53 protein-coding genes, 3 tRNA genes and 2 rRNA genes (2 of these 58 running past the window's edge) are annotated in these 53,407 nt (G+C 65.2%); 38 read left to right on the top strand and 20 right to left on the bottom strand.

Annotated elements, in window-relative coordinates; genetic code table 11:
* The 8 genes from GRI47_RS09665 to GRI47_RS09630 all read left to right on the top strand — a co-directional run.
* Positions 1-74, top strand: a tRNA-Ile gene (locus GRI47_RS09665) (it extends 3 nt beyond the left edge of the window).
* A gap of 11 nt (positions 75-85) precedes the next feature.
* Positions 86-161 (top strand) — tRNA-Ala (locus GRI47_RS09660).
* Between the two features lie 283 nt (positions 162-444).
* A 23S ribosomal RNA gene (locus tag GRI47_RS09655) occupies positions 445-3,234 on the top strand.
* A gap of 122 nt (positions 3,235-3,356) precedes the next feature.
* A 5S ribosomal RNA gene (gene rrf / locus GRI47_RS09650) occupies positions 3,357-3,471 on the top strand.
* A gap of 114 nt (positions 3,472-3,585) precedes the next feature.
* Positions 3,586-3,662 (top strand) — tRNA-Met (locus GRI47_RS09645).
* Between the two features lie 174 nt (positions 3,663-3,836).
* Positions 3,837-5,687, top strand: a complete 1,851-nt coding sequence (locus GRI47_RS09640; protein WP_160661029.1) for an ABC-F family ATP-binding cassette domain-containing protein — start codon at positions 3,837-3,839, stop codon at positions 5,685-5,687.
* A 5-nt stretch (positions 5,688-5,692) separates the two neighbouring features.
* Positions 5,693-5,887 (top strand): hypothetical protein, encoded by a 195-nt coding sequence (locus tag GRI47_RS09635; protein WP_160661028.1) that lies wholly within the window; start codon positions 5,693-5,695, stop codon positions 5,885-5,887.
* Positions 5,884-6,426, top strand: a complete 543-nt coding sequence (locus GRI47_RS09630; RefSeq protein WP_160661027.1) for a pseudouridine synthase — start codon at positions 5,884-5,886, stop codon at positions 6,424-6,426. The genes GRI47_RS09635 and GRI47_RS09630 overlap by 4 nt, the downstream gene beginning before the upstream one ends.
* Positions 6,427-6,433: 7 nt before the next feature.
* On the opposite strand, the gene GRI47_RS09625 is transcribed toward GRI47_RS09630, so the two are convergent.
* The 3 genes from GRI47_RS09625 to GRI47_RS09615 form a co-directional block, all read right to left on the bottom strand.
* Positions 6,434-7,606 (bottom strand): cupin domain-containing protein, encoded by a 1,173-nt coding sequence (locus GRI47_RS09625; protein WP_160661026.1) that lies wholly within the window; start codon positions 7,604-7,606, stop codon positions 6,434-6,436.
* A 6-nt stretch (positions 7,607-7,612) separates the two neighbouring features.
* Positions 7,613-8,932: a spinster family MFS transporter gene (locus GRI47_RS09620; protein ID WP_160661025.1), complete on the bottom strand. Its 1,320-nt coding sequence runs from the start codon at positions 8,930-8,932 to the stop codon at positions 7,613-7,615.
* 167 nt (positions 8,933-9,099) lie between these two features.
* A complete protein-coding gene (locus tag GRI47_RS09615; RefSeq protein WP_160661024.1) occupies positions 9,100-10,332 on the bottom strand; it encodes a serine hydrolase domain-containing protein in 1,233 nt (410 codons plus the stop codon).
* Positions 10,333-10,544: 212 nt separating this feature from the next.
* Between GRI47_RS09615 and GRI47_RS09610 the strand changes: the two genes are divergently transcribed.
* Positions 10,545-12,278 (top strand): class I adenylate-forming enzyme family protein, encoded by a 1,734-nt coding sequence (locus tag GRI47_RS09610; RefSeq protein WP_160661023.1) that lies wholly within the window; start codon positions 10,545-10,547, stop codon positions 12,276-12,278.
* 35 nt (positions 12,279-12,313) lie between these two features.
* Here GRI47_RS09610 and GRI47_RS09605 read toward each other — a convergent pair whose 3' ends face one another.
* The 5 genes from GRI47_RS09605 to GRI47_RS09585 all read right to left on the bottom strand — a co-directional run bounded on the left by GRI47_RS09605 (position 12,314) and on the right by GRI47_RS09585 (position 19,056).
* On the bottom strand, positions 12,314-13,384 hold the full coding sequence (locus GRI47_RS09605) for an acyl-CoA dehydrogenase family protein (protein WP_160661022.1): 1,071 nt from the start codon (positions 13,382-13,384) through the stop codon (positions 12,314-12,316).
* A 12-nt stretch (positions 13,385-13,396) separates the two neighbouring features.
* On the bottom strand, positions 13,397-14,608 hold the full coding sequence (locus GRI47_RS09600; protein ID WP_160661021.1) for an acyl-CoA dehydrogenase family protein: 1,212 nt from the start codon (positions 14,606-14,608) through the stop codon (positions 13,397-13,399).
* An 81-nt stretch (positions 14,609-14,689) separates the two neighbouring features.
* Positions 14,690-16,531: a DUF885 domain-containing protein gene (locus GRI47_RS09595; protein WP_202387226.1), complete on the bottom strand. Its 1,842-nt coding sequence runs from the start codon at positions 16,529-16,531 to the stop codon at positions 14,690-14,692.
* 24 nt (positions 16,532-16,555) lie between these two features.
* Complete coding sequence (locus tag GRI47_RS09590; RefSeq protein WP_160661020.1) at positions 16,556-17,788, bottom strand: acetyl-CoA C-acetyltransferase; 1,233 nt, start codon at positions 17,786-17,788, stop codon at positions 16,556-16,558.
* A gap of 26 nt (positions 17,789-17,814) precedes the next feature.
* Positions 17,815-19,056 (bottom strand): CoA transferase, encoded by a 1,242-nt coding sequence (locus tag GRI47_RS09585; protein ID WP_160661019.1) that lies wholly within the window; start codon positions 19,054-19,056, stop codon positions 17,815-17,817.
* A gap of 169 nt (positions 19,057-19,225) precedes the next feature.
* On the opposite strand from GRI47_RS09585, the gene GRI47_RS09580 reads away from it, so the two are divergent.
* Positions 19,226-20,860, top strand: a complete 1,635-nt coding sequence (locus GRI47_RS09580; RefSeq protein WP_160661018.1) for an acyl-CoA dehydrogenase family protein — start codon at positions 19,226-19,228, stop codon at positions 20,858-20,860.
* 19 nt (positions 20,861-20,879) lie between these two features.
* Here GRI47_RS09580 and GRI47_RS09575 read toward each other — a convergent pair whose 3' ends face one another.
* The 4 genes from GRI47_RS09575 to GRI47_RS09560 all read right to left on the bottom strand — a co-directional run bounded on the left by GRI47_RS09575 (position 20,880) and on the right by GRI47_RS09560 (position 24,923).
* Positions 20,880-22,028, bottom strand: coding sequence for a CaiB/BaiF CoA transferase family protein (locus GRI47_RS09575; RefSeq protein WP_160661017.1), 1,149 nt, complete (start codon positions 22,026-22,028; stop codon positions 20,880-20,882).
* Between the two features lie 104 nt (positions 22,029-22,132).
* Positions 22,133-22,711: a PilZ domain-containing protein gene (locus tag GRI47_RS09570; protein ID WP_337190672.1), complete on the bottom strand. Its 579-nt coding sequence runs from the start codon at positions 22,709-22,711 to the stop codon at positions 22,133-22,135.
* A gap of 175 nt (positions 22,712-22,886) precedes the next feature.
* Complete coding sequence (locus GRI47_RS09565) at positions 22,887-23,711, bottom strand: flagellin N-terminal helical domain-containing protein (protein ID WP_160661015.1); 825 nt, start codon at positions 23,709-23,711, stop codon at positions 22,887-22,889.
* 387 nt (positions 23,712-24,098) lie between these two features.
* The gene (locus tag GRI47_RS09560) at positions 24,099-24,923 is read right to left on the bottom strand and encodes a flagellin N-terminal helical domain-containing protein (RefSeq protein ID WP_160661014.1); all 825 of its coding nucleotides are present in this window, start codon (positions 24,921-24,923) and stop codon (positions 24,099-24,101) included.
* A gap of 221 nt (positions 24,924-25,144) precedes the next feature.
* Between GRI47_RS09560 and GRI47_RS09555 the strand changes: the two genes are divergently transcribed.
* The 19 genes from GRI47_RS09555 to GRI47_RS09465 all read left to right on the top strand — a co-directional run bounded on the left by GRI47_RS09555 (position 25,145) and on the right by GRI47_RS09465 (position 41,563).
* Positions 25,145-26,431 carry a sigma-54 interaction domain-containing protein gene (locus tag GRI47_RS09555; protein ID WP_160661013.1) on the top strand — a complete coding sequence of 429 codons (1,287 nt, stop codon included), beginning with the start codon at positions 25,145-25,147 and terminating at the stop codon, positions 26,429-26,431.
* Complete coding sequence (fliE, locus tag GRI47_RS09550) at positions 26,428-26,808, top strand: flagellar hook-basal body complex protein FliE (RefSeq protein ID WP_160661012.1); 381 nt, start codon at positions 26,428-26,430, stop codon at positions 26,806-26,808. Before GRI47_RS09555 ends, fliE begins: the two co-directional genes overlap by 4 nt.
* A 3-nt stretch (positions 26,809-26,811) precedes the next feature.
* A complete protein-coding gene (gene fliF / locus GRI47_RS09545; protein WP_160661011.1) occupies positions 26,812-28,440 on the top strand; it encodes a flagellar basal-body MS-ring/collar protein FliF in 1,629 nt (542 codons plus the stop codon).
* A complete protein-coding gene (locus GRI47_RS09540) occupies positions 28,437-29,489 on the top strand; it encodes a flagellar motor switch protein FliG (RefSeq protein ID WP_160661010.1) in 1,053 nt (350 codons plus the stop codon). Before fliF ends, GRI47_RS09540 begins: the two co-directional genes overlap by 4 nt.
* On the top strand, positions 29,482-30,075 hold the full coding sequence (locus GRI47_RS09535; RefSeq protein ID WP_160661009.1) for a FliH/SctL family protein: 594 nt from the start codon (positions 29,482-29,484) through the stop codon (positions 30,073-30,075). The genes GRI47_RS09540 and GRI47_RS09535 overlap by 8 nt, the downstream gene beginning before the upstream one ends.
* A complete protein-coding gene (locus GRI47_RS09530) occupies positions 30,063-31,397 on the top strand; it encodes a FliI/YscN family ATPase (protein ID WP_160661008.1) in 1,335 nt (444 codons plus the stop codon). The genes GRI47_RS09535 and GRI47_RS09530 overlap by 13 nt, the downstream gene beginning before the upstream one ends.
* The gene (locus tag GRI47_RS09525) at positions 31,387-31,773 is read left to right on the top strand and encodes a hypothetical protein (protein ID WP_160661007.1); all 387 of its coding nucleotides are present in this window, start codon (positions 31,387-31,389) and stop codon (positions 31,771-31,773) included. Before GRI47_RS09530 ends, GRI47_RS09525 begins: the two co-directional genes overlap by 11 nt.
* A gap of 76 nt (positions 31,774-31,849) precedes the next feature.
* Positions 31,850-33,805 carry a hypothetical protein gene (locus tag GRI47_RS09520; protein ID WP_160661006.1) on the top strand — a complete coding sequence of 652 codons (1,956 nt, stop codon included), beginning with the start codon at positions 31,850-31,852 and terminating at the stop codon, positions 33,803-33,805.
* A gap of 36 nt (positions 33,806-33,841) precedes the next feature.
* Positions 33,842-34,426 carry a flagellar basal body-associated FliL family protein gene (locus GRI47_RS09515; protein WP_160661005.1) on the top strand — a complete coding sequence of 195 codons (585 nt, stop codon included), beginning with the start codon at positions 33,842-33,844 and terminating at the stop codon, positions 34,424-34,426.
* Positions 34,423-35,331 (top strand): FliM/FliN family flagellar motor C-terminal domain-containing protein, encoded by a 909-nt coding sequence (locus tag GRI47_RS09510; protein WP_160661004.1) that lies wholly within the window; start codon positions 34,423-34,425, stop codon positions 35,329-35,331. The genes GRI47_RS09515 and GRI47_RS09510 overlap by 4 nt, the downstream gene beginning before the upstream one ends.
* A gap of 1 nt (position 35,332) precedes the next feature.
* Positions 35,333-35,656, top strand: coding sequence for a flagellar motor switch protein FliN (gene fliN / locus GRI47_RS09505; RefSeq protein ID WP_160661003.1), 324 nt, complete (start codon positions 35,333-35,335; stop codon positions 35,654-35,656).
* Positions 35,656-35,961: a flagellar biosynthetic protein FliO gene (locus GRI47_RS09500; protein WP_160661002.1), complete on the top strand. Its 306-nt coding sequence runs from the start codon at positions 35,656-35,658 to the stop codon at positions 35,959-35,961. The genes fliN and GRI47_RS09500 overlap by 1 nt, the downstream gene beginning before the upstream one ends.
* The gene (fliP, locus tag GRI47_RS09495) at positions 35,958-36,746 is read left to right on the top strand and encodes a flagellar type III secretion system pore protein FliP (protein ID WP_160661001.1); all 789 of its coding nucleotides are present in this window, start codon (positions 35,958-35,960) and stop codon (positions 36,744-36,746) included. The genes GRI47_RS09500 and fliP overlap by 4 nt, the downstream gene beginning before the upstream one ends.
* A gap of 7 nt (positions 36,747-36,753) precedes the next feature.
* Positions 36,754-37,026: a flagellar biosynthetic protein FliQ gene (locus GRI47_RS09490; RefSeq protein WP_067682916.1), complete on the top strand. Its 273-nt coding sequence runs from the start codon at positions 36,754-36,756 to the stop codon at positions 37,024-37,026.
* Between the two features lie 10 nt (positions 37,027-37,036).
* Positions 37,037-37,822: a flagellar biosynthetic protein FliR gene (gene fliR / locus GRI47_RS09485; RefSeq protein ID WP_160661000.1), complete on the top strand. Its 786-nt coding sequence runs from the start codon at positions 37,037-37,039 to the stop codon at positions 37,820-37,822.
* The gene (locus GRI47_RS09480; protein ID WP_160660999.1) at positions 37,819-38,985 is read left to right on the top strand and encodes an EscU/YscU/HrcU family type III secretion system export apparatus switch protein; all 1,167 of its coding nucleotides are present in this window, start codon (positions 37,819-37,821) and stop codon (positions 38,983-38,985) included. The genes fliR and GRI47_RS09480 overlap by 4 nt, the downstream gene beginning before the upstream one ends.
* A 62-nt stretch (positions 38,986-39,047) precedes the next feature.
* Positions 39,048-40,409: a flagellar filament capping protein FliD gene (fliD, locus tag GRI47_RS09475; protein WP_237452662.1), complete on the top strand. Its 1,362-nt coding sequence runs from the start codon at positions 39,048-39,050 to the stop codon at positions 40,407-40,409.
* Position 40,410: 1 nt separating this feature from the next.
* Positions 40,411-40,779: a flagellar protein FliS gene (locus tag GRI47_RS09470; RefSeq protein WP_160660997.1), complete on the top strand. Its 369-nt coding sequence runs from the start codon at positions 40,411-40,413 to the stop codon at positions 40,777-40,779.
* A gap of 169 nt (positions 40,780-40,948) precedes the next feature.
* Positions 40,949-41,563 carry a response regulator transcription factor gene (locus GRI47_RS09465; protein WP_160660996.1) on the top strand — a complete coding sequence of 205 codons (615 nt, stop codon included), beginning with the start codon at positions 40,949-40,951 and terminating at the stop codon, positions 41,561-41,563.
* Between the two features lie 30 nt (positions 41,564-41,593).
* On the opposite strand, the gene GRI47_RS09460 is transcribed toward GRI47_RS09465, so the two are convergent.
* From GRI47_RS09460 to GRI47_RS09425, 8 genes are all read right to left on the bottom strand, one after another.
* Positions 41,594-42,331, bottom strand: coding sequence for a sigma-70 family RNA polymerase sigma factor (locus GRI47_RS09460; protein ID WP_160660995.1), 738 nt, complete (start codon positions 42,329-42,331; stop codon positions 41,594-41,596).
* A complete protein-coding gene (locus GRI47_RS09455) occupies positions 42,328-44,454 on the bottom strand; it encodes a flagellar biosynthesis protein FlhA (protein WP_160660994.1) in 2,127 nt (708 codons plus the stop codon). The genes GRI47_RS09460 and GRI47_RS09455 overlap by 4 nt, the downstream gene beginning before the upstream one ends.
* Complete coding sequence (locus GRI47_RS09450) at positions 44,451-45,311, bottom strand: transglycosylase SLT domain-containing protein (protein ID WP_160660993.1); 861 nt, start codon at positions 45,309-45,311, stop codon at positions 44,451-44,453. Before GRI47_RS09450 ends, GRI47_RS09455 begins: the two co-directional genes overlap by 4 nt.
* 72 nt (positions 45,312-45,383) lie before the next feature.
* The gene (locus tag GRI47_RS09445) at positions 45,384-45,719 is read right to left on the bottom strand and encodes a hypothetical protein (protein ID WP_160660992.1); all 336 of its coding nucleotides are present in this window, start codon (positions 45,717-45,719) and stop codon (positions 45,384-45,386) included.
* Positions 45,716-46,000 (bottom strand): flagellar biosynthesis anti-sigma factor FlgM, encoded by a 285-nt coding sequence (locus GRI47_RS09440; protein WP_160660991.1) that lies wholly within the window; start codon positions 45,998-46,000, stop codon positions 45,716-45,718. Before GRI47_RS09440 ends, GRI47_RS09445 begins: the two co-directional genes overlap by 4 nt.
* A 79-nt stretch (positions 46,001-46,079) precedes the next feature.
* Entirely contained in the window at positions 46,080-46,616 is a 537-nt protein-coding gene (locus GRI47_RS09435; RefSeq protein WP_160660990.1) for a flagella basal body P-ring formation protein FlgA, read from the bottom strand.
* Positions 46,617-46,686: 70 nt separating this feature from the next.
* Positions 46,687-47,115 (bottom strand): hypothetical protein, encoded by a 429-nt coding sequence (locus GRI47_RS09430; protein ID WP_160660989.1) that lies wholly within the window; start codon positions 47,113-47,115, stop codon positions 46,687-46,689.
* Positions 47,112-47,819 carry a MotA/TolQ/ExbB proton channel family protein gene (locus tag GRI47_RS09425; protein WP_160660988.1) on the bottom strand — a complete coding sequence of 236 codons (708 nt, stop codon included), beginning with the start codon at positions 47,817-47,819 and terminating at the stop codon, positions 47,112-47,114. Before GRI47_RS09425 ends, GRI47_RS09430 begins: the two co-directional genes overlap by 4 nt.
* Before the next feature lie 223 nt (positions 47,820-48,042).
* Here GRI47_RS09425 and flgB point away from each other — a divergent pair, with 223 nt between their 5' ends.
* The 9 genes in view from flgB to GRI47_RS09380 are tightly spaced (at most 49 nt apart) and all read left to right on the top strand, a layout consistent with a single transcriptional unit that may run on beyond the window.
* On the top strand, positions 48,043-48,390 hold the full coding sequence (gene flgB / locus GRI47_RS09420) for a flagellar basal body rod protein FlgB (protein ID WP_067682945.1): 348 nt from the start codon (positions 48,043-48,045) through the stop codon (positions 48,388-48,390).
* A gap of 3 nt (positions 48,391-48,393) precedes the next feature.
* The gene (flgC, locus tag GRI47_RS09415; RefSeq protein WP_160660987.1) at positions 48,394-48,798 is read left to right on the top strand and encodes a flagellar basal body rod protein FlgC; all 405 of its coding nucleotides are present in this window, start codon (positions 48,394-48,396) and stop codon (positions 48,796-48,798) included.
* Entirely contained in the window at positions 48,798-49,091 is a 294-nt protein-coding gene (locus tag GRI47_RS09410; RefSeq protein WP_160660986.1) for a flagellar hook assembly protein FlgD, read from the top strand. The genes flgC and GRI47_RS09410 overlap by 1 nt, the downstream gene beginning before the upstream one ends.
* Before the next feature lie 48 nt (positions 49,092-49,139).
* The gene (locus GRI47_RS09405; RefSeq protein WP_160660985.1) at positions 49,140-49,952 is read left to right on the top strand and encodes a flagellar hook-basal body complex protein; all 813 of its coding nucleotides are present in this window, start codon (positions 49,140-49,142) and stop codon (positions 49,950-49,952) included.
* Between the two features lie 49 nt (positions 49,953-50,001).
* Positions 50,002-50,742, top strand: coding sequence for a flagellar basal body rod protein FlgF (locus GRI47_RS09400; RefSeq protein WP_160660984.1), 741 nt, complete (start codon positions 50,002-50,004; stop codon positions 50,740-50,742).
* An 18-nt stretch (positions 50,743-50,760) separates the two neighbouring features.
* On the top strand, positions 50,761-51,549 hold the full coding sequence (gene flgG / locus GRI47_RS09395) for a flagellar basal-body rod protein FlgG (RefSeq protein WP_067682169.1): 789 nt from the start codon (positions 50,761-50,763) through the stop codon (positions 51,547-51,549).
* An 11-nt stretch (positions 51,550-51,560) separates the two neighbouring features.
* Entirely contained in the window at positions 51,561-52,229 is a 669-nt protein-coding gene (locus GRI47_RS09390; RefSeq protein WP_160660983.1) for a flagellar basal body L-ring protein FlgH, read from the top strand.
* A gap of 23 nt (positions 52,230-52,252) precedes the next feature.
* Complete coding sequence (locus GRI47_RS09385) at positions 52,253-53,350, top strand: flagellar basal body P-ring protein FlgI (protein WP_160661404.1); 1,098 nt, start codon at positions 52,253-52,255, stop codon at positions 53,348-53,350.
* Positions 53,347-53,407, top strand: the beginning of a protein-coding gene (locus tag GRI47_RS09380) for a rod-binding protein (protein WP_160660982.1). The gene runs 245 nt beyond the window's last position; only the first 61 of its 306 coding nucleotides appear in the window; its start codon is at positions 53,347-53,349; the stop codon falls past the right edge of the window. The genes GRI47_RS09385 and GRI47_RS09380 overlap by 4 nt, the downstream gene beginning before the upstream one ends.

The following is a 53,407-nucleotide window of genomic DNA, read 5'->3' as shown; positions in this document are numbered from 1 at the left end:
TCCGTAGCTCAGTTGGTTAGAGCGCACCCCTGATAAGGGTGAGGTCGGTGGTTCAAATCCACTCGGACCTACCATTTCATGGTTAGGGGCCTTAGCTCAGCTGGGAGAGCACCTGCTTTGCAAGCAGGGGGTCATCGGTTCGATCCCGATAGGCTCCACCAGCCATGATACTGCGAAAGCAGCATGACGAATTCTCCAGGATGAAACGAAAAGCTATCCGGTCTTTACCGGTAGCGGGCGGATCTGCCGCTCGCGTCTTTGACATTGTGAATGGGTTTTTAAATCGATGCCGTGGCGCATGGATTGTATCGGACAGCTTCGGCTGGTCGTACGATCGATGCATCACAATCAAGATCAATCAAACGATTATCTGGCTGAGATAATTCCTCCGCACCTATTACAGCGCAGTCTTTATGCAGGGCTGTCGTTGATGGTGTGGATTCTCAAGCGTGAGGTAAGAGCATTTGGTGGATGCCTTGGCATGTGCAGGCGATGAAGGACGTGGCACGCTGCGATAAGCGTCGGGGAGTTGTGAGCAAACTTTGATCCGGCGATTTCCGAATGGGGAAACCCACCTTCACCATTTCTTCCATCATCCTTTCGGGGATGGCGGGCGAGGTGGATAAGGTATCACCGAACTGAATATATAGGTTTGGTGAAGCGAACCCGGGGAACTGAAACATCTCAGTACCCGGAGGAAAAGACATCAACAGAGATTCCCGTAGTAGTGGCGAGCGAACCGGGACCAGGCCAGTGCTTCTTCGTCAGTTAACCGAACACTTTGGAAAGAGTGGCCATAGCGGGTGACAGCCCCGTAGGTGAAAACGATCGAAGAAGACTCGAGTAGGGCGGGACACGTGAAATCCTGTCTGAACATGGGGGGACCACCCTCCAAGCCTAAATACTCGCACATGACCGATAGCGAACACAGTACCGTGAGGGAAAGGTGAAAAGCACCCCGATTAGGGGAGTGAAACAGTACCTGAAACCGAATGCTTACAAGCAGTTGGAGCTCCATAGGGAGTGACAGCGTACCTCTTGCATAATGGGTCAGTGACTTAATCTACCATGCAAGCTTAAGCCGTTAGGTGTAGGCGCAGCGAAAGCGAGTCTGAATAGGGCGACTGAGTATGATGGATTAGACCCGAACCCCGGCGATCTAGGCATGGCCAGGTTGAAGGTGCGGTAACACGCACTGGAGGACCGAACCGGTGAATGTTGAAAAATTCTCGGATGAGCTGTGTTTAGGGGTGAAAGGCCAATCAAGCCGGGAAATAGCTGGTTCTCCGCGAAATCTATTGAGGTAGAGCGTCAGATGTATGCCGATGGGGGTAGAGCACTGGATGGGCTAGGGCTGCGCGAGCGGTACCAAACCTAACCAAACTCCGAATACCATCGAGTCTTGTCTGGCAGACAGACGGCGGGTGCTAAGGTCCGTCGTCAAAAGGGAAACAGCCCTAACCTACAGCTAAGGTCCCCAAGTCATATCTAAGTGGGAAAGCATGTGGGAATCCCAAAACAACCAGGAGGTTGGCTTAGAAGCAGCCATCCTTTAAAGAAAGCGTAACAGCTCACTGGTCTAAATAAGGGTTCCTGCGGCGAAGATGTAACGGGGCTAAAGATATGCACCGAAGCTTAGGGTTCAGAATTTATTCTGAGCGGTAGCGGAGCGTTCCGTAAGCGAGTGAAGGCGAAGGGTAACCGACGCTGGACGTATCGGAAGTGCGAATGCTGACATGAGTAGCGACAAAGAGGGTGAGATGCCCTCTCGCCGAAAGACCAAGGGTTCCTGCGCAACGCTAATCGGCGCAGGGTGAGCCGGCCCCTAAGACGAGCCCGAAGGGGGTAGTCGATGGGAACCACGTTAATATTCGTGGGCCTGGAGATGTGTGACGGATCGTGGAAGTTGTGTGTCCTTATTGGATTGAACATGCAGCCAAGCGGTTCCAGGAAATAGCCTCTCCGTATAGACCGTACCCGAAACCGACACAGGTGGTCAGGTAGAGTATACCAAGGCGCTTGAGAGAAGTATCCTGAAGGAACTCGGCAAATTGCCTCCGTACCTTCGGAAGAAGGAGGCCCCATCTATGCGCAAGCACTGGTGGGGGGCACAGGCCAGGGGGTAGCGACTGTTTATCAAAAACACAGGACTCTGCTAAGTCGGCTTCAAGACGACGTATAGGGTCTGACGCCTGCCCGGTGCTCGAAGGTTAAGAGGAGGAGTGCAAGCTCCGAATTGAAGCCCGAGTAAACGGCGGCCGTAACTATAACGGTCCTAAGGTAGCGAAATTCCTTGTCGGGTAAGTTCCGACCTGCACGAATGGCGTAACGACTTCCCCACTGTCTCCAGGATATGCTCAGCGAAATTGAATTCTCCGTGAAGATGCGGAGTACCCGCGGTTAGACGGAAAGACCCCGTGCACCTTTACTGCAGCTTCAGAGTGGCATTAGGAAAGAGTTGTGTAGCATAGGTGGGAGGCTTTGAAACTTGGGCGCCAGTCCGAGTGGAGCCATAGGTGAAATACCACCCTGCTGTTTTCTGATGTCTAACCAACTACCGTTATCCGGTAGTGGGACCCTCTGTGGCGGGTAGTTTGACTGGGGCGGTCGCCTCCTAAAGAGTAACGGAGGCGCGCGATGGTAGGCTCAGGCCGGTTGGAAACCGGCTGCGAGAGTGCAATGGCATAAGCCTGCCTGACTGCGAGACCGACAGGTCGAGCAGAGACGAAAGTCGGTCATAGTGATCCGGTGGTCCCTCGTGGAAGGGCCATCGCTCAACGGATAAAAGGTACGCCGGGGATAACAGGCTGATGATTCCCAAGAGCTCATATCGACGGAATCGTTTGGCACCTCGATGTCGGCTCATCACATCCTGGGGCTGGAGCAGGTCCCAAGGGTTTGGCTGTTCGCCAATTAAAGTGGTACGTGAGCTGGGTTCAGAACGTCGCGAGACAGTTTGGTCCCTATCTGCCGTGGGCGTCGATTGTTGAAAGGAGTTGCCCCTAGTACGAGAGGACCGGGGTGAACGTACCTCTGGTGTACCTGTCATCCTGCCAAGGGTGCCGCAGGGTAGCTATGTACGGACGGGATAACCGCTGAAAGCATCTAAGCGGGAAGCCTCCCTTAAGATAAGCAATCATCGAACCGTCATAGACCATGACGTTGATAGGCCGGGTGTGGAAGCGCAGTAATGTGTGGAGCTAACCGGTCCTAATAGTTCTTTTCGCGCTTGTAGGATCCCACCATCAACGACAGTCCTGTTGGATTGTCTGCGGTGAGGAGGAACTCCCAGCACGATAATCGCCCAGAACGACCAACAAACATCGATTTAAAACCCGCAACCACCTGCTTTATTGCTTCGTGGTCCTAGCGCCTGTGACCCACCCGATCCCATCTCGAACTCGGCCGTGAAACCAGGCAGCGCCGATGGTACTAGTGCCTAAGCACTGGGAGAGTAGGTCGCCGCGAGGCATTACAGCAGGTGGTTACGGGAATAACCCATTCACAGTTTCAAAAGCCGCTGCCGGCATCGTCCGAGCGGCGGCTTTTTCGTCTCTGCCCTTGGCGGCGGGACGGATACGGTGCCGCGGGGTGGAGCAGTCCGGTAGCTCGTCAGGCTCATAACCTGAAGGTCGTTGGTTCAAATCCAACCCCCGCAACCATCATAATCGGGATATCTTTGCCCCTGTTGCCTACCTGGCAGCGGGGTTTTTTGCGTTCCCACGCAACGTAGACGCCCCAATACCAGCGCCCGACTCACTGCGCGCTAAGCCGCGCTATCCCGCGCGCGCAAAGGTTTGGGCCTTCCATCACCCCATGCTAGATGCCGCGCGACAATGATCACCATCGACAATCTTACCATTCGTCTGGGCGGCCGCCCTATCCTCGAGGACGCCTCCGTAGCGATCCCGCTCGGCGCGCGGGTCGGGCTGATCGGCCGCAACGGCGCGGGCAAATCTACGCTGATGAAGGCGCTGATCGGCGAACTCGAGCCTGATAACGGCGCGATCGAGATGCCGCGCCGGGCACGCGTCGGTTATGTGGCGCAGGAAGCGCCGAGCGGTCCGACCACCCCGTTCGAAGCGGTCCTCGCGGGCGATGCCGAGCGTGCGCAATTGCTCGAGGAAGCCGAGACCTGCACCGATATGGAGCGCCTCGGCGACGTCCATGAGCGGCTTCTCGCGATCGACGCCTATGCCGCCCCCTCGCGCGCGGCGATCATCCTGACCGGCCTCGGTTTCGACGAGACGATGCAGGCGCAGCCGCTCGACACGTTTTCGGGCGGATGGAAGATGCGCGTGGCGCTCGGCGCGCTGCTCTTGTCCAATCCCGAGATCCTGCTGCTCGACGAACCCTCGAACCACCTCGATCTCGAAGCGACGCTGTGGCTGGAGAGTTTTCTCAAATCCTATCAGGGCACGCTGGTGGTCATCAGCCACGAACGCGATCTTCTCAACAATGTCGTCACCGCGATCCTGCATCTTCAGGACGGCAAGCTGACGCTCTATCCCGGCGCGTACGACGCGTTCGAGAAACAGCGCGCCGAGCGCGCCGCGCAGCTGGCGGCAGCCAAGGCAGCACAGGATGCGCAGCGGGCGCGGCTCGAGGACTATGTCGCGCGCAACAGCGCCCGCGCCTCCACCGCCAAACAGGCCCAGTCCCGCGCTAAGATGCTGGCCAAGATGCAGCCGATCGCCGCACTGATGGAAGATCCGAGCCTGAGCTTCGATTTCCCCAGTCCCGACGAAATGAAGCCGCCTCTGATCACGCTGGACCTGGCTGCGGTCGGTTATGGCGAGGAGCCAATCCTGCGACGGCTCAACCTTCGCATCGATCCCGATGACCGGATCGCGCTCCTGGGGCGCAACGGGAACGGGAAGACCACGCTCGCGCGCCTTCTCGCTGCCCAGCTCGCGCCGATGGAGGGCGAGATGCATGCCGCACGCAAGATGCGGGTGGGGTATTTCACGCAGTATCAGGTCGAGGAATTGTCGCGCGACGGTACGCCGCTCGATCATATGACGCGGGCGATGGAGGGCGCCTCGCCCGGTGCGGTGCGCGCGCAATTGGGGCGGTTCGGATTTTCCGGCCATCGGGCCAACGCGCGGATCGGGACTTTGTCGGGCGGCGAGCGGGCGCGCCTGGCGCTGGCGCTGATCACCCGCGATGCGCCGCATCTCCTCATCCTCGACGAGCCAACCAACCACCTCGATGTCGATGCGCGCGAGGCTCTGGTCCAGGCTCTCAACGCCTATGACGGGGCCGTCATCCTCATCAGCCACGATCGCCACATGGTCGAGCTGACTGCCGATCGCCTGGTGCTGGTGGATGACGGAACGGCGCAGGATTATTCCGGCAGCATCGAGGATTACATCGACTTCGTGCTCGGGCGGAACCAGCCGAAGGAGAATGGCGGCGGCAAGGCGAAAAAGTCCAAGCGCACGTCCGCGAAGGATCGCGAAGCGGTGCGGCTTGCCCGCAGCAGCGTGACAGCATCCGAAAAGGCGGTCGCTCGCCTGCAGGACCGGTTGACGGCGATCGATGCGGCGCTGGCCGATCCCGACGGACAGACCGACACATCGCCCGCCGATCTCATGCGCGAGCGGGCGGGGATCGCCGCCGATCTGGAGGATGCGGAACTCCAATGGCTCGACGCGCAGGAACAGCTCGAAAAGGTGGAAGGCTGATCGCCATGCGCACCCGGCTCAGCGTCTGTGCGCGCAAGCGGCGGTTCGGAAGCGAGGCGGATGCCATGGCGGCGGCGCATGGGGCGCGGGCGGATCTGCGCCATTATCGCTGCGACCGCTGCGGGGCGTTCCATCTCACCAGCCGCCGCAAGGGCAAGCGCATCCCGCGCCCGCCAGCCGTCGAAAGCGTCGCCCGATGAGTGGGATCATCCTGTTCAACAAGCCCTATGGCGTCCTCTCCCAATTCACGGACGAGCGGCAGGGCGAGCCACGACCGACACTGGCCGATTATATCGAGGCACCGGGCTTCTACCCTGCCGGTCGGCTCGATTTCGACAGCGAGGGGCTGATGGTCCTGTGCGAGGATGGCAGGATGCAGGCGCGCATCGCCGATCCGCGCTATAAGCTGACGAAGACCTATCTCGCGCAGGTCGAGGGCGAGCCCGACAGCGCGGCGCTCGATACTCTGCGGCGCGGCGTGCGGCTGAAGGAGGGGGTGACGCGGCCTGCCGAGGTGGAGCGGATCGCCGATCCTGACCTTTGGCCCCGCAATCCCCCGATCCGCGTCCGCAAGACCGTGCCCGATAGCTGGCTGCGCCTGTCGATCCGGGAAGGGCGCAATCGGCAGGTCCGGCGAATGACCGCCGCTGTCGGCCATCCCACCCTGCGACTCGTCCGCTGGTCGGTGGGAGAATGGACGCTCGACGGACTCGCGCCGGGCGCTTGGCGGCGTATCTGACCCGTCGTCAATCGGGCGCGAGATAGCCGCGATTGATAAGATCGACGATCAGCTCCTCAACACCCGGATCGCGCAGCGTTTCGTCGCCAAGCGCGAAGCTTGCCTGCGCGCAGATCCGTTGCGCGACTTCGGCCGCCGCGCCGTGGCAGGCATAGCGCGCGCCGCCGACGAAGAGCATGACCTCATCCTCTCCTTGCAGGATGAAAGCAAAGCGGATCGCAGGGTTGCGCTCGAGCATGACAGACCCAGCTCCCGCGCTCATCAGGTCCTCGGCGGTGATCGTGTCTTCGGGAGCCCAGTCGACCCGGTCGTCCTTTTGCTCGGTGATATAGGTGCCGAACCAGCGCGCGAATGCGTCGCGATCCGCCAGCGCGCCGGTCACCATGCCGTGCAGGCGGGCGAGGGCGTCGTGGGAGATTTCGCCCGGTTGGGCAGGGACGGCCTCTTCGGGATCGGTGTAGCGGTCGTCCTCGCCGAGCGAATCCAGCACGTGGTCGGCGAAGGCGGAAACGAGATCGCCACGCGAGGGGGCGCGGAAGCCGACCGAATAGGTCATGCAATTATCGCCGATCGCCTCTCCGTCATGCGCGACGCCAGGCGGCACGTAGAGGATGTCGCCCGGCTCAAGCACCCATTCGTCGGCCGTTTCGAATTCGGCGAGCAGGCGCAAATCGTCATGCTGCAAGAGCGGAGCGGTGTCGTCGCAGCTTGGCCCGATCCGCCAGCGCCGCCTGCCCAGACCCTGCACGAGGAAGACGTCGTACTGGTCGAAATGCGGGCCGACACCGCCTCCGTCGCTGGCATAGCTGACCATCACGTCGTCGATCCGCCAGTCGGGAATGAAGCGGAACGGCTCGATCAGGGCGGCGACCTCGCCGACATGGTGATCGGCCGACTGGACGAGCAGGGTCCATGGAGAGGCGCCGAGTTCGCCGAAGCGGCTTGGATCGAGAGGCCCGTTCTCCAATTCCCACTGGCCGGGCGCAGTCCGGCGCACCAGCCGCGATTCCACTTCCGGCTCGCAGGCGAGGCCCGCCAATTCATCCGGCTCGAGCGGGTTGGACCAGTTCACAAACGCCTTGCGGATCAGCAGCGGACGCTTCTGCCAGTAATTGCGCAGGAAGCCCGCCGTATCGAAATCGCGCAGGGTCGGCGCTGCGTCGGTCGCTTCGGACATCATATCGCGTCAGGCCGTGGCGGCCCGGCGCCGCAGCACGACGCTCGCGCGCCAGTAGCAAAAGATCGCGACCGGCGTGAACGCGGCGATGACGAGGAGCGAATAGCGCAGCGATTGATCGCCGAAGCGCGGCTCGAACAGGTCGGAGATGACCCCGACCAGCGTCGGCCCTATCCCCAGGCCGATCAGATTGATGACCAGCAGAGTGACCGCCGCCCAGACGGCTCTCATTCGCAGGGGCGCAAGCGTCTGGATCATCGCGAAGGTCGGGCCGAGATAGCAGGACTGGAACAGCACGGCGATGAAATACACGCCGACTGCCACCCAGGCATCCTCGACCAGATAGAAGACGAGCAGGAAGGGGAGGGCGAGCAGCTTCAGGCCCGCGATCATCAGCGGCTGCGCCTGCATCCCGTAACGATCGGCCAGCCGGTTCGCCAGCCAACCGCTTCCCAGCCCGCTCGCCACACCGGCCACGGCGAGCAGCGGGGCGACGATATTACCCACCTGGAGCGTGTTCAGCCCGAACGAGCGGATCAGATAGGCGGGCGTCCAGCCGGTGAGCGCATAGCCGATCATGGAGGTCAGCGTGACTCCCGCGACCAGCCAGACCGCAGCGCGATCGGCGAAGATCGAGCGAAAGCCTTCGCGGATCGAGGGCGTCTCGGTCGCCTCGACCGCGCCCGGTTCGGCCTTGCGCATCGGTTCGGTGGCGAAGATCTTGACGATGATGGCCAGCACAACGCCGGGCAGGCCGATGGCGATGAAGGCGGTGCGCCAATCGAAGAAATAGGTGAGATTGCCGCCGAACATCTGCCCCGCCGCCGCGCCCAGCGTGACGCCGAGCGAATAGATCGACAACGCCAGAGCGCGCTTTTCGGCCGGGTAGAGGTCTGCGATGATGGAATGGCTGGGCGGGCTCGACCCGGCTTCTCCGACCCCCACCCCGATCCGCGCGAGCAGCAATTGGGTGAAGTTCTGCGCCAACCCGCACATAGCGGTCATTCCGCTCCAAAGAGCGAGCGCGACCGAGATGATGTTCACGCGGTTGATCCGGTCGGCGAGCGCCGCCACCGGGATGCCGAGCGTGGCGTAGAAGATCGCGAAGGCGAGGCCGGACAACAGCCCGAGCTGGGTGTCCGACAGAAGGAGGTCGGCCTTGATGTCTTCCAGCAGGATGGCGAGGATCTGCCGGTCCATATAGCTGAAGAAATAGGTCGCGGTGAGGAGGAACAGCGTCACCTGCCGCGCGCGCGGACTGACATTTTCGCCCGTTTGGCCCCCCGCCTGGCCCCCCTCTGGCGTCGCCGCCGGTGCCTGTGTCGCCATATCCTGCATCCCTTTCCCGCGATCTCTGCCGAAGCGGATAAACCGTTCGGAAGCGCCGCTTTTATCGGCCGGGTCGTTCCCCGGCCCTCCCTTGTCCCGCAGAAACGGGCATCCGTCGAGCCAATCTTTCGGAACGCGCGAAACTATGCCGGTCGGTTATCTATCTGTCAGGCATTGCTCTGGGTGAGGGCGGAATAGATCAGCGTCTTCAGCTGCCGCCTGATCGGATAGGTGGAGGAGGGGTAGAGCTGGGTCATGAACACCATCGTGATCCGCTCCACCGGATCGACGAAGAAGGCGGTCGAATAGACGCCGCCCCAGTAGAATTCGCCCCGGCTCGCGGGGATCAGTGTGCGCGCCGGATCGATGACCGTCGCGAAGCCCAGGCCGAACCCGGTGCCTGCATTCGCGGCCTCGCTGAAGGCGCTGCGGCTGACTTCGGTCAGGTCGGCATTTCCGGGCAGATGGTTGGCCGTCATCAGATCCAGCGTCTTGGGCGCGACGATCCGCGCTCCGTCCAGCTCGCCCCGGTTCAGCAGCATCGTGCAGAAGCGATGATAATCCGCGATCGTGCCGACCAGCCCGCCGCCACCCGATTGGAAGCGAGCCGGTTTCAGCATCCGGCTCTTCTCCGCTCTGTCGACCAGGCGCGGGCTACCACCGGGCACATAGCCCCAGGCATCGCCCAGCCGGTCCGCACGGTCGATGGCGGTGTCGAACCCGGTGTCCTTCATATCGAGAGGCGCGAAGATGTGCCTCTCGAAATACTCACCGAGCGTCATCCCCGAAAGCCGCTCGACAGCCACGCCGAGCACATCGGTCGAGACCGAGTAATTCCATCTCTCTCCGGGTGCGAATTCCAGCGGAATCTTCGCCAGCGCCGCGATATACTCGTCGGAGCCCATGTCGAAGCGCGGCATGTCGAGCTGGGCATCACGATAGGCGGCGTCCACGCTGGTGCGGTTCTGGAAGCCGTATGTGAGTCCGCTCATATGGGTGAGAAGGTCGACGAACCGCATCGGCCCGGCCCGCTGCCCCGGCGCGAAGGGGACGCTGCCTCCACCGCCCGCATAGACGCCGATGTCCGCCAATTCCGGCAGGACCCGTGAAACCGGATCGTCCAAGGCGACCTCGCATTCCTCGACCAGTTGCATGAAGGCGATCGAGGTCACCGGCTTGGTCATGCTGGCGATGCGGAACAGGGCATCCTCGCGGATTGGCGTGCCGTCCGCCCGCAACTGGCCGAATTGCGCGAAGTGGACCGGGTCGCCATCGCGCGCGATCAGGATCTGGGCGTTGGGCAGCCTGCCCGTATCGATATAGCGACGGGCGAGGAAATCATCGATCCGCTTCAGGCGGTTGGGATCGAAACCCCGGCTTTCGGCATCGACCAGTTTCATGCGCACTCTCCCTGTTCCCGCGCCCGAGCCGTAGGCCCGCTTTGCCGCGCCAGCAACTTGGCTCGAACACCTCGTGGCCTGAACCGGACGCGTGTTGTCGCATAGTGCGCGCGGCGGGGTCGGGATATCATTAAAGTTGCGGGTGAAGGCTCCGGTGTGGAATGGGCGAACCACAAGCGATCGCGACAGCGCGACACAAGGTGGAGAGAGACATGGCGAGTTCGGTGCGATCGATCGGGTGGACGCCGCCCCCGAACTGGCCCGCCATGAGCCGCGCGGAATGTCGCGAGCGGCTGACCGCGCCGGGTGGGCGTTTCGAAATGGAGGACATCGTCATCGCGGGCGTGCCGACCCGTGTGTGGAAGAACGCGCCCGCCAATCTCAGGATCGTCGCGATGGCCGGAAAGGCCCATGGAGACAGGGAATTCCTGGTCTATGAGGGCGAGCGGGTCACTTACGACGCCTGGTTTCGCGCCGTGGCGGTGCTGGCGCACGAATTGCGGGCGAAGGGGGTGAGGAAGGGCGACCGGGTCGCGCTGGCGATGCGCAATCTGCCCGAATGGCCGGTCGCCTTCTTCGCAGCGGTCACCATCGGCGCGATCTGCGTGCCGCTCAACGCCTGGTGGACGGGTGAGGAGCTGGCCTACGGCCTTCAAGATTCGGGCACCAGACTGCTGATCTGCGATGCGGAAAGGTGGGAGCGGATCGCACCCTTCCGGTCGCAATGTCCCGCGCTGGAAACGGTCTTCGTCTCGCGGGCGGACACCATGCCGGCGGGTACGAACGCGCTGGAAACGGTGATCGGCGAAACCAGGGATTATGGCTCACTCGAACAGGATACCTTGCCCGAGGTCGAGATCGACCCGGACGACGATGCCACGATCTTCTACACCAGCGGCACGACGGGGCGGCCCAAAGGCGCGCTCGGCACGCATCGCAATCTGTGCACCAACATCCTGTCGAGCGCCTATAACGCGGCCTTCGCAGTGCTGCGCCGGGGCGAATCCCTACCCGAACCGACGCCCCGCACCAGCCTGACGGTCATCCCCCTATTCCACGTCACAGCCTGCTCGGCCGGTCTGATGGGCTCGATCGTGGCGGGCAACACGCTGATCTTCATGCATAAATGGGATCCGGTCGAAGCGTTCGGGATCATCGAGCGCGAAAAGGTCAATCTGACCGGGGGCGTGCCGACCATCGCCTGGCAGCTGATCGAACATCCCGAACGTGCCAAATACGACCTGTCGAGCATCGAAGCAGTCGCATATGGCGGGGCGCCTGCCGCGCCCGAACTGGTGCGGCGCATATACGAGGAATTCGGCGCGCTGCCGGGCAATGGCTGGGGCATGACCGAGACCATGGCGACCGTTACCGGCCATTCGGGCGAGGATTATCTCAATCGCCCGGAAAGCTGCGGCCCGCCCGTCGCCGTCGCCGACCTGAAGATCACGGGCGAGGACGGTGTCACCGAATTGCCGCCCGGAGAGATCGGTGAATTATGGGCGCGCGGGCCGATGGTGGTGAAGGGCTATTGGGGCAAGCCCGAGGCGAGCGCGGAAACCTTTGTCGACGGCTGGGTCAGGACGGGCGACCTCGCCTGGCTGGACGAGGAGGGCTGGTGCTACATCGCCGACCGGGCGAAGGACATGATCATCCGCGGGGGCGAGAACATCTATTCGTCCGAGGTCGAGAACGTCCTCTACGATCACCCCGCCGTGACCGATGCCGCCCTGATCGGCTTGCCCCACAAACAGCTCGGCGAGGAACCGGCGGCGGTGGTCCACCTCGGCCCCGGCATGAGCGCGAGCGAGGACGAATTGCGCGAATGGGTGGCGGCGCGCCTCGCCCGCTTCAAGGTGCCGGTGCGGATCGTCTTCACCAGCGAAACGCTGCCGCGCAACGCCAATGGGAAGATCCTGAAACGGGATCTGGCGAGCCTGTTCTGAAGGCTCGCCAGCCGGTCCCTCGATAGCCGCTGGCCTCAATAGCCGCCGATGGTCGCGAAGCGGTCCTTCAGCATGGCGGTGCCGCCCCAGCTCGCCTCGAGAATGCGGGCGCGCTTGAGATAGAAGCCGATATCGTATTCGTCGGTCATCCCGATCCCGCCATGCAGCTGGACGCCTTCGCGGCTCATCATGTGGAGGACGCGATTGGCTTCGGCCTTGGCGATGGTGGCCGCGCGGGCGACGCCGAAGCCGCTGTCGAGCGCCTGAAGCCCGCCTTCGACCGCCGAGCGCATCATGGCGAGATCGCCGAACAGATCGGCCATGCGATGTTGCAGGGCCTGGAATGTGGCGAGCACCTGATTGAACTGCACGCGCTGCTTGAGATAATCGAGCGTGCTGTCGAACACCTGCTGCGCCATGCCCAGCATCTCGCAGGCGGTCAGCACGCGCGCCCGGTCGAGCACGTCGTCGAGCAACGTGTCGCCGCCATTTTCCAGCCGATCCGCCGCCGCGCCGTCGAAGGCCACTTCCGCATGGTTGCGATTGTCGACCATGCTGCGCGCGGAGAGCGAGACGCCGTCACCGGCTTCGACCAGATACAGGCCGCCCTTCGCCGCGACTACGAAGAGATCGGCGCCGAAAGCTTCGTGGACGAAGGATTTGGTACCCGACAGGCGGCCATCCGCGACGCTGGTTTCGAAACCGCGGGACGCATGGCGCGGCCCTTCGTCCACCGCGAGCGTGGCTTTGCTTTCACCGCTCGCCAGTTTCGGCAACCATTTCGCCTTCTGCTCCTCGCTCCCGCCCAGCAGGATCGCGGACGCGGCCACGGTGGAAGCGATCAGCGGGCTCGCCGTCAGCGTCTTGCCCAGTTCCTCGACGACCAGCCCCAGAGACAGCCAGCCGAAATCGGACCCGCCGTGGTCTTCGGGGATGATGACCCCGGTCCAGCCCATTTCCGCCATCGTCGCATAGGCGGCGGGATCGTAGGCTTCGGGCGCGCCGTCGCGGCGCACCTTGCGAAATTCGGTCACCGGGCTTTTCTCGGTGGCCCAGTCGCGCGCCATGTCGCGCAGCATTTCCTGTTCTTCGTTCAATACAGCCATGATCGCGCTCCCTTACTGATGGTCCAGCATGCCGAGCACGCGCTTGGCGATGATGTTGTTCTGAATTTCGGTCGATCCGCCGTAGATCGTGGTCGCCTTGCCGAACAGCCAGGCGCGGGTGCCGGACAATTCGTTCTCGGTGAAACCCTCGCCGTCCCAGCCGAGCGCCTGCATCCCCATGATCTCGATCAGCATTTCGGCGCGTTCCTGGCCGAGCTTGGTGCCGAGCTTTTTCAGGACCGAGCTGATTTCGGACACGCCGCCCTGCGCCTTGCTCTCCTCGCCCGCGCGCCGCGCGGTCAGCAGGAAGGCGTTCCAGCGGATGTCGAAATCCGCGATCCGGTCGCGCAGGACCTTGTCCGCTAGCTGGCCCGTCTCGTCGGTGCCGACATATTTCTTGGCGATGTCGGACAGGCTCGCGCCCATCAGCCGGGCCATGCTGCCGCCGCCAGACAGATTGGTGCGTTCGTGCTGGAGCAGGCGCTTGCCGATGGTCCAGCCCTGGCCTTCCTCGCCCACGAGATTGCCCTTGGGCACCTTCACATCGGTGAAGAACGTCTCGCAGAACGGGCTCATGCCGCTGATCATCTGGATCGGGCGGACTTCCACGCCCGGCGCATCCATGTCGATCAAAAGGAAGCTGATGCCCTTGTGCTTGTCGCTGCGGTCGGTGCGGACGAGGCAGAAACACTTGTCCGCCCATTGCCCGCCGCTGGTCCAGGTCTTCTGGCCGTTGACGAGGTAGTGATCGCCCTTGTCTTCCGCGGTGGTCTGAAGATTGGCGAGGTCGGACCCGGCATTGGGTTCGCTATAGCCCTGGCACCAGCGAACCTCGCCGCGCGCGATCGGGGGGATGTGTTCGTGCTTCTGTTCCTCGCTGCCATATTCGAGCAGGGTGGGGCCGAACATCATCACGCCCATGCCGCCGATCGGGTTGTAGGCCCCGGCCTTTGCCAGTTCCTCGTTCAGGATCGCCGCCTGTTTGCGGGTGAGGCCGCCGCCGCCATATTCCTTGGGCCAGGTCGGCACGCCCCAGCCGCGCGCGCCCATCGCTTCGCGCCATTGGCGCTCGGCTTCGCTTTCCTCGTCCGGCCCTTCGATGGCGGAGAGCGCATTGCCCGTGCCCTTGAGTTCGGCGGGAAAATTTTCGGCGAGGAATTGCTGCACCTCGGTGCGGAACGCCTCTGCCTCGCTGTGCAGATCGATATCGGGCTGGGTCGCCATGGGGTCTCTCCTCTCGCGCGGCAGTGTTGCGCGCGTTAATTGGCCGGATCAAGGGCTGAACCGGCGGGATCGGCGAAACGGTCAGCCTTTCGCGCGCGCGATGTAGCGATCGACCTGATCTTCCAGCGCATCCAATGGCAGCGCGCCTTCGCTCAGCACCGCTTCGTGGAAGGCGCGGATGTCGAAGCGTGTCCCCAGTTCGCGTTCGGCGCGGGCGCGCAGCTCGGCGATCTTCAATTGGCCGATCATGTAGCTCGTCGCCTGGCCGGGATTGTTGATGTAGCGATCGACTTCCTTGGCGATGTCGCGCTCCGAATTGGGCGAATTGGCGCGGAAATAGTCGATCGCCTGCTCGCGGCTCCAGCGCTTGGAATGGATGCCGGTGTCGAGCACAAGCCGGATCGCGCGCCAGATCTGCAGGCTCAGCATTCCGAACCGCTGTTCGGGCGTGGTGTAGACGCCCATCTCGTCCGCCAAACGCTCGGAATAGAGCGCCCAGCCTTCGACATAGGCCCCGTACCCGCCGAAGCGTCGGAATTTGGGCAGGCCTTCGAGCTCCTGCGCGCGGGCGATCTGGAAATGGTGGCCGGGCGCGCCTTCATGGGCGGCAATGGCGTCGGTCTGGATGCGGTTGACCTGCGTCATGTCGGCCAGATTGACGTAAAAGATGCCCGGCCGCGATCCGTCCGGCGCGGGGCGGTTGTAGAAGGCCACCGCCGCCGTGTCCTGCCGGAAGGGTTCGACCGCGCGGACCTCCAGTTCGGCGCGGGGCAGGCGCTCGAAATAGTCGGGCGCCTTCGCCATCACATTCCCGATCAGCGTGCGCGCTTCCTCGAGATAGCGTTCGCGCCCGGCATCGCTGTTCGCGTATTTGTAGGCCGGATCGGTGCGCAGCGCGGCGAAGAATTCCTCCAGCGTTCCGGTGAAGCCGATCTCGTCCTTGACCGCCTCCATCTCTTTGCGGATCGCAGCGACCTGGCTGAGGCCGATCTCGTGAATCTGATCGGCGGTCATGTCGGTCGTGGTCGAGGCGGCGAGGCGGCTGGCGTAATAGGCGTCCCCGTCCGGCAGGCTCCATGCGCCCTGATTGCCGTCGGCGAGCGGTTCGATGGCGGCGATCCCGGCGATCAGCGCCTCCACTCCGTTGCGGAACGGGCCGGTCAGCGCCGCGCGGCCTTCGCCGAGCAGGCGCACCTTTTCGGTGTCGGATATCGAGAGCGCATTCACCTTGGCCTGAAAATCGGCCCAGACCGGATTGTCGGCGCCATCGGTGAACGGCGCGCCTTCCAATATGCTGCGCGCATCCGCCGTCGCGGGTTCGAAGACCATTGCGGGCGGGACGATGCCCATTTCGGCCTGCTGCTTCATCACCGCGACCGTCTCGCGCATCACGCGCTCGCTGTCGCGCAGGCGGGCGATATAGGCCTCGGCATCCGAGACGCTGGCGACCTTGTGCTGGTTGATGAGAAAGACGGGAATGCTGCCCGCGGGCGTCCCATTGGTCGAGACGGGGAAGGAATAGGCGTCGAAGCGGGCGCTCTCCCGGTCCCGCTCGACCTGGCGTTCGAAGAGTTCATAGCTGAGGCGGGCGGAGGGGCCGAGATTGGCGGGATCGAAGCTGGCGCGCATCTCCGCCAGCTGCCGCTCGGCCAGCGCGAGCGAGCGGGCATCGCTCTCCAGCGTGTAATCGCCAAGGCGGTCGTAATCCTGGCGCGAGCCGAGGCTGGTCAGATATTCGGGGCTGAGCGCGACCTGCGCATCGAAGGCGGCATCGAGAAAGGCGAGCAGGCGCGCGTCCTCGGCAGCCGTCGATGCCGCCGGGGCGGCTACGGATGGAGGGGCGCTGGCCATCGGGGCGGTCTGGGCGGCGCAGCCCGCCATCAGCAGGGCAAGCGGCAGGGCGGGAAGCAGGCGATTATGCATGAAAATATCCTCTCTCGAATTGGTTCAGGCCGCGCGTTCGAACACCGCCGCCATGCCTTGGCCGCCGCCGATGCACATGGTTTCAAGGCCAAAGCGCACCTCGCGCCGCTGCATCTCGTAGGCCATGTCGGCGAGGATGCGGATGCCCGTCGCGCCGATCGGGTGGCCGAGCGAGATGCCCGATCCGTTGACGTTGACGATGTCGCGGCGGCTGTCGTCGTCGGCAAAGCCCCAGCCTTTCATCACCGCGAGCGCCTGGGGCGCGAAGGCTTCGTTCAATTCGATCAGGCCGATATCGTCCCAGCCCAGCCCGGTCCGCGCAAACAAGCGATCGACGGCGGGCACCGGGCCGATGCCCATGCGGCTGGGGTCGCAACCCGCCGCGCTCCAGCTGTGGAACCACAGGATCGGTTCGAGGCCGAGTTCCTCGACCTTGTCTTCCGCCACGACGAGGCAGGCGGCGGCGGCATCGTTCTGCTGGCTGGCATTTCCGGCGGTGACGATCGCATCCCTGTCGCGCTTGCCGTCGATGGCGCGCAAGCCGCCCAGCGTCTCCATGCTGGCATCCGCGCGGAAGCCTTCGTCTTTGGCGAAAACGACCGGGTCGCCGCGCCGCTGCGGGATTTCGACCGGCACGAGCTGGTGGTCGAAGCGGCCCGCTTCCCAGGCGGCGGCGGCATTCTGGTGGGACCGGACCGCGAACGCATCGGCCTGTTGGCGCGAGATCTCGTAATCCTTGGCGAGGTTTTCCGCCGTCTCGATCATGCCGGTGATGACGCCGAAGCGTTCGATCGGCTGGCTCATCAACCGCCCGCGCGTCAGCCGGTCCCACAGCACCATGTCGCCCATGCGCGCACCGTGGCGGGCCTTGGTCGTATAATGTTCGACATTGGACATGCTCTCGACCCCGCCGGCGAGCACGCAATCCGCAACGCCGGTCTGGACCATCATCGCCGCGGTGGCGACCGCCTGAAGGCCCGAGCCGCAGCGCCGGTCGAGCTGGAAGCCGGGGACCTCGATCGGCATTCCGGCCGCCAGCCAGCTCCAGCGTCCGATCGCGGGCGCCTCGCCGCTGCCATAGCCCTGAGAGAAGACGACATCCTCGACCCGCTCGGGATCGACGCCGCTGCGCTCGACCAGCGCCTTGATGATGATCGCACCAAGTTCCCCCGCCTCGATCGGGGCGAGCGTGCCGAGGAATGCGCCGACAGGCGTGCGCAAGGGCGAACAGATGGCGACGCGGCGAAGATGGGTCATGGACAAGGCTCCGGTTCGATAAGGGGTCAGGCGGTTTCGTCGGACAGGCGAGCGATCCGGCGATCGACCAGATCGGCGATCGCGCCGGAGGGCAGGCCGAGCCGGTCGGCCAGCACCTCCTCGGTATGCTGGCCGAGATAGGGGGCGGGGGCCGGATCGCCTGCTTCCTGGGCTGGCAGATTGGCAAAGCTGCGCGGTGCCGGATAGGCAAAGCCGCTGGGATTGGCGGGGGAAGGGCCGAACAGCGGATTGTCCGCGACCAGTTCGGGGTCGTTCGCGGCCTCGTACATGGTGCGATAGCGTTCGAAGGTGCAGCCGCGCTCCGCCATTCGGGCGGAGAGATCCGCCCAATTGCGTTGGCCCGCGCGCGCCTGGAACAGGGTGAACAGCCGGTGGCGATGTTCGAAGCGCGGCGCGTCGCCATCTGCGAAGCGCACGCCGAGTTCGTCCTCCAGCGCCGCGATTTCGTCGGCGAGGTCGAAGGCGGCGACCAGGCCGTCCCATTGCTTGGCGGTCAGCGCGGCGAGCATGAAGCGCTGGTCGTCCCGACTGCGGAAATCGCGTCCGAACGCGCCCCAGATGGCATTGCCCAATCGCTCGCGATCCGCCCCGCGATAGAGCATTTCGGCCATCGCCCCGCTATTCGCGACCGTCCCGATCGCGACATCGCCCAGCGGTATGCGCACTTCGCTTCCGCGTCCGGTGGCGTCGCGACGGCGCAAGGCGGCCAATAGAGCGAAGGCGCTATAGGCCCCGGTGATGAAATCCCAGGCGGGGAGAACCTGATTGACCGGCGGTGCGGTGCGCTGGTCCCAATCCTCCGGCCCGCACATCAGCGGATAGCCGCTGGCGGCGTTGACGGTGAAGTCCATCGCCTGCCGCCCGTCATGCCAGCCCATGATCCTGACGCTGACGAGATCGTCCGCCCCGTCCGGCTGGCGCGCCTTGACCGCGTCGTGCGAGAGGAAGCTTTTCTCTGGCAGATTGGTGATGAGATTGCCTGTCCGCGCCGCCAGCTCGACCAGCAATTCGCGCCCCTCTTCCCCCCTCAGGTCGAGCGCCACAGACTTCTTCGCGCGGTTCAGATTTTCCCAGCTGAGCGAGCGGCCTTCCTTCGTCAGCATATAACGATCGTAATCCAGCCCGCCCGCGATGTGATCGACCCGGATGACCTCCGCCCCCATCTGCGCGCAATAGAGCCCGGCAGTGGGCGAGGCGACGAAGCTGGACGCCTCGACGATCGAAAGACCGGACAGGAGATCGTACATAGGCGGGGCGGGGTCCTTCGCTGTGATCGTCCGGGCTGCGATGCCAAGCCTGACGCGCGAAGGCCAGCCCTTCCTGCGCGGGATGGCTCTCGCTGCGGCGGGCCGAGGGAGCGCTTGCGCCGATCGGTTGCAGGCCATAGCGACCGGACACAGACAAGGAGAGACGGGAATGCGCGATTGGATCGAGGCGGCTCAAGACGCCGTGCGCGCCTGCGACGGGTTCGTGGAAACGATGCGCGACGGGCTCGCCACGGCCGGTGACGAAGACCAGCGCCTGCTCCACGGGTTCGCCTGGTATGCGACCACGGCGGCAGCGCTATCTGCGACCGCGCAGTGGGCGCATAGCGCGTTGGAGAGGGGCAGTTTCGCCGCAATCGACGCCCTCGTTCTGCGGATCGGGTTCGGCGAATATCTGGGCCAGATCGCGCATGGGGTGGCGATGAGCCAGTCCGAGATCGTTCGCCCGGCGGAGTTCGGGCTGGTCGCGGAGGCGCGCGTTTTTGCGGACGATCCGGCGGTGGCACGCTTTCTTTCTAGTCCTGATACGGCGGCCCTGCGCCGCGAACTCGCCGAACGGCTGGCGGCGGGAGAGCGGCCCTGCGAAAGCTTTGGCGACGAAACGCTCGACCTGATCCGCGACCAGTTCCGCGCCTTTACAGCCACGCGCATTGCGCCCCACGCCCATCGCTGGCACCTCGAGGACGCGCTGATCCCGCTGGAGCTCGTGGACGAGATGGCCGCGCTCGGCGTGTTCGGGGTCTGCATCGCCGAGGACCATGGTGGGCTCGGCTTGGGCAAGTTGGCGATGGCGCTCGTGTCGGAGGAATTGTCGCGCGGCTGGATCTGTGCCGGATCGCTCGGCACCCGCTCCGAGATCGCGGGCGAGCTGATCGGCGCGAACGGGACCGAGGCGCAGAAGGCGAAATTCCTCCCCCGCCTCGCCGATGGCTCCATCCTGCCGACCGCGGTCTTCACCGAACCCGATGCGGGATCGGACCTCGCCTCGCTGCGCACGCGGGCCCGGCGCGATGCCAAGGGCGGCTGGCGGATCGACGGCGCCAAGACCTGGATCACCCATGCCGCGCGCGCCGATCTGATGACCGTGCTGGTGCGCACCGATTCCGACACGCCCGGCTATGGCGGCCTCTCCATGCTGCTCGCCGAAAAGACGCGCGGCACCGAAGCCGATCCCTTCCCCGACGAAGGTCTGGCGGGCGAGGAGATCGAGGTGCTCGGCTATCGCGGAATGCGCGAATATTCGCTCGGCTTCGAAGGCTTCTCGGTGGCGGAGGATGGATTGCTGGGCGGCGAGGAAGGGAAGGGTTTCAAGCAATTGATGCAGACCTTCGAAGGCGCGCGCATCCAGACCGCGGCGCGCGCCATCGGCGTCGCCTGGAACGCCTTCGATCTCGCGCTGTCCTATGCCGGACAGCGCAGCCAGTTCGGAAAGGCGCTGCTGGAATTCCCCCGCGTGTCGGACAAGCTGGCGCTGATGGTCTGTGAGATCGTGATGGCGCGCGAACTCACTTATAGCGCCGCGCGCGAGAAGGATCGCGGGGAGCGCTGCGATATCGATGCGGGCATGGCGAAGCTGATCGCCGCGCGCACGGCGTGGGGTGCTGCGGACAATGCCTTGCAGGTCCATGGCGGCAATGGCTACGCGCTGGAATACGAGATCAGCCGCGTGCTGTGTGATGCGCGCATCCTCAACATCTTCGAAGGGGCGGGCGAGATCCAGGCGCAGGTCGTCGGGCGCGGATTGCTGGCGGGAACGCGGTCAGCCGCGCAGTCGAAGACGGGGTGAAGCCCCTCGCGCGCGGCGATCAGGCGAAGGCGCCGCTCTCGCGCAGCTTCGCGATCTCGTCGGGCGCCAGCCCCATCTCGCGCAGCACAGTCTCGCTGTCATCGCCCGGCAAGGGGGCGGGCGCGGGCGTCGCGCTCGGTGTCGCGGAATAGCGCGGGGCAGGCGCGGGCTGGACATGATCGCCCACCGTCACGAAGGTTTCCCGCGCGCGGTTGTGGGGATGCTCGGCCGCCTCGCTCATCGTCAGCACCGGCGCGTAGCAGACATCGGTGTGCTCCAGCAGCGCATCCCATTCGCTGCGCGTCTTCGTCCTGAACAGCTGCGTCAACTTCGCCTTCAGAGCCGGCCATTGCGACCGATCGTGCTGGGCATCGAAGTCCGGGTCGTCGGACAGGCCCGCCAGCTCGCGCAATTGCGCGTAGAATTGCGGTTCGATCGAACCGATGGAGACGAATTTCCCGTCCGCGGTCTCATAGGTGTCGTAGAAATGCGCCCCGGTATCGAGCGCGTTGACGCCCAGGTCCTCCTGCCAGACGCCGGCATTCCTCATCCCGTGGATCATGCCCATCAGGACGGCCGTCCCATCGGTCATCGCCGCATCGATCACCTGCCCTTCGCCGCCGCGCGCGACATTCAAGAGCGCGCTGACCATCCCGAAGGCGAGCATCATCCCCCCTCCGCCGAAATCGCCGACCATGTTGATCGGCGGTGTCGGCTTGTCGCCTGCGCGCCCGAAATGCGCGAGGGCCCCGGCAAGGGCGATGTAATTGATGTCGTGCCCGGCATGGGGGGCATAGGGCCCGGTCTGTCCCCACCCGGTCATGCGGCCGTAAACGAGCTTCGGATTGTCGGCGAGAAGCGCGTCCGGGCCGAGACCCAGCCGCTCCATCACGCCGGGGCGGAACCCTTCGATGAGACCGTCCGCCGTCGCGCATAAGCGGCGGGCGAGGGCGACGCCCTTTTCGCTCTTCAGGTCGATCGCGATGGATTTGCGCCCACGCGCCAACACGTCGGCGCGGCTGACAGGGGAAGATCCGCCGCGCGATCCGCTGGCGCGATCGATGCGGATCACCTCGGCGCCGTGATCGGCCAGCATCATGCCGCAAAACGGACCCGGCCCGATCCCTGCGAATTCCACGATGCGCAATCCAGTCAGCGGCCCGGCCATGTCTTTCTCCCGTCTCCAGCCGCTTCATTGGCGAGGGCTGTCGGGTCAGACCATGGCAGCGCGGTGGCATTGCGCCAAGGGTGGGAATGCGTCGGGGCGTTCGCTCAGCGTTGGTCGGCGAGCTTGCGCAAGGTCTGCACTGCCAGGTCCAGCGCCTGGAGTTTGCCCATGTGGCGCGAGACCACGTCCATATCGCCCGACAGCGCATCGGCGAGCTCTTCGAGCTGGTCCGCGACCGACGCCGCGTGATTGGCGTCGACGACACGCGACATGAGCGGGGCGGGCGCTGCCACGCCAGGAGAAGGGAATCGATCGTCACTCGGCATCGCGCCGGATTTGGCGGCGGCCACCACGCGATCGACATCGGTCTGCGAACGCCCGGCGTTCGGAAGCCACTCCGCGACATGGGCGGTCCCGTTGAAGCGGATGCCGGCGCGATTGCCTGCAACCCACACGATCTCGCCTTCGAGTTCGAGAGTGCCGCGCAGGATACGGCATTGCGCCGATGGCATGGGCAGCGCGGGCCCTTCCACCATCGCCCCTCCGCTCGACATATTACGGATCTTGACCTTGCCCAGCGCCGAAGCGCTGGAAAGCTCCGCGATCACGAACATATTCGTGCGCGGCGCGCGCGGCGAACCCTGGGGTTGATCCGAAACGGTAGGATAGGCGCTAGGAAGCATTCTGTTTCTTCTCCGATTGCTGCTTGGCAGGACAGCCTCAAAGACAGCCTTTGCTTCCTATGAGTATTTATACCTAATTCAGGCCAGACCTCGGTGTGGCCGGATCATGCGGAAAGGCCCGTCGCCCCTTGAAGAGAGCGACGGACCCATTCGCCAATCGAGTGATCGATCGTAATTATTTCAGAAGCGAGAGAACGTTCTGCTGGCTCTGATTGGCCTGCGCCAACATCGCGCTCGACGCCTGGCTCAGGATCTGCGCCTTGGCGAGCGCGGTCGTTTCGGCGGAATAGTCGGTATCCTCGATCCGCGAACGGGCGTCGGACAGGTTGGTCGACCCGGTCGTCATCGTGTTGATGGCGGATTCGAGCTGGTTCTGCGCCGCACCGAGACCGGCGCGCGCGCCGCTGATGACGCCGAGCTGGGTATCCACGGTTGCCATCGTGAGGGTGGCGTTCGCACCATTCGCGCCCGTGACGTCGTAGGTTGCGGCGGAAACCGGGGTCAGATCGCTGAAGGTCATCGTGACGGTGTCCGAAGCGTTCGCGCCGGTCTGGATCTGGACCGCTCCGGCGGTGCCGGCGGTGCCGTCGAACAGCTTGTTGCCGTTGAATTCGGTACTGGCCAGGACGTTGGTCATCTGATCCGTGAGCGCGGTGATTTCCGTCTGGAGGTTGGCGCGGTCGGCACCCGAATAGGTTTCCGAGGCTGCCTGCACTGCCAGTTCGCGGATACGCTGGAGCATGTTGGTGATCTCGCCCAGCGCGCCTTCGGCCGTCTGCGCCATCGAGATACCGTCATTGGCGTTGCGGATGCCCTGGTTCATGCCGCGCACCTGCGCGGTCATGGTGGTGGCGATGGCGAGGCCTGCGGCGTCGTCCTTGGCGGAGTTGATGCGCTTGCCGGTCGACAGGCGTTCCATCGCGGTGCCCAGCGTCTTGCTGGCGGCGGTCGCGGCGTTGGCGGCTTTCATCGAGCCGATATTGGTGTTGATCACGTTCATGGCGAAAATCCTTTGATCTGACGAACGCAACCCCGGTCAGGGGGCAGCGATGGGAACCAGACCGGCAGGATCGACCAGGCATTAAGGTCATGGTTTACGAATTGCCTCTTCGGATTAACCAAATGGCCCGCTGCCAATGAATGAAAATAGTAAGGATAACAAAAGGTTGACGAAAAATTCGGGACATACCGAGACGATGCAAAAAAATTTTTCCGGGCCATGTTTTCGCACGTAGATCCGGGCGATCGAAGGCCGTATCTCGCGCTATCGCACTCGGTAGAATTACGGTCCGGCTCTCGAAACCTCGTTTTAGGACCGGACATGCGAAAAGGCCCGCCACTCTTTCGAGTGACGGGCCCCTTCGCCAATCGGGTGATCGATGTGTTATTAACGCAGCAGCGACAGGACGCTCTGCTGGCTCTGGTTGGCCTGGGCCAGCATGGCGCTCGAAGCCTGACTCAGGATCTGGGCCTTGGCGAGAGCGGTCGTCTCGGCCGAATAGTCGGTGTCTTCGATCCGCGAACGGGCGTCGGACAGGTTGGTCGACCCGGTCGTCATGGTGTTGACGGCGGATTCGAGCTGGTTCTGCGAGGCACCGAGGCTGGCACGGGCGCTGCTGATGGCGTCGAGCTGGGTGTCGACGGTCGCCATCGTGGTGGTCGCTGCCGAACCGTCGGCACCGGCCACGCTGTAGGTGGCACCCGAAACGGCCGAGAGGTCGGAGAAGGTCAGGCTAACCGTGTCGGTGGAGTTCGCACCGGTCTGGATCTTCACGACGCCAGCGGTACCGGCCGTGCCGTCGAACAGCTTGTTGCCGTTGAATTCGGTGTTGGTGAGGACGTTGGTCATCTGCGTCTGAAGCGCGTCGATTTCCGTCTGCAGGTTGGTGCGGTCGTCGGCGGAATAGGTTTCCGAAGCGGCCTGGACCGACAGTTCACGAACGCGCTGCAGCATGTTGGTGACTTCGCTCAGCGCGCCTTCGGCCGTCTGCGCCATCGAGATGCCGTCATTGGCGTTGCGGATGCCCTGGTTCATGCCGCGAACCTGCGAGGTCATGGTAGTGGCGATGGCGAGGCCTGCGGCGTCGTCCTTGGCGGAGTTGATGCGCTTACCGGTCGAGAGGCGTTCCATCGCGGTGCCGAGCATCTTGCTGGCGGCGTTGGCGGAGTTGGTGGCCTTCATCGCGCCGATATTGGTGTTGATCACGTTCATGGCAAAAATTCCTTCTGGTCTATCGATCACTGCCCCCCGTCAGGATGCGGCAGCCGAGACACAGACCGACCAATCTTGCCGGTATTTAAGCCTTGCCGGGGCAGGAATTTGCCGCCCCGGAAATCCCATAGGTAAAAATACTAGGTCTAAAATTATCCATTCCTTGGTCGTGCAGGGCGCAAAAGCCTTCCTGTCGTTAAGACATGGCAATCGAGGGCCCAATGGACGGACTGACCAAGACCACGAATTTTTCGCGCAAGCACGGGTCGCTGGACTCGCGACTGGCCGGAATCGCCTCGTCGCTCTTCATGAAAAAGCCGGTGACGCTGGCGGATGAAGACGATTCGAGTGCGAACCGGGATGCGCGCAGCATCGTGATTGCGCGATCGGACACTCCGGCGCTGGCGCGCTCGGGGCAGGGCGGCACTCTTTATTATAAGGACCCCAACGCGGAAGGCAGCATCGCCGCGCTGGTGGCCATGGTCTATGCGGGCCAGGGGCCGGTGGCCGCCGATCCCGCCATGCTGTCGATCATCGCGCTGGCCGATCGCCTGGCGCGCACCGAAATCCCCGTCCTCATCAACGGGCCGACCGGCACCGGCAAGGAAGTCCTGTCGACCTTCATCCATGCGCGCAGCGACCGGGCGGACAAGCCCTTCATCGCCGTCAATTGCGCGGCGATCCCCGAAACCATGCTCGAAGCCATGCTGTTCGGACATGAGAAGGGCTCGTTCACCGGCGCCAATGCGGCTGCCGAAGGCTTCTTCCGCGCGGCGGATGGCGGCACGCTGCTGCTGGACGAGATCGCGGAAATGCCGCTTTCGCTCCAGGCGAAGCTGCTGCGCGCCCTGCAGGAAGGCGAAGTCGTCCCCGTGGGCGCGACCCGCCCGGTCAAGGTGGACGTACGCATTATCGCCTGCGCCAACCGCGATCTGCCCCACGAGGTCGAACAGGGCCGCTTCCGCGCCGACCTTTTCTATCGCCTCAACGTCTTTCCCATTTCGATGCCCGCTTTGCGCGAGCGCCCGGCCGATATCGCGCCGCTCGCCTTCGCCATGCTGCTGCGCCACACGCCGAAGGGCGAGAGGACGCCGTGGATCGGCGATGCCGCGCTCGATACGCTGCGCGGCTATGCCTGGCCGGGCAATGTCCGCGAGTTGGAAAACGTGATGCGCCGCGCGCTGCTGCTGGCGCAGGGCGAAAGCGAGATCGCGCCCCATCACATCGTGTTCGACATGGCCGCGCGCCCGGTCGCGCAGGAACCGGCCACGGTCACGCCGATCATGGACAGCGTGGTGGCGGGGGTCGCGGACGCCACTCCGGCGAACCCGGCGAAGCTTTCGAAGATCGTGAAGCTCAGCGAAGCGCGCGCGATCATGGACACTCTTGAATCGGTCGGCGGACACCGCGCCAATGCGGCGCGGGCGCTGGGCATCAGCGAGCGCACCCTGCGCTATCGCCTGGCGTCCTTCCGTGAAGCCGGCATCGCTATGGGAGCGGCACGATGAACCCGGTAGGCGGCATTGGCGGCGGGGGATCGATCGAACAGATCATCGCCCTGCGCCAGCAGATCATCGATCGGTCGAAGGTCCTCACCGATCTCCACCAAGCGAAACCCGCCGCACCGAGCGAAGCGGGCGGGATCGGCGGCGCCGAGGCGCAACCGACCAGTTTCGGCGATTCGCTCAAGGGCGCGCTCGACAGCGTCAATGCGGCGCAGAGCCGTTCGGGCGAACTTACCGCGGCCTACGAGCGCGGCGAGACGACCGACATCGCCAAGGTCATGCTGGCCCGCCAGGAAGCGGGCGTGGCGTTCGAAGCAACTCTCCAGGTGCGCAACAAGCTGTTGTCCGCGTATCAGGAAACCATGCGGATGGGGATCTGATAGATGAGCAATCTCGTTCCCGCAGGCGCGCCCGCCCAGGCCGGGATGTCCGCCAATCTCAGCGGTGGGACCATCGTCGATCGCGCCAAGGCGCTGACGGCGCAGCCGGGCGTAAGGAAGATGCTGCCCTGGTTCGCCGGTACGGCGGGCCTCGGCGTATTGGCGCTGACCTGGGCGGCCCTGTCGCCCGCGCCCCAGCGCACGCTCTATTCCTCGCTTGACGATGCCGATAGGGCGAGTGTCGTCGAAACGCTCGACACCGCAGGCATCGCCTATACGATCGACAACAATTCAGGCGCCTTGAGCGTGGGCGAGGACGATCTCTACCGCGCGCGGATGCTCGTCGCGTCCGACGGTTCGCTGGCGGCGCCCGAAAGCGGCCAGCAGATGCTCGAAAACCTGCCGATGGGTGCCAGCCGCACCCTCGAGGGCGATCGCCTGCGCGCGGCGCAGGAACGCGAACTGGAAATGACCATCGCGGAAATCGACGGGGTCGAGTCGGTACGCGTGCATCTCGCCAAGGCCGAACGCTCCGTCTTCGTGCGCGAAGCGGTCGATCCGTCGGCCTCCGTCATGGTGCGCATGGCGCGCGGACGTCAGCTCGGCGACAGCCAGGTCAATGCGATCACCAATCTCGTCGCCGCATCGGTGCCGGGTCTGGGAACCGATGCGGTCAAGGTGGTGGACCAGCACGGCAAGCTTCTGACCCAGGCGCGCGATCCCAATAGCGGGCGGCTGGATCTCCAGGCGCAGCTCGAAGCCAAGCTCAACGCGCAGGTCAACCAGCTGCTCGCGCCCATGTTCGGGTCCGATGCCTTCTCCGCCCAGGTCCAGGTCGAGCTCGACATGAACGAGGTCACCTCCGCGCGCGAAAGCTACGACAAGGACGGGACGATCCGTCGCGAGACCACGCAGCAATCGCAGACCGCCAGCACTCAGGCGGGCGGCATTCCGGGCGTGCTCGCCAACACCCCACCCGCCGATGCCGAGGCCGAACAGCGCGCTCCCGAAGACGGGCAGGCTGCGGGCGGCGCAGGCCAGACGGGCGAAAGCAGCGCCACGCGCGTCTACGAGATGGGCCGCGAAGTGTCGGTCTCGAACCTGACGCCGGGATCGATCAAATATCTCTCGGTCGCGGTCGCCATCGACCAGGCGGCTCTCGCCAAGGCGAGCGCGGCGGACATCAACAAGGTCAAGGAACTGGTCACCGCCGCCGTCGGCGCGCGTGCAGACCGGGGCGATCAGGTCACCGTGATCATGCGTCCGTTCGAAAAGATCGAGGAAGAGGCCATCCCCTTCTACGAAACCGGCTGGTTCGCCATGGCGGTGCGCAACGGGGTTGCCATCCTGGCGGTCCTGCTGGTGCTCCTTCTGGCGGTGCGCCCCGCGATCAAGGCGCTGAAGGCCCGCACTGAACCGACCAGCGAAAGCGAAGGGGAAGACGAAGAGACCGTGCTGGTGAAGGGCCCGGACGGCACCTATTCGCCGGCCCCCAATCCCGGCGTCGATCGCGAGGCGCTGGACGCCCAGATCGCGCTTGCCCAGCGCATCGCGCGCGAAAATCCCGACGATGCCGTGCGCGCTCTGCGCCTGCTTCTTTCCGATAACAGCCATCAGGGACAGGCGGCATGATCCAGTCCGATGTGACCCAGGCCGAAGCGCAAGAGCTCGCCCTGCCCCCCGCTCTGGCGGGGATCGACAAGGCGGCCATCATGGTGATGCTGCTGGCCGAAGAGGATGCCTCGCTCATCCTCGGCCAGCTCACGCCCGACGAATTGCGCCTGCTCGCGACCACCATGGTTGCGATGGGCGAGGTCGAACCCAAGGCCATCTCGGATGCGATCGCGGGCTTCTCGCAATCGACCGAGGGCAAGGGGATTTCCGGCCATGGCCGCATCGACAGCGTGCGCCGTATGCTCGAAGGCGCGGTGGGCGAGGTCAAGACCGAGAACCTGATGCGCCAAGTCGCGCCGCAGGAAGAGGAGATGACCCAGCCCGCGCTCGGCCTGCTGCGCTGGCTCGATCCCAAGATCATCGGCGAAATTCTCGCCGACGAGAACCCCCAGGCGATCGCGGTCCTGCTGTTGCAGCTCGACAGCGAGGTGGCCGCGGCCGCGCTCGCGGCATTGCCCGAACATCTCCACACGCCGGTGCTTCACCGCGTCGCGCGCCTCGGCCCGGTTTCGCGCCAGGCGATCACCATTCTCGAACAGACGCTCAACGCCAAGATCGAACGGCTCCACGGGGCGATCCCCCTTACCATGGGCGGGATCCAGCAGGCGGCCGCGATCATCAACAGTTCGCACCGCAGCGTGGAAAAGCGCGTCATGCCGTCGATCAGCAAGATCGACAAACAGCTCGCCAAGGAACTCGAGACCGAGATGTTCAAGTTCGAGCATCTCTTCGCTCTCGACACCAAGAGCACCGGCACGCTGCTGCGCGAGGTCGAAAGCGATATCCTCATCCTGGCGCTCAAGGGGCTGGAGGAAATCCAGCGCGAACAGTTCTTCGCCGCCATGTCGAGCCGCGCGGCGGACGGATTGCGCGACGAGATCGAAGGTCGCGGAAGGGTCAAGAAGACCGAGGTCGATTCCGCGCAGAAGGAAATCGTCGCGATTGCGAAGAGGCTTATCGCGCAGGGCGATCTGATCATGGGCGCGGGCGACGACGATTATGTCTAGGATTGCCTACGCCTCTCTGGGGCGTCCCGGGGCGTTCACCCCCAACAACCGCTTTTCGCGCGCGCCCGCCCCCGGCCAGCTCGATCAGGCCCAGCCCGATCCGGTTCCGACCGATCCCTTGGCGGATTCCTACGCCAGCGGCTATCGCGACGGACAGGCCGCCGCGCTGGCGCAGGCCGAGGAGGCCATGCAGCGCGAGCGCCGGGAGCGGGCCCTGATCGAACTCGCCTTCGCCCGCTTCGATGCGGAAAGCGCCCTGTCCTTGCGGGAAAACCTGCGCGCCACCGTCCTTGCGCTGTGCGAGGATGCGATCCTTCCTTTGGCGCTCGACATGGACGGGCTCGCCCGCCGGATCGAGACCGCCGCCGCGATGTTCCAGCGCCGCCATGACGAGCGCACCATCCTCCTGCACCCCGACGATCTCGCTCTGGTGAAGGACCATGTGTCCGACTCGCTCGATTTGAGGGCGGATGCCAGCGTCGAGCGTGGCGGATTGCGCGTAGAAACGGAAGACGGGGGCGTCGAGGACGGTCCCGAACAATGGCGCCGCGCCATCGAGGAAGCGCTGGGTTCATGCGCGCCCTGATCGAGACCACTCTTCAGGAATGCGCAGGCGGCGGCAGCCTCGACCTCGCGCCGCGCCGCTTCGGCCGCGTGGTCGCCTGCGACGGGGGTCTGATCGAGGTATCCGGCCTCGGCGTTCCGATCGGGACGCTGTGCACTATCGCGCAGGGACGCGGAGTCGAACACCGGGCGGAAACGATCGGGTTCCGCAACGGCCACACGATGATGATGATGCTCGGCGATACGGTATTGCTGCGCCCCGGTGCGGTTGTCCGTCCTGAGGCCAATCCCGGAATGCTGTCGGTCGGCGAGGATTTCCTCGGCCGTTCGGTGGACGGGGCGGGGCGCCCGATCGACGGGAAGGGGCCGATCGGAACCGGCGTGCCCTGGCCCGCGGGCGGCTACAGGGTCGACGCCCTCGACCGGTCGAGCGTGACCGAGCCGCTGGATGTCGGCATCCGGTCCCTGAACGCGCTGACGACTTTCGGCGAGGGGCAGCGGATCGGCATCATGGCCGGATCGGGCGTGGGCAAATCGGTGCTGATGGACATGATCGTCCACGGCGCGGATGCCGATGCCATCGTCGTCGGCCTGATCGGCGAGCGCGCGCGCGAAGTGTCCGACTTCGTCAATCGCTATATGGGCGGGGAGCGTGCAGGCCGCACCGCGATCGTCGCCGTGCCCGCCGACCATGCCGCCAATCTGCGCCTGCGCGGCGCGATGCTGGCGACCAGCCTCGCCGAGCATCTGCGATCGCAGGGCAAGCGCGTGCTCCTTATATTGGACAGTCTCACCCGCGTGGCCCACGCCGCGCGCGAGATCGGCATCCTGCTGGGCGAACCGGGGGCGGCGCGCGGGTATCCCCCGTCGGCCCTTTCCACCATCACCAAGCTGATTGAACGCGCGGGCAATTCGGCGGAAAGCGGCGGCTCGATCACGGGGATCTACACCGTGCTCGCCGATGGGGACGACCAGAACGATCCGGTGGTGGACACCGCGCGCGCCATCTTGGATGGGCATATCGTCCTCTCGCGCGAGATCGCGCAGCGCGGGCAATATCCCGCCGTCGATATCGGCGCTTCGCTCAGCCGCGTGATGAACGACATCGTATCGCCCGAACACGAGGCGGCGGCGCGTCGCTTCCGCGCGCTGACCGCCGCATACGAGGCCAATCGCGATCTCGTGATGATGGGGGCCTATCGTCCGGGAACGGACAGGACGCTGGACGAGGCGATCGCGCTCCATCCGCGCATGGTCGCCTTCCTCAGCCAGGGGACACGCGATCAGGTCACGCTCGCCGATGCGGCGGATCAGATGCAGGAGTTGATCGCCCATGCCGCCTGACAAGCGCAAGCTGAAACGCGCCAAATTGATCGAGCGCGTCCGCACGGTGGAGAAGAGCCGCTCCGCGCTCGCCGCATCCGAGGCCGAGGCGCTGCGCCTGCGGCTGTTCGGCGTGGCGGAACGCACACGATCGCTGGCGCGCCACTACGCGGAGAAGGACGATGCGCTGACGGGCATGGATCTGCGCAGCGGCAAGGCGATGCAGAAACAGCTCGAACAGCTGGTGGCGGTGAGTTCGAAACAGGCGGCCGAGGCGGAGAAGCGTTCCGACGCGACGCTTGGGGAACTGGCTGCGTCCGAACGCCGCAGAAAGCGCGCGGTCGAGGACCGGCGCGATCTCGTTAAGGCGATCGTCACGCATCTCTCGCATCAATAGGGAGAGCCCCGCGCGGGGTTTGGCACGCTTCTTGATAGAATATCCGTGACATTCACACGGATACGAGAAGACCACTATGAACGCCGCCGCGCTCTCTTTCCTGACCTCGCTCGAAACGCCTTCCAAGCTCAGCTTTTCCGCTGAATTCTCGGCTGAGGGTGATGCGGGCGATAGTGCCGGGAATGGCGCTTTTGACGGCTTTGCCAATCTCCTCGACCAATTGGTCCAGATCGCCCCGGTAGACGCTGCGATCCCCGCCCTGGGCGCGGACGCGCAGGACATGCTGGCCGTGGCGGACACGGAAAGCGGCAAGGGTGGCGGCAAAGCGAGCGGCAAGATCTTGCCGGTTTTGCCGGTGGCCTTGCCGGGGCTCCTGCCGCTGCAAATTTCCGCACCCGCCGGGGACGCTTCGGCTGCCAATGCCGGGACCGTGGCCGAACTGCCCGTTGGCCGCCTCGACATGGCGCGCTTCGCTCAACCGGAACGGAGCCTCCTGCCGTCGCAGATTACCGTGCCCGCAGAGGGCGCTTCGGCTGCCAATGCCGGGACCGTGGCCGAATTGCCCGCTGGCCGCCTCGACATCGCGCGCTTCGTCCAGCCGGAGCGGGGACTCCTGCCGCTGCAACTTACCGTCCCCGCGGAGGGCGCTTCGGCTCCAAAATCCGGGACCGTCGCCGAATTGCCGGTGGGACGCCTCGACATGGCGCGCTTCGCCCAACCGGTCGCAATCCCCCAGCAGGTTTCCGTTCTCTCGCATCCCTCGCTGGCGAAAACCGAACCGAAGGACGCGGCGCAGCCTGATGCCGTATCGATCCAGCCGAAGCCGGTTGCGGACGCGCAGATCGCGCGCGCCATCGGCGGTCTCGTCGATCCCAAGGCGGCGGCGCCGGTTACTGCCACGGTGGCACCTTCCGCTTCGCCGATCACGGCACAGGCCGTGGCGAGTGCTCCGGTATCGATCGCCGCAATGCCTGCCGCCTCGATCGAGCGCGCGCCGATCGCCGCGATCACCATCGCCGCCCGCCCGACCACGACGGTTTCGGTCTCGGCCCATCTCGAAACCGCCTCCGCCAAGACGCTTCCCGTGGCGGCCAGCGACACGGCGCGCGCCATTCTGGCCGCGAAGGACGCTGCGCCGAACGACATCGCGCCGAAGGATATGGGCCCGAACCCGGCGCCCGCAGCAATCCGCAAATCCGTTGCCGTTTCCCAAGCCTCCGCGCAGGCGGTCGCCGCCGTTCTGCCCGCAAGCGCGGTGAAGGGCGAGGCCAAGCCCGCTCCGACCGTGCAGGCCGCCGCGATTGCGACGGTCGCAGCGTCCTCATCGGAAGGCGAGCCGGAGACCGCGCGCCCGGTCGAACCCGTCCAGGCTAGCGCGCGCGTTGCCGCCCCTGCCGACGCCATCCGCCCCGAACCTGCGATCGCCGCTTCGGTTGGGCAGCCCACCGCGCCCATGCAGACCGAAGCCGTGACCCGCGCCGCCGACCTTGCCCGGCCCGACGCCTTCGCCGCCATCGATTCGATCGCCCGCATGGTCGATCGCCTTTCCGCCGCGCGCGATTTCGGCGTGGTGCCGACCGCGGCGCTGGCGGTGATGCACAAGGAATTCGGCGAGCTTTCGATTGCTATCGACCGCATCAGCGACACGCTCCAGGTCGAAGTCGCGGCCAAGGATGGCGAGGCGCAGCGCGCGCTTGCCGCCGCGCTCGCCAATGACCGCGCCGCCGCCATGGCGGGCGATCGCACCGTGCAGCGCAGCGCCGAAGCCCAGCAGAACGGCGGCCAGAATACAGCGCAGAACGGGGGTCAGAACACCGGTCAGAATAACGGGCAGACCACCGGCCAGAGCAATGGCCATGGCGCGAACGCCTCCGCCGCCGACACGTCCGGCCAGGCCGCTTCCGGCAACGCCCATTCCCAGCGCGAGGGGCAGGGCCGCGAGCGCAGCCGCGCTGACGGCCAGCCGCTCCACGCCCGCAATTCCGCCGCTTCCGACCGTCAGCCCACGAGCGACGACGGTCGCTACGCCTGATCCGCACAACACGATTCCGAAGAACAGGGATAAATCATGTCCGACGCCAAGACCGATACCGCAGAGCCCAAGAAGAAGGGCGGTTTCATGAAGAAGGCGCTGATCGCGATCGTCCTCTTGGGCGTGGGCGGCGGCGGCACCTATGGCGCCTTCGCCATGGGGATGCTGGGCAATGCCGCCCATGTAGAGGAAGACGACACGCCCAAGCTCGTCCTCAAGGGCGAGGAAGATCCCTATCCCTTCGGCGCTGCCGAAGGCGAGAAGGACAAGGTCGAATTCGTCCCCGGCAAGGGCGGCAGCAAATATCGCACCGCCTATTACAATTTCACCGACGAGTTCACCTCCAACCTCGCCGGGGGCACGGCGCTGGTGCAGGTCAGCATCGCCGCTTCCACCAATTATGACGGCCGCGTGCTGATGTGGTTGCAGGAGCATGAAACCGCGCTGCGCTCGCGCGTGCTGGCCGAACTGGCCGCCACCGACGAGATGAGCCTGATCGAGGTGCACGGCAAGGAAGAGCTGCAAAAGCGTCTGACCAAGGCGATGAACGAGGTGCTGGAGGAGCGTGAAGGCTTCGGCGGCGTCGAGAACGTCTATTTCCGTTCCTTCATCGTCCAATGATCTCTGAAAGCTTCCCCAATACGGCCCAGGCCGCGCGCGCTGCCCGTCATTGCGACGAGCTGTTGAGCCGCGCCGCGACGCCGATCGACCTCGAAGCCGAATTCACGCGCTTCGTCCGCCAGATCGCCGATCAGGCCCAGCCTCTGCTGGCCGAATTATGCGACAATCGCGGGCTGACGGTGACGATGGGTTCGGTCGCTTGCGCGCCCGCGGCGGACTGGCTGGCCCAATTGGGCGCAGGCGGGCTCCACGGCTTCTATTCGCTCGGCCAGGACAAGCGCGGCGCGCTGGTTTCGACGAGCGTCGGCGAGCTGGTCGCCCAGTTCGAACGTATCCTGGGCGGCACGGGCGAGGTGGACGAGGATTGCCACACGCTACCTTCTTCGGCGGCCTGTTTCGCCCGCCAGTTCGAAGCCAAGATCGCCTCGCTGTTGCAGCGCGCCAGCGACCGCCGCGAATTCGCCATCAGCTCGACGGGCGAACACGCGCATGAGATCATGCCCTTTGCGGGTAACGACAAGGTCTGGACAGTGGTCCTCACCGCGACGCCCAAGGGCGCGGCGAGCAGCTTTTCGATCCGCTTCGCCCTGTGCCAGGCCACCTTGAAAGATCTGGTCGGCGCGCGCGCGGTATCGCCCGCCACCGGCCGCTCGATCGGCGCGCGCGGCCTCGACGGGTCGGCGATCGGCCATGTCGAACTGCCGCTGCGCGCGGTGCTGGTCGACGTGCCGATGGCGATCTCGCGCATCGCGCAGCTGACCGAAGGGTCGATGATCCCGGTCGCCATTCAACGCAACGTGCCGGTCCTGATCGGCAACACCACGATCGCCCATGGCAGCGTCGGCGAGCTCGACGATCGCGTCGCCATGGAACTCACGCAGACGAATTTTACGGGGAATTTCTGACATGTCCTTTTTGAACGACGGCTTCAGCCTGATCCAGGATATCGACGTCCGCCTGACGGTGGAACTGGGCCGCAAGAACATGCGCTTGCGCGACGTGCTTGCCCTGGGCGAGTCCAGCGTGATCGAGCTCGACCGGCTCACCGACGACCCGTTGGATATTATGGTTAACGGCAAGCTTATCGCCCGCGGCGAAGTGGTGGCGCAGGGCAATCGCTTCGCCATCCGCGTGCTCGAACTGGTCGGCGCTTCGGGCGATGCCTCGTCGGAACGCCGCGCCCCGCCGATCAGCGCCACCCCCATCCAGAACGTGGAAGAAGCCATCTGATGTTCTGGTACATCCTCAAGCTTCTGGTCCTGCTGCCGCTGATCGGCCTCATGATCTGGGGCACGTTGAAGCTTGCCAAGAAGATGCAGGGCCAGTTCGGCGCACCTGCGGCGGGCACCAAGGCGGTGCGGATCGTGGAGACGACGATGCTGTCGCCCACGCTGCGCCTCGCGGTGATCGAATTCCACGGTCGCGAAATCCTCGTCTCGACCTCCAAGGGCGGCCTCACCCGCCTCGCCGAAGCGCCCGCCCGCCCCGCGGAAAACCCGGACGAAACTCCGACCTCGCAGGAAATCGTCCAGTGATCGCGCGTCTTTTCAAGGCGGGCGCGGCTGTCGTCGCACTGAGCTACCCCGCGCTCGTCAATGCGCAGGTCGGCGCCGCGGCCGTCACCGGGGGCGATACCGCCGTCTCGGGCGCTCTCGACCGCGCGTTCGGCCAGTTGTCGGGTGCCGGTGGCGAACCGTTGAGCCTGTCGCTCCAGCTGCTGCTGGTGATGGGCTTGCTGACGATCCTGCCCGCGCTTCTTCTGATGATGACCAGCTTCACGCGCATTATCGTGGTGCTCGCGATCCTGCGTCAGGCCCTGGGCCTTCAGCAATCGCCGCCCAACCAGGTGCTGATCGGGATCAGCCTGTTCCTGTCGCTCTTCATCATGGCGCCGACGCTGGAGAACGTGAACCAGAACGCGATCGCGCCCTATTCGGCGGGCCAGATCGGTGCCGAGGTCGCGATCGAGCGGGCGGGCGACCAGTTCCACGGCTTCATGATCCGCCAGACCCGCGAATACGATCTCAAGATGTTCGCCGATATCGCGGATGCCGGGCAGTTCGCGTCGCCCCAGGACGTGCCGTTCTCGATCCTGCTGCCCGCCTTCGTGACCAGCGAATTGAAGACCGCCTTCCAGATCGGCTTCATGCTGTTCCTTCCCTTTCTCGTAATCGACCTGGTCGTTTCCAGCGTGCTGATGAGCCTCGGCATGATGATGATGAGCCCGATGATCGTTTCGCTGCCCTTCAAGCTCCTGCTCTTCGTCCTCGTCGACGGCTGGGCGCTGCTGATGGGTTCGCTCGCCTCAAGTTTCGGATGATCTGACAATGGATGAAAGTGCCCTCCTCCTCTCGATGGCCGATCGCATGTTGTGGATCGCCGCGCTGGTCGCCGCGCCGATCCTGCTGGCGAGCCTCGCCATCGGTCTGGTGATCGGCCTCGTGCAGGCCGCGACCTCGGTCAACGAACAGACCCTGACCTTCGTCCCGAAGCTGGGTGCGGTGGCTTTCGTGCTGGTGATCCTCGGCGCGTCGATGATGGCGCTGGTCGGCGATTTCACGCAGGACATCTTCGCCGAAATCGCGCGGATGGGCGGCTGAGACCAGGCACGTGATCGGGCTCGATTTCGGACTTGGTGCGCTTGAGCAGGACATGTGGCGGGTCGTCTTCCTGATGACGCGCCTGGGTGCCGCTCTGCTAGCCGCGCCGTTTTTCGGTGCCTCCGCCGTGCCCGTCGCGGTTCGCGTCACGATGACGGGGGCCTTGGCCATCTTCGTATCGATCTGGATGCCCAACGTGCAGACCCCCGAAGCCCTCATCAGCGCCGAAGGAATGCTGGCGATCGCGGGCGAGGTGATCGTCGGCCTCGCTCTGGGCTTCGTCCTCCAGCTCGCCTTTGCCGCGCCCACCGTGGCCGCCGAACTGATCGGCGGGGGAATGGGGATGAGCATGGCGATGACGACCGATCCCGGCTCGGGCGGCACGACCACCGCGTTCGGCCAGTATTTCATCATCGTGCTGACGCTCATCTTCCTCGCGACGGGCGCGCACCTCCATTGGATCGCTCTCGTAACCGAAAGCTACAACGCCTTTCCGCCCGGCCAGACCTGGCTCGGCCCCGACCGCTTTGCCGCCATTGCCGGTTTCGCCAGTTTCATGTTCGAAACCGCGCTGAGGATCGCGCTGCCCGTCACGCTGATCCTGCTGCTGGTCCAGGTGCTGACCGGCATTCTCAGCCGCTCGGCCCCCTCGCTCAACCTGTTCGCGCTCGGCCTGCCCGCGGGCGTCCTCGCCGGGCTCGCGGCGCTGATCATTTCCGCCCCGCTGATCTATGACCAGTTCACCGGTCTCGTCGCCGATGGGCTCGACGAGACGGAAAGCGTGCTGGACCGATGAGCGAGCAACCGGCAGGCGAAAAGACTTTCGCACCGACTGAAAAGCGGCTGACCGATGCCGCGAAGAAGGGCGACGTCCTCCGCTCCAAGGATGCGGGCACGGCGGTCGTCATGCTGCTCGGCGGTGCCTGGCTCGCCTTTGCGGGGCCCTGGCTCCTGGGCGATCTCCAGGGTCTGGCGCGCGAAGCGTTCCAGTTCGACGTGCGCGACCTGCGCGATTTCGGCCCCGGGACGCTGTTGATGGAAGGGCTGTTGCTGACCGTGCCCGCCATCCTCACGCTGGCGGTGCCGGTCATCATCGTCACGCTGATCTCGCAGCTCGCCTTCGGGCGGGGGCGCTTCGTGACCGACAATCTCAAGGCCAAGGGCAATCGCATCAATCCGCTGAACGGGTTGAAGCGCATGTTCGGACCGCAGGGTGCGATCGAGATGGGCAAGGGCCTGCTCAAGATCATCCTTCTCGGCGCGATCGCCCTGTGGTGGTGGTATTCCAGCATGGAGACGTTGATCGGGCTGGGGCGGGGCAATCTGTCGGCCCAATTGACCGCTGCCTGGGATGCGATCGTATCGCTGATCTTCGCTCTGTCGGGCGGGCTCGTCATCATCGCGCTGGTCGATCTGCCGATCCAGTGGGTGCGCCAGCAGGGCCGCCTGAAGATGACGCATCAGGAAATGCGCGACGAGAACAAGGAGAGCGAAGGCTCGCCCGAAATGAAGGCCGCGCGCCGCCAGCGCCAGCGCGATATCGCCACGGGGTCCGTCGCGGGTGCGATGCGCGATGCCCAGTTCGTCATCACCAACCCGACCCATTTCGCCGTCGCGCTGACCTACGACCCGCTGAAGGCGTCCGCGCCGATCGTCCTTGCCAAGGGGCGGGGCGACAAGGCGATGGCGATGAAGGAACTGGCGCGCGAGATGGAACTGCCGACGCTCGAATATCCGCAGCTGGCGCGCTCGGTCTATTACACGACGCGCGAACGCCAGGTGATCTGCGAGGATCTCTACGGCGCGATCGCGTCGGTCCTCGCCTATGTCATGAGCCTCAAGCGCGGCGAAACCCCGCTCCGGCCCGAAATCGACGTGCCCGAGGCGCTGCGCTTCGACACCGAAGGGCGCGTATCGGTGGCTCCGGCGGTTAATCAGGGGGCGGCAGCGCCGTTATAGATGCCATGAATGTCTCCGCATCCAATATCGCCAATTCGCTGGGCATAGGCAGCGGAATCGACATGACAGGGCTCGCCTCGCAATTGGCCGAGGCGCAGTTCGCGGGGCGCAATGCGCGGCTGACGCAGAAATCGGAAACGCTCGAACGCCAGATCTCGCTTGCGGGATCGATCCGCAGCTCGCTGAGCCAGTTCGCCAGCGCGCTGGGCGATCGCCTCCGCACGGGCGATCTGGCGCCCACGCCGAGCATCACCAATTCCGCCGTCGCCAAGGTGTCCGCGCCCGTCGGAAGCCAGGGCAAGGGCATCTATTCGCTCGAGGTGACGCAGCTCGCCAAGACGCAGACCATGACCACCCCGACCTATGACAGCTCGACCGCGAGCGTCGGGGCGGGGACCATGACGATCCGGTTCGGCGCGACCACCAATGCGGGCTTCACCGAAGATACCGCGCGCACGCCGCTCGAACTCACCTTCGCGCCCGGCGCGACGCTTGCCGAGGTTGCAGGCGCGATCAATTCCCAGAACGCCGGGCTTTCGGCCTATGTCGCCCAGACCGATGCGGGCGCCCAGCTCGTCATCAAGGGAGCGGAAGGCGAGAAGAACGGCTTCGTGATCGATGTCGCCGAGGATTCTGCCGAACCCGGCCTGTCCTCTCTTGCCTGGCGTCCCGGTTCCGATCCCGCGCGGCTGGTGCAGGCTTCGGCCGATGCGAAATACACGCTCGACGGGATCGCGCGAACCAGTGCCAGCAACACGATCGCCAGCGCCGCCCCCGGCCTCTCGCTCGAACTGACCGCCACCAATGTGGGCGCGCCCGCGACAGTGACCTTTTCCAATTCCAAGCCCGCGCTGATCAGCGTGATGCAGGACATCACCGGCGCGCTGAACGAAATCGTGGGCTCTTTGCGCGAAGCGGTCGATCCCAAGAGCGGCGACCTTGCGCGCGACACCGGCGCTCGCGGGCTCAGCCGCACGCTTTCGGGCCTCGGCACGATCGAGATCATGCCCAATGCGCCTGCCGGATCGCCCCGCACGCTCGCCGAATTGGGCCTGTCGATCGGTCGGGACGGCAGCTTCACGCTCGATACCAAGCGCCTGACCGAAGTGATCGAACGCGATGCCGCCGGCGTCTCGGCCATGTTCACCACCGGGATCAACGGCGTCTTTTCCACCATCGACCGGATCGCCCGCGCGAACACGACATCGACCGATCCCGGCTCGCTCGGCGGATCGATCGCGCGCTACCAGTCGCAGGCCAAGACCGTGGATCGCGATCTCGAAAAGCTCACCGAGCAGATGGAGACGCTGCGCAGCACGATGGTCGCGCGCTTCGCCAAGGTCGACAGCAAGGTCGCCGCATCGCAATCCACCCTGTCGTTCCTGCAATCGCAGATCGACGTCTGGAACGCACAGAAAGACTGATATGCTGGCCCGCACCAAGCCCCGCGACGCCTATCGCGAAGCCGATTTCGACGCGCGCCTCATGGGCAGCTCGCGCGAGAACCTTGTCCTGTTCTGCATCGAGGATTTCATCCAGACGCTCGGCGCGCTGGAATTCGCGGAGATGCGCGGCGATCGCGCGGCGCGCAGCCGTTCCCTGACCCGCGCGATCACCGCGCTGACCGCGCTCGAACTGGGCGTCGATCGCACCGCGCCGATGGCGGACAGTCTCCTCCAGTTTTACGGCGGGGCCAAATTGCTGCTGCTGGATTCGATCCGGGAGATCGACCTTTCGCGCATCGCGGAACTGCGCCAGGACTTTCGCGACGTCGCGGTGGCGTTCGCAGCGTAGACGCCAGGCTGTAGGAGCGCGGGATGCCCCGAGAGGGGGATGAGGGCAGGCCAATACTTGCAATTACGTAAATCTACGAAGGACGTATTCTTGACGTGCCTTATCGGGTAACCATGCGTTCATGACTGGCCGGCGAACGCTGGATGGCGCGCGGTAGGGGTACGCAGAGATGCTCAAGATTTTCGTCATCGATGCGGATGCGGCGCGCCGTACCCAGATCGGTCGCGTTTTGACGGAGCAGGACGCTCACGCCGAACCGTTTGAATCGCTGGAAGAGTTCGCGCAATACACGGCTGCCGACGGGCTGATCCTGGCCCACGACCGGGATGATGTGATCGACAGGCTGATGACCCATGTCGAGCGCACGTCCTGCCTTCCGGTGATTGTCTATTCCGAAGCCCCGAATCGCGTGACGATCGTGCGCGCCATGCAGGCGGGGGTCGCGTCCTATCTGGCGCTGCCGTTGGCGGCCGAGGACGTGATGGCGGAATATCGCCAGATCGCGGCGGAATTGCCCGCTCGGATCGAAAAACGCCGCCGCGTCGCAGAGGCGCGCGCGCAACTCGAACGGCTGAGCCGGCGCGAGCATGAAATTCTCGTCTGTATGCTCGACCACGGAACCAGCAAGGCGATCGCACGCCATCTCGGGATCAGCCCGCGCACGGTGGAGGCGCATCGCGCCAACCTGATGACGCGGCTGGATGTGGCGAGCACCAATGAGGCGATCCGCATCGCCGTGGAAGGCGACGCGATGAGCATGATCGGATCGGCCAAAACCGAGTAGGGCCGCCCCCGGATAGGGCGGAACGCGCGGTCAGTCTTCGTCCGACCCGGCGATCTTCAGGCGCAATTTCTCGAGCGCCGAGGATTTAAGCTGGTGAACGCGCGGCACGCTGATATCGAGGATGGCAGCGATTTCGGTGAGGTTCAGCTCCTCGACGAAATGCAGCTTGATGATGAGTTGCAAGCGCTCGGGCAGGGCGGCGATGGCCGCGATCAGCGCCTCGCGGTCCTCCATCTGCAACAGACCGGCCTCGGCATCCGGTTCCTCGCTGCCGAAAGCGGCATCGCTGTCGGAATACATGTCGTCGATCGAATGGGTCGAAGTGGCGAGTTGCATCCGCGCCTCGTGCAGTTCGTCGAGCGAGAGGCCGAGCGCGCGCGCCAGTTCCTTGGGCGAGGGATCGCGTTTCAGCTGGTCGCGCAACTCGTCCGCCGCGCGCTCGATCCGGCGGCCGAGCGCCGCTGCCCCGCGCGCCAGGTTGGACTGGCTGCGCAGGAGATCGATCATCGCGCCGCGCACCCGCATCTTGGCATAGGCGGCGAACCCGTCATCATTGGGCCGGTCGTGGCGCTGGGCGCATTCGGTCAGCGCGATCAGGCCCGCCTGTTGCAGATCGTCGACATCGAGCGATCCGCCGCAGCTGCTTTCGTAATACCACGCCAGCTTGCGGACCATGGGCATGAACTGGGCGATGCGCGCAGTCGCGTCAGTGCCATAGGCTCGCTTCGCGGTCGATTGCGCGGTGAAGGAGGAATGGTCGTGCTTCATGCCGCGAGTGTCTCCATTTCGGGGCTGTAGGCGGTGGACTGGACGCCAGGATCGGAGGTCGGGATTTCAGGGCTTTCGCCACCGATCACCGCGATCACCTCGATCGGCTGTGCGGAAGGAAGTTCGTTGATCGAAAGCACCACCACTCCGGGTGCGCGCAGCTTCAGCAGACCGGCCAGCGCGCGGCGGGCGCGGGGCTGGACGATCAGGGCCGGGGCCGTGGCGTCGGGATGGCGCTGTTGCAGAATGGCGCCGATGCGCTCGCCGATCGACCGGGCGAGGTCGGGCTCGATGATGATCTCGCCGCTCGCCGGATCCTGCATTCCGCCGACCACCATCTCTTCGAGCTGGGCGGCGAGCGTGATGACGGGCAGTTTGGCATCGGGCGGGCAGATATCGCCCACCAGCATCGATCCGAGATCGGCGCGGATGAGGTCGATCAGGCGTTCGTGTTCGTTGGTCTGCTGCGCGGCCTGGGAGAGGCTGGAGAAAATGCGCAGCGCGTGGCGCAGCGAAATTCCGTCGAGCAGCAGCGATTTGAGTACCCGCGTCAGCGCGGCCAGCGACAGCGGCTGCGGCGTGACCGTCTCGATCAGCTGGCCATGGCGGCCACGCAGGAAATCGACGAGGTCGCGCACCTGGTCGGGGCCGAGGAGATCGGCGGCGCGACCGGCGAGCAACTGGCTGATCTGCGTCGCGATGACGCTTTCGGCGTCGACCACCAGATAGCCTTCCGCCACGGCGAGGTCGCGCGATCCCGCCTCGATCCAGAGCGCCGGGCAGCCGAAGCTGGGATCGACCGTCGCTTCGCCCGGAACGGCGTGGCTGTGCATGACTTCGCCCGTATCGATGGCGAGCAGGCGGTTGGCGCGCAGTTTCCCGCTGCCGATCGGCGTCCCGCCGAGCGTGATGCGATAGCCCTCGGGATCGACCTCGAAACTGTCCTCGATCCGGAAGGGCGGGATGACGAAGCCGAAATTCTGGCACATCTGCTTGCGCAGGCCGGTGAGCCGCGCGATCAGCGGGGCGCCGTGCTTCTCGTCGGTGAGATGGATCAGGCCATAGCCGAGCTGGATCGTCACCAGCGTCTGGTCGGTGACTTCGTCGATGGTGATCTTCGAAGGATCGGGCGCGGCGACCGGCTCGACATAGGCTTCCTGGATCGCCTTGCGGTTCTTGAGGCCGCGCCACAGCAGGAACGCGCCACCCGACAGGGGCAGGAAGATCATCTGCGGCATGGCCGGAATGCAGCCGATGGCGAACAGGATGCAGGCGACCGGCAGCCAGATCTTGGGATCGGCGAACTGGCCGCCGATCTGGCCGGTCAGGTCGCGCGTGTCGGAGACGCGGGTCACGATCACGGCGGCGGCGATCGAGAGCAGCAGCGCCGGGACCGAGGCGACCAGCGCATCGCCCACCGCCAGCGTGACGTAGAGCGCGCCCGCCTCGCCAGCGGACAGGCCGTGGCTGGTCATGCCCAGCACTAGCCCGGCGATGACGTTGATCAGCAGGATCAGCAGCGCGGCGACCGCATCGCCTTTCACGAACTTGCTGGCACCGTCCATCGAACCGTAGAAATCGGCCTCGGTCGCGACCTCGCGGCGGCGGGCCTTGGCCTCCTCGGCGGTCATGAGCCCTGCGGCGAGATCGCTGTCGATCGCCATCTGCTTGCCGGGCAGGGCATCGAGCGTGAAGCGCGCGGACACTTCCGACACGCGGCCCGCGCCCTTCGTCACGACCATCAGGTTGATGATCATCAGGATGAGGAAGACGAAGATGCCGACGGCGAAATTGCCGCCGATGAGGAATTCACCGAACGCCTCGATCACCTTGCCCGCCGCCGCGCCGCCTTCATGTCCGTTCAGGAGCACGATGCGGGTCGAGGCGACGTTGAGCGCGAGCCTGAGCAGCGTCGCGAACAGGAGCACCGAGGGGAAGCTGGAGAAATCGAGCGGCTTCTGCGCGTTCATCGCCGCCATCAGGACCGAGACCGACAGCGCGATATTGAGCACGAAGAACAGGTCGAGCAGGATCGCGGGGATCGGCATCACCATCAGGAGGATGATGGTGAGAATGCCGATCGGCAGCGCGAGCGCCGGGCTGAAGGCGTTGCGCAATGTCATAGTCCGAAGGCCTTGAATTTACCGTAGGCCGCGGCGACTTTCTGTGTCGCGCGGTTGGAGATGGGATCGCTGCCCGCGAAGGTCGCTTTCAGCGTTTCCGCCATGGACGGGCGCGGGGCGGGGCCGGATGGGGCCGGTGCGGGCGCCTGGCCGCCATTGGCGAAGGCGGCGCTGTGCGCGGTATAGCGGGCGGGCGGTACGAAGCCTGCGAATTGCGGGTTGCTGGCGGAGAAGGTCTGCGGGAGCCCGTCCTGCCCGTAAGCGGCGGCAACCTTGTCGCGCATTACCTGCATGACCTCACCGACCGAGCGCGGGGCGCCGCCCGAATAGAAGATCGATCGATTGGCGCTGGCCGCCTGCGGCATCAGCGCGGCGGCGGACTGGTTCGGATTGCTGTCGAGCGCGCCGAGGAAGCGTTGCGCGCCGCCGAGGCCGAGGAAATGGGCGAGGTAGAGTTCGGGCGGTTGCGGTTCGCGCCCGAGATGGGCGCGCAGGCCATTGGCATTGTCGCGCGTCAGCTCCGCAGCCATCAGCGATGCGGTGTCCGCATCGTAGCGCAGCGAGAGCAAATGCGAGCGCGTGGTGGGATCGGCGACGCGGCCACCGGGACCGATCGCATCGTCCGCCCAGGCCATGCCGTGCTTCGCCCCATGCCGATCGAGCGTGTTGAGCCAGGTGGAATCGATGAACTGATAGAGGCCCGACGCGCTGGAGGTCCGCGCCTTGGCCGACGGGTCGAGCCCGGATTCCAGTCGCGCCTGTGCGACGAGATAGTCGAAATCGACTCCCGTACGCTGCGCCGCCTGCGAGATCGCGGACTGGACGCTGCTGGTCTGGACTGGACTGACAGTGGGCACACGGCCTCCCGGTTTGGCTTACCGGGCAGTGTCAGCAAGAGGCGTGCCAATCAGAGCGGCACGCGAAAGCGGTCAGGCGTGTGCGGCCATGTAGGCGGCGCGGGGGGCGGCGGCATAGGCCTGGCCCGAACCGGTCAGGGCGCTGAGGCGGTTCTGCACATTGGTCGCGATGAGATTGCGCAGGCGGCGGTTGATCTCGTTGAGGCGCTTGACCGCGTCGAGCAGGCCGAGGCATTCCTCGTCGAGATCGCCGCGCTCCACCGCTTCCAGCTTCTCGCAGATCTGCATCTTGCCCGAAGTGCAATTGGAAATCCGGTCGAGATCCATGGCGGCAAGCGCCTGCCGTTCGCCTTCGAGCAGGGCAAGCATTTGCCGCAGCGTGGTGAGAACTTCCTTGGTGCGGCTCATCGCGCGATCTTCCCGTAAAGTTCAGCCGCGATCAGCGCATCGGCGATCTGGGCTGGGACGAGGGGGTATTTGTCGGTTTCAAGCGCCTTGCGGATTTCTTTCACCCGATCCTGGTCGATCGGGGCGGACGATCCGGCAGTCGAGACCGAAGTCGAAATGGGGGCCTGTGCCGATCGGGGGTCGCTTGCCGCTTTCTGCGAGGAGGCGGCGCGGCCGGCAGGAGTTACGGCTGCGTTGGCACGCGCAATTGCTCCTGAAAGGTCCACTGATCCGATACGCATGGTAACGCTCCGCTGTCTGTTCGATCAGTAGAACGGCACCGCCAAACCGATTTTAACGGCCCGGCAATCTTTTTTGCCGCTACGGCAATTCCATGCCGACCTGACCGGGGCGCAGCACCTGGGCGCGCAGCACCGCTTTCTTCTCGCCCACGGGCCTGATCTTGATCCATTCGCCCATGGCACCCGCTTCCAGCGCCTCGCCCTGGCGCGTCAGCGTGAAGCCGCTGCCGCGTGCAAGGATGGTCACGCCTTCGCCGCGATTGACGATGGTTTCCCCGGAAAAACCGCCCGTCTGCGCGCTGCGGCGGGCAGGGGTGGATGCCGCACCGTCGACCGCGACATAGATCTTCCAGCCGTTTTGGGGACAGGTCACCTGGACCGAACGCTGGTCGCGGCCGAACCAGCTCAGATCGAGCGGGCCGGTGCACGGGTCGAGTCGCAGGCGCCGGTCGACCGGCAGCTTGGCGCCGCCCGGCTGGCCCTGCGGCGCACCGGTGAAATCGGCGACCGCGCGGTCGATGATCGAGAGGTCCATCGGGGCCGCGGCCAGGACCGGGGCGGCGAGGAGGGCAAGCCCGAGGGGGGCGTGCCGAAGCGGGAAAGAATGAAGGCGCATGGCGGATCCTTTGCGTGAAAGGGATATGCGCGAGTATTAGCAAGAGCCGTGCCAGCGCTGGCATCAGCGGTCAGGACGCGCCTTCGTAACCGATCACGACCAGCGTCTCGGCCTCCTGCGCGGGTTCGATGACGAGGCGCGGGCGTGCCCCTGCCTCTTCCAGCGCGGCCATCAGGCGTTCGGCCCGGCCCATCGCCGCGCCGCGCCCGTCCGCGGGGAAGCGGACGATCGCGGTGACGCTCTGGCGATCGTCGGTCCGCGTCTCCGCCAGCCACTTCTTGAGGTCGAGCCCCGGGCCGGGACGGAACACCGCCATCCCCGAGCCTTCGACGGCATGAGGGGTGGGAGTGGGAGTAGGCGCGGGCTCGGATTCCTGCGGGGGCGGCAGGTCGCCCGACAAGGCCGGTTCGGACACGGTCGCCTGTGCAGTGACGAGGAACAGGATCAGCGCCAGATCGGCGGTGATCGTCTGCCAGCCCGATCCCAGACGCGCGATCACGCGGCTTTCGCCTTGGGCGTCTTTTCAGGAGAAGCGTCGCTTTCGCCCGAATGCGGAGCGGCCTTGCCGTCGATACCGCGCAAACCTTTCTCGAGCCAGTCGAGCACGGCATCGCGGTCACGCTCTTCGGCCCTCGCCCGGCGCTGGACCGCGTTGGAGAGCGGGGCGAACAGGAAATTGGCCGCGAGCAGGCCGTACAGCGTCGTCACCACCGCCATCGCGATCGATTCGACCAGGCCACCCGCCGCAGCACCGGCGACCGCGCCCGTGACCGCGCCGCCACCGCGCGACGATCCCAGCGCGATCAGCGTGCCAGCCAGACCCATGACCGGCGCAAGCTCGGCCGCGCAATCGAGAAAGCGGACCGCGCGGCTCGCGATGTCGGCGCGGCGGCTGCGGTATTTGCTGTGCTCGTCATGAAGCGATGCCGCCGAACGCTGGCTTATCAGGATGTCCGCCAGCCGGTCGAATTCCTGATCGCCGAAATGGCGCGGCTCGGCGCGCAGGAAACCGTCGCTCGCGATCTCGGTGATCTGCTTGGCCACTTCGGCCTTCGCCTGGACGGGGTCGAAGGCGGGCTGGACGAGGCCGCGCACGGTCGCGAACGCGAGGCGCGCATCGACGAGGCCGCAGCGCAGCACGGTGGCTGCCAGCGTACCCAGAAAGACGATGCCGATCGCGATCGGATCGAACCAGTGTTGCATGTCGGGCGAACTCCCGTCGCGTAAAATCTCGAGCGGAAGAACGGCCTTGAAAACCGGCGATTTACCCCGTGGCCGACATTTGCCGCCTTCCGGCAAACCCTTGCCGGTAAAGGTGCCGGCTTGCCGCCTCGGGACCCCCTTGGCGGTTTTGGCACGCCTGTTGCTTACCCCTTTCGCGCAATCAATCGCGCCTGGATCGTCCGGGCAGTATCGGGAGGCACATATGAGCGAAGGACTGTTCGGTATCCACGGCGCCGCCCTGGAAATCCGGTCGCAGCGCATGAGCGTGCTCGGCTCCAACATCGCGAATGCCGCCACACCCGGCTACAAGGCGCGCGACGTCGATTTCGGCAGCGCGCTTCAGGCGCGGCTCGGCGGCGTCGAGGCCGAGCGGGCCAGCGAGGGCGCGGTCAAATATCGCATCCCCACCATGGCGAGCCTCGATGGCAATACCGTCGAAATGGCGACCGAGCAGACCGCGTTCGCGGAAAACGCCGTCGCCTACACCGCCACGCTCAACTTCCTGCGCGGACGGGTCGAAACCGTGACTCGCGCGATCAGGGGAGAATAAGAGATGCCCGGTCCCACCTCCTTCTTCGACATGGGCCATCGCGCCATGTCCGCACAGCTCGTGCGCATGAATACGGCGGCGTCCAACCTCGCCAATGCGGGTTCGGTCGCGGGCAGCGAGGCGCAGGCCTATCGCCCGATGCGCACCGTCTTCGCCGAGGAACTGAACACCGCGACGGGGATGTCCTCGGTCCGCGTCGGCGGGGTGGTGCGTGAAGATGTCGCGCCGATCCGCCGCCACGATCCGGGCCATCCCTTGGCCGACGAGAACGGCGATGTCTGGGAAGCCCCGGTCGATGAGAACGCCGAGATGGTCGAGATGCTCGAAGCCTCGCGCCAGTATTCCAACATGGTCGAGGCCCTCTCGACCGCCAAGCAGCTGATGCTTGAAACGATGAGGATGAAATAATGGTCGCCATCTTGAACAACCCCGCGATCTCGAACGCGGCATCCAGCGGTTTGGGCCAGACCCAGGGCCGCGGCATGGATTCGCTCGGCCAGGGTGATTTCCTCAAATTGCTGACCGTGCAGATGCAGCAGCAGGACCCTTTCGACCCGGTCGATAACAAGGACATGCTGGCGCAGATGGCCCAGTTTTCCGCGCTTGCCGGATCGGCCGAAACCAACGCCCAGCTCGAGATGATCGCCAAGAAGCTCGACCAGCTGATCGACACCACGAAATCCGCACAGACTGCCGCCTGACCTTTTCCCGGCCTTTGCGCCGCCCCCTATCTTAAAGGAGTATCGTCCATGTCCTTCTATACCTCGCTGAACGGTCTCAAGAACGCGCAGACCTCGCTCGGCACCATCGCCCACAATATCGCAAACTCGGAAACCTACGGCTTCAAGCGGAGCCGCACCGAGTTTTCCGAAATCGTCGCCGGGACTTCGCTCAGCAATCCCAAGATGATCCAGGGCATCGGCGCCTCGGTGAAGTCGATCACGCAGAACTTCTCGCTCGGCCCGGTGGAACAGACCGGCTCCGCGCTCGACCTCGCGATCACCGGTGACGGGTTCTTCACCACCCGCTCGCCGATCGACAACACCACGCAATATACCCGCGCCGGCTCGTTCACGCTGAACGGCCAGGGCGAGATCGTGGACTCGGGCAACAACAAGCTGCAACTCTTCCCCGTCGATGCGAACGGGGCGGTCACCGGCAACACGCTTCAGGATGCGGTGCTGCCCGCACAGAACGCCAATGGATCCGATTTCGTCGGCGTGACCGTCGATAAGGTCGGCACCGTCTCGGCCTCCTATGCCGACGGGACGTCGGAACCGGTCGGTGCGATCGCGCTTGGCTCGTTCATCTCGCCCAACGGCCTCAAGAAGATCGGGGACGCCAACTGGGTCGCCACCGGCCTTTCCGGCGGGGCCAATTACGGGACGGGTGGTTCGGGTGCGTACGGGAAGATCGCCTCGGGCGCGCTCGAGCGTTCGAACGTCGATATCGCGGAAGAACTGGTCGGGCTGATTACCGCCCAGCGCAACTTCCAGGCGAATGCCAAGGCGATCGATACCGCCACCCAGATCTCTCAGACCGTCATCAACCTGCGGACCTGATCCTTCGCGGGAGCCCGGCTGACCGGGCTCCCGCAATCGGAGAATTGCAATGGATCGCCTGATCTACACCGCCTTGTCCGGCATGAGAGCCTCGATGGATCGCCAGCGCGTGGTCGCCAGCAACATGGCGAACGCCAACACGCTCGGCTTCCGCGCGGAACTGCTCGACCAGAGGCCCGTCACTCTGAAGGGGATGCCCGACGAGGCGCGCGCCATGCAGACCGCCGCCGTGCGCGGTGCGGACATGGCGCAGGGCGAATTCATCGAAACCGGCAAGGCACTCGATATCGCGATCGCGAACGAAGCCTTGATGGCCGTGCAGGCGGAGGACGGAACCGAAGCCTATACCCGCCGCGGCGATCTTTCGATCTCGGCCACCGGCCTGCTCGTCAATGGCGACGGGCGCACGGTGATGGGCGATACCGGCCCGATCACGATCCCGCCCGGCGCCAATCCGCAGATTTCGCCCGATGGGACGATCACCGTCGCCAACCTCGCCGCGCCCGACGCGCCGCCCGCCGAGGTCGGCCGCATCAAGCTCGCCACCTGGCAGGGCTCGCCGATCGCCAAGGGCCTCGACGGCCTGTTCCGCGTCGAAGGCGGCGGCATCCTGCCGACCGACGAGGAAGCGACGGTGCAAGTCGGCGCGCTCGAACAGTCCAACGTCAAATCGACCGAGGTCCTGGTCGATATGATCGATGCGCAGCGCCTGTTCGCGATGCGCAGCAAGCTCCTCTCCACCGCCAAGGATCTCGACCAGAGCGGCGCGCAACTGATGCGCCTCGGTTAAACGAAAAGGGATTAGACCATGCCCACTTCCGCACTCCAAGTCGCCCGCACCGGCCTCGAAGCGCAGGATTCGCGTATGCGGGTCATCGCCAACAATCTGGCGAACGTCGGCACCACGGGTTTCAAGCGCGACCGCGCGAATTTCGCCACGCTCGCCTATCAGGACGCGCGCGTCGCGGGCCAGCGCAGCTCGGGCGAGACGGCCTATGCCACCGGCCTCAATCTGGGCACCGGTGTCGCGGTCCAGTCGACCAGCCAGATCATGACGCAGGGTACGCTCAACACCACGTCGAACGCCTTCGACCTGGCGCTGGACGGTGACGGCTATTTCCAGATCGAAATGCCGGGCGGACGCACCGCCTACACCCGCGCGGGCGATTTCACCCTGTCGGCGGAAGGCCAGCTGGTCACCCAGCAGGGTTACGCCGTCCAGCCTGCGATCACCGTACCCGAAGGCTCGACCGCGATCTCGGTCTCGCCCGACGGTATCGTCTCCGCCACGCTTGCGGGCGAAGGGGAGCCGGTGGAACTCGGCCAGATCCAGGTCGCGCGCTTCACCAATCCGGCGGGTCTCCAGGCGATCGGCGACAATTTCCTCGTCGAGACCGGGGCCAGCGGCGCTGCCGAACTCGGGCCGGGCGGCGAAGCCGGGCGCGGCAATATCCGTCAGGGGATGCTCGAAGGATCGAACGTCAACATCGTCGAGGAACTCGTCGAGATGATCGAATGCCAGCGAGCCTACGAAATCAGCTCGAAGATGGTTTCCGCCGTCGACGAGATGCTGCGCAACGCCAACCAGACCCTGTGAGGACCAGCCCAATGAACGCCCCCGTCAAAGCCTCCGTCCTTGCTCTGCCGCTGGCGCTTTTGTGCGCCGCTTGTGGGGGTGTCGATGCGCGTCCTGTCGGGTTCGAGGCGGCCCTGCCGCCGCCGCCCGCGCCGCCATCCTATGTCGCGTCGGGCGACGGGGCGATCTACAATGCCAGCGCCGGTTACGCGCCGCTCTATTACGGCAACCGCGCCTCGCGCGTGGGCGATCTCATCACCGTGGTTCTCGTCGAACGCACCCAGACCAGCAAGTCGGCCAGCGGCAACACCAAGCGCGGCGGCAGCGCCAGCCTAGACCTGCCCGCCTTCGTGCCCATCGACCCGGCCGACCTTAATGCGGGCGCCAATGCGTCGTTCAAAGGGGCAGGGGACGCATCGCAGGCAAGTTCGATCCGGGCCGACCTGACTGTCACCATCGCCGAGGTCCGTCCCAATGGAACGGCCCTGGTGCGCGGGGAAAAGCTGATGAAACTGAGCCAGGGAGAGGAGTGGGTGCAATTGTCCGGCATCGTCCGCCTGGCCGATATCGACCAGGACAATCGCGTCCCCTCCATCCGTGTCGCCGATGCCCGCATCGCCTATTCGGGAGCCGGCGCCGTCCAGCGTTCGGGCCGTCCGGGCTGGCTGTCGCGCTTCTTCTCCGTCGTGACCCCGTTCTGAGGAGGCCGGAGATGAAATTCCCCATGATCCGCAAGCTCCTCCTCGTCCTCGCCGCGATCGCCGCGCTGATGCCGGTTCCTGCCATGGCGGAGCGCGTGCGCGACCTCGGCCAGTTCCATTCCGTGCGCTCGAACCAGCTGACGGGGTATGGCATTGTCGTCGGCCTCGATGGGTCGGGTGACGACAATTTCGCCTATCTGACACAGGCCATGCGCGGCGTTTCCGGGCGGTTGGGGCTGCAATTGCCCCCCGGCGTCAATCCCGCGCTGAAGAATGCGGCGGCCGTCATCATCACCGCCGAACTGCCCGCCTTTGCCAAGCCGGGCCAGCGGATCGACGTGACCGTGTCGACCATGGGCAAGGCCAAGAGCTTGCGCGGCGGGGCGCTGATCATGACCCCGCTCTACGGCGCGGACGGACAGGTCTACGCCATGGCGCAGGGCAACCTCGCCGTGGGCGGACTGGGCGTGTCGGGCCAGGACGGCTCCAAGCTGACCGTGAACGTCCCCACCGTGGGCCGTATCGCCGACGGGGCCACCGTCGAAGCCGCCGTCGCCAGCAATTTCGACTTCAGCGAGGTTCTGCGCTGGAACCTGTTCCAGGCGGACTTCATGACCATGACGCGGGTGCGCGATGCGATCAACGCCGCCTATCCGGGGATGGCGCGGATCGAGGACGGGGTGACGCTGGCGCTCGCCATGCCGACCGGAGCGGACACCCGCGCCGGGCTGATGGCCGCGATCGAGATGCTCGACGTCTCGCCCGCCGAACGCGCCGCCAAGGTCGTCATCAACAGCCGCACGGGCACGATCGTGATTTCCAGCGCCGTGCGCCTCGCGCCTGCCGCGATCAGCCATGGCAGCCTGGTGGTGCGGATCGACGAGAACCCGCAGATCGTCCAGCCTGCGCCCTTCGGGAACGGTCAGACCGCGATCCAGGACGATACGACGATCACCGCGCGCCAGGAAGGCAGCTACGTCACCGGGATCGGTCCGGGCGCCTCGCTCGCCGAGGTGGTCGACGCGCTGAACGCGCTGGGCGCCAGCCCCGCCGATCTGGTCGCGATCCTCGAAGGGTTGAAGCAGGCCGGGTCGCTGACCGCGGAACTGGTGATCATATGAGCCCGATCGGCCTCTCCCCGGCGGCGAAACCGCTGTCGACGATCGATCAGGTCAAGC

The sequence above is a fragment of the Qipengyuania pelagi genome (assembly GCF_009827295.1).
Classification (GTDB): Bacteria; Pseudomonadota; Alphaproteobacteria; order Sphingomonadales; family Sphingomonadaceae; genus Qipengyuania; species Qipengyuania pelagi.
The sequence above is the reverse complement of the archived record's forward strand: the minus strand, read 5'-3'. Positions and strand labels throughout refer to the sequence as shown.

What these genes read in the sequence shown, in the direction of transcription:
- GRI47_RS09640 (WP_160661029.1), top strand. Translation starts at nt 3,837, where the DNA reads ATGATCACCATCGACAATCTTACCATTCGTCTGGGCGGCCGCCCTATC.
- GRI47_RS09635 (WP_160661028.1), top strand. Translation starts at nt 5,693, where the DNA reads ATGCGCACCCGGCTCAGCGTCTGTGCGCGCAAGCGGCGGTTCGGAAGC.
- GRI47_RS09630 (WP_160661027.1), top strand. Translation starts at nt 5,884, where the DNA reads ATGAGTGGGATCATCCTGTTCAACAAGCCCTATGGCGTCCTCTCCCAA.
- GRI47_RS09625 (WP_160661026.1), bottom strand. Translation starts at nt 7,606, where the DNA reads ATGATGTCCGAAGCGACCGACGCAGCGCCGACCCTGCGCGATTTCGAT.
- GRI47_RS09620 (WP_160661025.1), bottom strand. Translation starts at nt 8,932, where the DNA reads ATGGCGACACAGGCACCGGCGGCGACGCCAGAGGGGGGCCAGGCGGGG.
- GRI47_RS09615 (WP_160661024.1), bottom strand. Translation starts at nt 10,332, where the DNA reads ATGAAACTGGTCGATGCCGAAAGCCGGGGTTTCGATCCCAACCGCCTG.
- GRI47_RS09610 (WP_160661023.1), top strand. Translation starts at nt 10,545, where the DNA reads ATGGCGAGTTCGGTGCGATCGATCGGGTGGACGCCGCCCCCGAACTGG.
- GRI47_RS09605 (WP_160661022.1), bottom strand. Translation starts at nt 13,384, where the DNA reads ATGGCTGTATTGAACGAAGAACAGGAAATGCTGCGCGACATGGCGCGC.
- GRI47_RS09600 (WP_160661021.1), bottom strand. Translation starts at nt 14,608, where the DNA reads ATGGCGACCCAGCCCGATATCGATCTGCACAGCGAGGCAGAGGCGTTC.
- GRI47_RS09595 (WP_202387226.1), bottom strand. Translation starts at nt 16,531, where the DNA reads ATGCATAATCGCCTGCTTCCCGCCCTGCCGCTTGCCCTGCTGATGGCG.
- GRI47_RS09590 (WP_160661020.1), bottom strand. Translation starts at nt 17,788, where the DNA reads ATGACCCATCTTCGCCGCGTCGCCATCTGTTCGCCCTTGCGCACGCCT.
- GRI47_RS09585 (WP_160661019.1), bottom strand. Translation starts at nt 19,056, where the DNA reads ATGTACGATCTCCTGTCCGGTCTTTCGATCGTCGAGGCGTCCAGCTTC.
- GRI47_RS09580 (WP_160661018.1), top strand. Translation starts at nt 19,226, where the DNA reads ATGCGCGATTGGATCGAGGCGGCTCAAGACGCCGTGCGCGCCTGCGAC.
- GRI47_RS09575 (WP_160661017.1), bottom strand. Translation starts at nt 22,028, where the DNA reads ATGGCCGGGCCGCTGACTGGATTGCGCATCGTGGAATTCGCAGGGATC.
- GRI47_RS09570 (WP_337190672.1), bottom strand. Translation starts at nt 22,711, where the DNA reads ATGCTTCCTAGCGCCTATCCTACCGTTTCGGATCAACCCCAGGGTTCG.
- GRI47_RS09565 (WP_160661015.1), bottom strand. Translation starts at nt 23,711, where the DNA reads ATGAACGTGATCAACACCAATATCGGCTCGATGAAAGCCGCCAACGCC.
- GRI47_RS09560 (WP_160661014.1), bottom strand. Translation starts at nt 24,923, where the DNA reads ATGAACGTGATCAACACCAATATCGGCGCGATGAAGGCCACCAACTCC.
- GRI47_RS09555 (WP_160661013.1), top strand. Translation starts at nt 25,145, where the DNA reads ATGGACGGACTGACCAAGACCACGAATTTTTCGCGCAAGCACGGGTCG.
- fliE (WP_160661012.1), top strand. Translation starts at nt 26,428, where the DNA reads ATGAACCCGGTAGGCGGCATTGGCGGCGGGGGATCGATCGAACAGATC.
- fliF (WP_160661011.1), top strand. Translation starts at nt 26,812, where the DNA reads ATGAGCAATCTCGTTCCCGCAGGCGCGCCCGCCCAGGCCGGGATGTCC.
- GRI47_RS09540 (WP_160661010.1), top strand. Translation starts at nt 28,437, where the DNA reads ATGATCCAGTCCGATGTGACCCAGGCCGAAGCGCAAGAGCTCGCCCTG.
- GRI47_RS09535 (WP_160661009.1), top strand. Translation starts at nt 29,482, where the DNA reads ATGTCTAGGATTGCCTACGCCTCTCTGGGGCGTCCCGGGGCGTTCACC.
- GRI47_RS09530 (WP_160661008.1), top strand. Translation starts at nt 30,063, where the DNA reads ATGCGCGCCCTGATCGAGACCACTCTTCAGGAATGCGCAGGCGGCGGC.
- GRI47_RS09525 (WP_160661007.1), top strand. Translation starts at nt 31,387, where the DNA reads ATGCCGCCTGACAAGCGCAAGCTGAAACGCGCCAAATTGATCGAGCGC.
- GRI47_RS09520 (WP_160661006.1), top strand. Translation starts at nt 31,850, where the DNA reads ATGAACGCCGCCGCGCTCTCTTTCCTGACCTCGCTCGAAACGCCTTCC.
- GRI47_RS09515 (WP_160661005.1), top strand. Translation starts at nt 33,842, where the DNA reads ATGTCCGACGCCAAGACCGATACCGCAGAGCCCAAGAAGAAGGGCGGT.
- GRI47_RS09510 (WP_160661004.1), top strand. Translation starts at nt 34,423, where the DNA reads ATGATCTCTGAAAGCTTCCCCAATACGGCCCAGGCCGCGCGCGCTGCC.
- fliN (WP_160661003.1), top strand. Translation starts at nt 35,333, where the DNA reads ATGTCCTTTTTGAACGACGGCTTCAGCCTGATCCAGGATATCGACGTC.
- GRI47_RS09500 (WP_160661002.1), top strand. Translation starts at nt 35,656, where the DNA reads ATGTTCTGGTACATCCTCAAGCTTCTGGTCCTGCTGCCGCTGATCGGC.
- GRI47_RS09490 (WP_067682916.1), top strand. Translation starts at nt 36,754, where the DNA reads ATGGATGAAAGTGCCCTCCTCCTCTCGATGGCCGATCGCATGTTGTGG.
- GRI47_RS09480 (WP_160660999.1), top strand. Translation starts at nt 37,819, where the DNA reads ATGAGCGAGCAACCGGCAGGCGAAAAGACTTTCGCACCGACTGAAAAG.
- fliD (WP_237452662.1), top strand. Translation starts at nt 39,048, where the DNA reads ATGACAGGGCTCGCCTCGCAATTGGCCGAGGCGCAGTTCGCGGGGCGC.
- GRI47_RS09470 (WP_160660997.1), top strand. Translation starts at nt 40,411, where the DNA reads ATGCTGGCCCGCACCAAGCCCCGCGACGCCTATCGCGAAGCCGATTTC.
- GRI47_RS09465 (WP_160660996.1), top strand. Translation starts at nt 40,949, where the DNA reads ATGCTCAAGATTTTCGTCATCGATGCGGATGCGGCGCGCCGTACCCAG.
- GRI47_RS09460 (WP_160660995.1), bottom strand. Translation starts at nt 42,331, where the DNA reads ATGAAGCACGACCATTCCTCCTTCACCGCGCAATCGACCGCGAAGCGA.
- GRI47_RS09455 (WP_160660994.1), bottom strand. Translation starts at nt 44,454, where the DNA reads ATGACATTGCGCAACGCCTTCAGCCCGGCGCTCGCGCTGCCGATCGGC.
- GRI47_RS09445 (WP_160660992.1), bottom strand. Translation starts at nt 45,719, where the DNA reads ATGAGCCGCACCAAGGAAGTTCTCACCACGCTGCGGCAAATGCTTGCC.
- GRI47_RS09440 (WP_160660991.1), bottom strand. Translation starts at nt 46,000, where the DNA reads ATGCGTATCGGATCAGTGGACCTTTCAGGAGCAATTGCGCGTGCCAAC.
- GRI47_RS09435 (WP_160660990.1), bottom strand. Translation starts at nt 46,616, where the DNA reads ATGCGCCTTCATTCTTTCCCGCTTCGGCACGCCCCCCTCGGGCTTGCC.
- GRI47_RS09425 (WP_160660988.1), bottom strand. Translation starts at nt 47,819, where the DNA reads ATGCAACACTGGTTCGATCCGATCGCGATCGGCATCGTCTTTCTGGGT.
- flgB (WP_067682945.1), top strand. Translation starts at nt 48,043, where the DNA reads ATGAGCGAAGGACTGTTCGGTATCCACGGCGCCGCCCTGGAAATCCGG.
- flgC (WP_160660987.1), top strand. Translation starts at nt 48,394, where the DNA reads ATGCCCGGTCCCACCTCCTTCTTCGACATGGGCCATCGCGCCATGTCC.
- GRI47_RS09410 (WP_160660986.1), top strand. Translation starts at nt 48,798, where the DNA reads ATGGTCGCCATCTTGAACAACCCCGCGATCTCGAACGCGGCATCCAGC.
- GRI47_RS09405 (WP_160660985.1), top strand. Translation starts at nt 49,140, where the DNA reads ATGTCCTTCTATACCTCGCTGAACGGTCTCAAGAACGCGCAGACCTCG.
- GRI47_RS09400 (WP_160660984.1), top strand. Translation starts at nt 50,002, where the DNA reads ATGGATCGCCTGATCTACACCGCCTTGTCCGGCATGAGAGCCTCGATG.
- flgG (WP_067682169.1), top strand. Translation starts at nt 50,761, where the DNA reads ATGCCCACTTCCGCACTCCAAGTCGCCCGCACCGGCCTCGAAGCGCAG.
- GRI47_RS09390 (WP_160660983.1), top strand. Translation starts at nt 51,561, where the DNA reads ATGAACGCCCCCGTCAAAGCCTCCGTCCTTGCTCTGCCGCTGGCGCTT.
- GRI47_RS09385 (WP_160661404.1), top strand. Translation starts at nt 52,253, where the DNA reads ATGATCCGCAAGCTCCTCCTCGTCCTCGCCGCGATCGCCGCGCTGATG.